We start from the raw sequence: 57,194 nt of genomic DNA, 5'->3' as shown, positions 1-57,194 counted from the left end.
TGCAGGAACTGCATATTTAGTCTTATTGATTAGCTGTTCTAGTATTTATATTAACCCCGGTTTATGTCCGGGGTTTTTTATTGCTTAATATAATGTGTGCTTATTATATTTGCGGCGAGAATACATTTTAATTTAAGTGATGCCTGACCTGTCGAATAATAAAGTGTGATCTGGTAAACAGAAAGAGGCGGGTAATTAACGATGCCAGAGTGTATTGATCACATAAACTAAAAAACATAAATAATTAATAGAAAAACATAATGGAATGCGCCAGATATCCGGGTAATAACAAGACTCTTTTAATAGCCGGTAGATAGGGTTTTTATCAAATCTTATCTGGTATACATTAAACTTTAGGGATGAAAATGAAGGCTAAATATTTGGCGCTGATGATCGGTGCTTGCTTTTCTCATAACCTTTGGGCAGCAAATAATATCACTATTGAGCAGCGTCTGGCTGAACTGGAGCAACGTGTTGTTAATGCCGAAAAACGGGCATCCGATGCTGAGGCGCAAATTCGCTCGCTGAAGGAGCAGCAGGTCACCGCTACGCCGACGGTGAATGTCCAGTCTGCCGAGCCGATTGCAGCAGGTGAAACTCCGCCTAAGCTGACATTATCCGGCTTCAGTGATATTAAGTTCTATGGCGATGTCGAATTTAATATGGATGCGGCAAGCCGTTCCGGTAGCCTGACATCGACGAGAACGTCAGCGAATAAAGATTGGGCACCAGGAACCAATGAACGCTGGGATATTAACGGACGCCTGTTGCTGGGCTTTGACGGCTACCAGCGGAGGGACAACGGTAATTTTGCAGGGTTCTCGGTACAGCCTCTGGCGGACTTGACCGGAAAAATGAACCTCGATGATGCCGTTTTCTTCTTTGGTCGTGAGAATGACTGGAAAATTAAGGTTGGTCGTTTTGAAGCCTACGATATGTTCCCGCTGAATCAGGATACGTTTGTTGAATATTCGGGGAATACAGCGAACGATCTCTACAGTGACGGTTACGGCTATATCTATATGATGAAAGAAGGACGGGGACGTAGCGACAGCGGGGGTAACTTCCTGCTGAGCAAAACCATCGACAACTGGTATTTCGAAGTTAACACATTGCTGGAAAATGGCAGTACGTTATATACCGAGAAGCAGTACCACGGAATGGATTTAACCAACGATAAAAACGTGGCTTACGTCCGTCCGGTTATCGCCTGGCAAAACGGGCGTTTTTCAACGGCGATAGCGATGGAAAGTAACGTCGTTAACAACGCCTACGGCTATTACCAAAATGGGACGTGGATCGTTCAGTCAGATCGTACGGGCTATGGTTTTACCATGACCTGGAATGGTCAAAAAACGGACCCGGAAGATGGCGCAGTGATTAACCTGAATACCGCCTATATGGATGCGACCGATGAGACAGATTTTACCGCTGGGGTGAATGCGTTGTGGCATCGATTTGAACTGGGTTATATCTATGCGCATAACAAAATCGAAGCCTTCAATGCTACCAATATCGATGCCGTTTGTGAGGATGATTGCTGGATCACCGATCCCGGCAATTATGACATTCACACTATTCATGCCTCATATTTATTCCCCAATGTGATGGATATGAAAAACTTTAACATCTATCTTGGTGCCTATGCTTCATGGGTAGAGGCCAATCCGACTAATGGTGATAACAGCGAAGATGCGCGTTACGGCGGGCGTCTGAGATTCAAATATTACTTCTGATTGTAGGTCTAATAAAAAAGGGATCCGCAGATCCCTTTTATCAGATAGTTAGTGTGCGCCACCACCACCGCCGCCCGCACCGAAGGGAGGTTTGGCGAACCACACCAGGCCAAGCAGGACCAGGAATATCCCCGCCGACATCCAGAAGATTTCGTTAGCGGAAATAATCAGCCCCTGATTGGTGATCTGCTGAGCTATCCAACCTGAAGCCTGCTGGTGCGTCATCCCTAAATCCTGCAGCTTATCGTACATAGCCTGTGCATTTGGGTTGTAGGGGTTAACAGATTCCGTTAGCTGAGCATGGTGCAGCGACTCGCGGTTCGTCCACATTGTCGTCGTAATCGATGTGCCAATGGAACCTGCCAGCGTTCGCGTAAAGTTCGACAAGCTGGATGCCGCCGCCAGACGCTCTGGAGGTAAGCCGGACAGCGTAATGGTGGTTAGCGGCATAAAGAAGCAGGCTACCGCGAACCCCTGAATAAACTGCGGCCAGGCCGACGCGCCAAAGTCCATACCCGGCTCGAACGTCCACGCACGCCAGTAGAAACAGACGGCGTACATTATAAAACTGAACGTCACCAGCCGACGCATATCCAGCTTGTGCGCGAAGCGGCCGATAATCGGCGACAGGATCACCGGAATCACCCCAACGGGCGCTGATGCCAGACCAGCCCAGGTTGCCGTATAGCCGTATACCTCCTGCAACAGCTGCGGCAGCAGGACGATTGCGCCGAAGTAGAGCATATAGGCCAGACTGATACACAGACAGCCGATGGTAAAGTTGCGCGACTTAAACAGCGAAAGATCGACAATGGGGTGCTCGTCGGTAAGCTCCCAGACGATCAGGAAGCTGATAGCAACCACGGCGACCACTGTCAGGATGATAATCTCCTGCGAGGCGAACCAGTCCAGCTCTTTGCCGCGGTCGAGCATAATCTGCAAACTGCCGATACCGATGACCAGCAGTGCCAGACCAATGGCGTCAATGCGCCGTTGCTCGGTTTTGGTTTCCCGACCGCGCAGGGTTTGCAGGGTCATCAATACCACCACAGCCCCGATAGGCACGTTGATAAAAAATATCCAGCCCCAGTGATAGTTGTCGCTGATATAGCCCCCAAGAATAGGACCACATATCGGGGCAACAATCACCGTCATCGACCATAGCGCGAGGGCGATGGAACGCTTGGCGGGTGGATAGTTATTCAGCAACAGGCTCTGTGACAGCGGAATTAATGGACCGGCGACAATACCCTGGATTACGCGGAAGAAAATCAGCATGTTCAGGCTGGTGGACATCCCGCATGCCCATGACGCAATGACGAAGGCGATAGTTGACCACATAAAGAGTCTTACTTCGCCAAAGCGTTTTGCCAGCCAGCCGGTGATCGGAATAGAGATAGCGTTCGCCACCCCGAATGAGGTGATCACCCAGGTCCCCTGGCTCAGTGAAGAGCCGAGGTTCCCGGCGATAGTGGGGATCGCCACGTTAGCAATGGTGGAGTCCAGCACCTGCATGAATGTCGCCAGGGACAGCGCGATCGTCATAATGACGAGCTGCGCGCCTTCCAGCGGTTTTTGCTGTTGCATCACACGCACCTTTGAATTAGCCCGCGTTGGCCCGCACGATCTCTTCGATCATCTTATTGACCGGAGCAAGGTTGATTTCACGTGCATTACTTTCTGATACCGGCGTGGTACGAACCTGGCTTGCCAGAATTTGTCCGTCACGATTTGAGGTATCTACCGTAACCAGCGTAGACAAACCAATACGTAATGGATGCTGTGCCAGTTGCTGTGCATCCAGTTCGATACGTACCGGCAGACGCTGGACGACTTTGATCCAGTTGCCGGTTGCGTTCTGCGCTGGCAGCAGGGAGAAGGCGCTGCCCGTACCCATATCGAGACCGACAACTTTACCGGTATATTTTACGTCATCGCCGTAAATATCGCTGATAACGGTCGCCGGTTGGCCGATACGCATGTGCGCGAGCTGTGTTTCTTTGAAGTTGGCATCTACCCACAGGTTAGTGGCCGGAACAACCGCCATCAGCGGTGTGGTTGGGCTAATTTGTGCACCAGGCTGTACGGCGCGACGGGATACATAACCGGTCATTGGGCTGACAATTCTGGTACGTTCCAGCGCCAGCCAGGCATTGCGCACTTCGGTAGCAGCCTGTTGCACAGCGGGTTGATCTTCCAGCTTGCTACCCAGAATCATCGCCTGGTTAGCATTATATTGTTGGATCGCGACATCAAGCTGGGCCTGAGCGCTGGCGACGGCATCACGAGCGTGTTGCAGCTCTTCGCGGCCAATCAGGTTGGCATTGCCCAGCGGAACTCGGCGATTAAAGTCGCTTTGTGCCTGCGCCAGTGCGGTTTTCTGCACTTCAATGCTTGCCTGTAACTGCTTGCTGTTGATCATCAACTGGTGCGTCTGACGCACGCTGGAAGCCAGCGCAGTTTTGGCTTTTTCAAATGCCTGCTTTGCGTCCGTCTGGTCGAGGGTGACCAGCACATCGCCTTGTTTTACAAAGTCAGTGTTATCAGCCCAGACTTTCGTCACGCTGCCTGATACCTGAGCCATGATTTGAACCTGGTTCCCTGCCACGTACGCATCGTCTGTCTCTTCGACATGACGAAGTACTAAAAACCAATAAATCCCATATGCCACGGCAATGATAATAAAGAGCAAGGTCAGAAGGAGCAGCATACTTTTACGTTTGCCATTCTTCTTGACCGGTTGCTGCGGGGTTTGAGTCTCCGCATTTGCGCTCATGTTGTTCTCCACGATCTTATTTTTTTCACATCGGCTGAGCCGACCTGTTTATCAGACAGGCCAGCAGTATGCGTGCTGGCCTGTCGGTTTTTTCATTTATAAATCTGGATTTCTGAGCGAGTCGGCGCGTTAGCGCAGCGCTTCTAACACCGCGCCATCCTGCTCCATCTGATCAAGACGGGTCAGAAGTTTACGGGTAATTTGCTCAAGCTGATCTTTTTCGGTGGTGCTAAGAGACGACCAGAGCTGATGCAGGCAGTTATGCTGAGGCGGTAACACCTCTTGCAAAAAAGCATGGCCTTTCTCGGTCAATTGCAGATGCAGACAGCGGCGATCGTTATCGCTTTCACGACGTTCGATCCAGCCACGTTTTTCTAACTCATCCGCAATGCGGGTAGCGTTAGTGCGTGACGAGCCAAGCGCGCAACTCAGTTCAGAAGGCTGAATACTGTGGTTTTCCTGAGACTCCAGCGTAATCAACGCCATAAACAACGTCTCGTTAATCCCTTGAGCTTTCAGCATCTTATTGCGGTTTTCCAGCAGCTTGCCCTGCATGTGCATGCATAGGCGAGTCAGAAGCACTTCCTGATAAGGGAACTCTTCGTAGCGGCTGGCGCGAAATTTTAGCATTTGTTCAATGGGCGTAAACGAACTATCCATTTGGGTATAACCTCATTAATTTCAGCCGATATAGTAACGACAGTGACAAATAAAGTAAATGTATTATTTCTTTAAAATGATTGTTTTTATCTATAAGCCAACAAGCATTTTCCAGGCTAATCCATAGCCCAGAGCACTCAGTAAAGTTGGAATGATGATGCTGCGGGTCTTATAGAAGCTTGCGCCCAGTATGACAAACCCCACCAGCGTAGGCACGAACCGACGAGCGTCGTGCATCACTTCTGGCGCGGTAGACACCACCAGCAGGGCGCAAATAGATGCAATGCCAATAGTGTCGAGTAATATGCCCGTCGCGCCGCGCTTCGTCGGGCGAACATTGCCCACCCCAAGACGGAGTGGCAAATAGCGAAAACAGTAATTAACGCAGCCGACCAACAGGCCAAGTAGCAGAACCTCATAGCTCATCAGGACCTCCCTGCCAAAATGACTGGATGAGCGCCGTCAGGCATCCGCAGACAATACCTGCAAGGATAGCGGCAGGTATGGAAAACAGCATGACGCCAGCCAGCGCCCCGGCCAGGGAGGCAGTCACGCAGAGCGCTTGTTTACGTTGGAATGACGCGAGCAGGAAGCTCATAAACAGCGCCGGGAGCATGAATCCCAGTGCCGCTTCAACCGCCGGGTAATCCTTGAGTAAACCACTGCCGGAAAACGCGCCGATCACCGTACCAAACACCCAGGAGGCCCAGGAGCACAGTGCGATGCCGATCATCCAGTTTTCACTCCAGCGCCGATTATCCCGGACCAGTTTTGCCGTTGCGGCGGCAAAGACTTCATCGGTAAGGCCAAAAGCCCACAGTGCACTTTTGGGTTTACTCAGTCGCTGGGCTATTCGGCTGCGCAGGGAAGGGCCGTACAAAACATGGCGGACATCCATGGCCATGACGGTAAGGGCGGCGACCCACAGCGAACTGCCCGCAGCGAGCATGGTGGTAATGACAAACTGGCTGGCTCCCGCATAGATAATGCAGGAGAAAAAGACGCTTTCACCCGGCGTAAAGCCAAGGCGAGTGGCATTGAGACCAAATGCAAAAGCGACCGGAATATAGCTGATGACTATTGGCAGGCTGTCTTTGAATCCTTCCGTTAACGTTGCCGAACAGGATTCAGACTGGGGTACAGGGCTTTCCATAGGGTTATAGGTTTCATTACCGAAATTAATATAACTTGGCTCAATGAGTTATAACCTTAGCAGACTGATGGGCTCCTTAACACCCTGTGGAGCCCAATCAGCGGTAAACATGCACTATACGCTTAATTTACGGCTTCCTGACGGTGAAAACCTCGCCACCAGACCACCAGGTTGAGTACGGCAACGGTCGTACCCGCCAGACAAACGCCAGCCCACCCGGCATGCTGCCAGGCGGAGGCTGAAATTAGCGAACCTGCCGCTCCGCCAATAAAATAGCTGGTCATGTATCCGGCGGTCAGGCGATTACGCGCATCCGGATGAATGTGATAGATAACCGTCTGGTTGGTGATGTGTACTCCCTGAACGGTGAGGTCCAACACCAGAATGCCGATAATCAGCATGGGGACGGAAGTGTGCCCAAGCCAAATAGCAAGCCAGGAGAGCAGCAGTAATAGCAGCCCCATAGTTGTGGTCAGGTGGGATTTACCCTTATCGGCAAAACCGCCTGCCGGACGTGCGCCTAATGCACCTGCGGCACCCGCCAGACCGAACAGACCAATCATGCCTTCTGAATAGTTAAACGGCGGTGCGGCGAGCAAAAACGCCATTGATGTCCATAGGATACTGAAATTGGCAAAGGTCAGACAGCCCAGCATCGCGCGGGTACGCAGCAGTTTATCGTGGATAAACAGGCTGAATACCGAACCCAGAAGTTGCGGGTAGTTAAGATGCGTTTCTGATTTCATCTTCGGCAGACCGCGCCACAGCGCAATCGCCATCAGCGCCATTAATACCGATGCCACCCAAAACACGGTGCGCCAGCCGCCCAAATTGGCCAGTAATCCCGCTACGGTGCGTGCCAGCAGAATGCCCAACAGCAGTCCGCTCATAATCGTGCCGACAACTTTACCGCGCTTGTCTGGCGTGGCAAGTGTCGCCGCCAGCGGAACTAAAATCTGTGCGACTACCGAGAACAGTCCGGTCAGAGCGGTGCCGAGGATCAGCATACCCAGTGACTGACTGCTGGCGGTAATCAGCATGCCACCAGCCGCGAGCAACGTCATGGAGACGATCAGCATCCGACGTTCGAACATATCGCCAAGCGGGACTAAAAACAGCAGACCAGCGGCGTAGCCGAGTTGGGCCGCGGTGACGATAAACCCTGCGGTACTGGCAGATAGCGAAAAGTTGCGCGCAATGGTATCAAGCAGCGGTTGCGCATAATAGTTACTGGCGACGGCAAGGCCGGTGGCGATAGACATTAACAGGATCAGCGAAGGGCTAAGTCCCTGAGTGGTTTTCGTCATTGTTTTCAACTGAGTAATGGGTTGCAGAAAACAATCATAACGGAAGTGATTAAATGTTGCTGATTTGTTGAGTGATGGATTGTGCGATTGGGGGAAGGAGGATAGGCCGGATTAGGTGCATCGCGCCACCATCCGGCATTTATGCGGTTACAGGCCTGATGGCGCTACACTCATCAGGCCTGTGAGTGGATTATTTCTGCGCGGCCAGCGCTTCGTTCACCCAGCCGTCAAACTGCTGCTGGTGGGCTTTGATCCAGCCGTCAACGTGACCCTGCACGTCGGCTTCAGACGCTTTCCCGTCGTGCATCATTGCGTTCTGTGCGTTGATATCCGCCAGCGGCAGCTTCATGATGGCAAACAGTTTCGCCGCAGCCGGGTTTTTCTCCGCCCAGGCTTTATTGGCGACAATATGCATAGTGTTCACCGGGAAGCCGTAGTTGGCACCGTTTGGCAGTTTGGTATCAATATCTTTCTGCTCGCCTGGCAGGGAAGAGAACGGTACCTGCAGCCAGACCACATCTTTACCCGGCTTCATTACGTCGCTGACCCAGTACGGTGTCCAAGTGTAGTAAAGAATGGGTTTACCTTCTTTGAAGCGGGTAATGGTGTCGGCCATCATCGCCGCATAGTTACCGTGGCTGACCTCGACGGTTTTTTCCAGATCGAAAGCTTTGTTCTGGTGGTTGATTACTGCTTCACAGCCCCAGCCCGGTGAACAGCCCATCATATCGGCTTTTCCGTCACCGTTGGTGTCAAAGATTTTAGCGATCTTCGGATCTTTTAACTGGGCGATATTGGTGATTTTATACTGCTCAGCGGTTTTCTTGTCGATCAGATAACCCTGTGCGGCACCTGTAACGAATACCCCCTCGCGATAAAACTTTTTGTCTCCGCCCGCAGCGGCGTACATATCATCATGTAGCGGCTGCCAGTTCACGGCGGTAAAAGTTGCATCGCCAGAGGCAATGGAGGTATAGCCGACGTTGTAGTCAACTTCGCTGGTTTTGTTAACGGTGTAACCCAGTTTCTCCAGCGCACGGGCGACTAATTGCGTCTGGAAGGATTCTTCAGAGATAGTGCTCTGGATTGGCTGTACGGTGATGCCTTTGCCCGGCAGGTCGGCAGCGAAAGTGCTGGTGGAGACAAGGGTGGCAAACGCTGTGGCAATAATTACTTTCTGTCGCATCGTTGTTCCTTATTACACTTCATCCTGAATGATTTTGTGCAAGTTAATGAATTGTAGGCCCGGTAAGCATGCGCCACCGGGCAACGGGTGAATTACTTCGTGAATGGGCGAGTGATAAGCCCAATGGGACCGGTGGTGTACCAGCGACGGTTGCCACGACTACGCGAGTCGCGACCAACGGCCTGCGTCAGGCGATCCAGGATGATGGCGAGGATCACAATCCCAACCCCGCCGACGGTGGCAAGCCCCATATCCAGACGACCGATTCCGCGCAGAACCATCTGGCCCAGTCCGCCGACGGCAATCATCGACGCGATGACGACCATTGAGAGCGCCAGCATCAGCGTCTGGTTAACCCCAGCCATAATGGTGGGCATTGCCAGCGGGAGCTGCACTTTAAACAGCATCTGACGCGGGCTGGCGCCAAACGAGCGCGAGGCTTCAATCAGATCGGCTGGCACCTGGTTAATCCCCAGAATAGTCAGACGCACGATTGGCGGCAGGGCGAAGATAATCGTCACCACTACGCCCGGGACGTTACCAATACCGAACAGCATGACAATCGGCACCAGATAGACAAACGCGGGTGTGGTTTGCATGGCGTCCAGCAGCGGGCGAACAATTTTTGCTGCCCGTGGACTGCGCGCCAACCAGATTCCCATCGGCAGACCGATAACCACGCAGAACAGCAATGCGGTCAACACCAGCGCCAGGGTTATCATGGCCTGCGACCACGCGCCGATGGCACCGATGGCAATTAAGGAAATCAGCGTAGCAACGCCCATCCCCACGCCGGAAATCTGCCAGGCAATCAGCGCGAACAGGATAATCGCTACCGGGGCTGGCATACCTAACAGCAGCTGTTGAAAGCCGTTGAGAATGTAATCCACCGGGACACGAATGCCCTGGAAGACCGGACGGAAATGGGTAACGACCCAGTCGATCCCCTCTGTGACCCAACTGTCCAGCGGGATCAGCGTTTTATGGAACGGATCCATAATATTGAAATGCTCTGGTGCCGGCGCGGGTGCACTGGTCAGCCAGTCCGCGCCACCGCCGTCAGTGGGCGCGCCTGATGGCGTACTCCATGCATCGGCATTTTGTGCGGCACTGTCGGCCGCTGGTGTGGTGTCCCACGGATTAGTTTGATCAGCCATTGTTTACCCCCTCACGATCTAAAGCCTGTAACAGCATGCGTTTTGAAATGACGCCCACATACTGCTGTTCCTCATCTACAACCGGCACCGCGCACGGGGCCTGACCGACATGAGAAAGCAACTCGCTGAGAGGGGTTTGTGCATCTACGGCTAACGGCTCATCGATCAATGCCGCTTCAATACCTTGCGCCTGACTTAACGCTGTTTTTAATGAGTCGATAGAGACAACGCCAACGAATTTATTGCCGCGTTCGATCACGTAACCATATTCGCGATCTTTGTCCTGCAATAATTGCAGCGCTGAACGTGGACCCACCCCGGGCGTTTTACGAATTAAACCCTCGGGGCTACGGCGTGAAATATCTTTCGCACTGAAGACCTGGCTAATATCAACGCCGCGGAAGAAGGTGCGTACATAATCATTGGCTGGATTATTCAGGATTTCATCCGGCGTGCCGACCTGGACCACTTCACCGTTTTGCATAATGGCAATTCTGTCGCCAATACGCATAGCTTCGTCGAGGTCATGCGATATAAAGACCACGGTGCGTTGATGCTTCGCCTGTAGTTTTACCAGCTCATCCTGCATCTCAGTACGAATTAATGGGTCGAGGGCTGAGAAGGCCTCATCCATTAATAAGATGTCAGGGTTAATGGCTAATGCGCGGGCGAGGCCTACACGCTGGCGCATCCCTCCGGAAAGTTCATCCGGGTAGCCGTGAGCATAATTCTCCAGACCAACCTGACGCAGCGCATCTAACGCTTTTTCACGACGTTCATCCGCACCTACGCCGGCTAATTCCATACCGAATGCCGTATTGTCGAGAACCGTCATGTGCGGCATCAGGGCAAAGGACTGGAACACCATCGCAATCTTTTTTCTGCGCACCTCGCGAAGCTCAGCATCGGATATTCGGGCGATGTCTACGCCGTCAATCAATACCTGTCCGCGGGTGGGTTCAATCAGGCGATTGAGAAGGCGTACCATTGTGGATTTACCCGAACCGGATAATCCCATGATGACAAATATCTCGCCTTCTTCAATGGCCAGACTGGCGTTCTTAACGCCAAGCGATAGCCCCGTTTTATCCAGAATCTGCTCTTTTGAAAGTCCTTTTTCAATATATTTGAAGGCTCTCTGGGGATGCTCTCCAAATATCTTATAGAGATTTTTAACTTCTAATTTAATTGCCATGCAATAGAATGATTCCTGTTATTTGTTTATATCGATATATTACCTGATGGAAATAGTGACCTTTTTCTACCCTAACATACTGAGAATCTGAGACAACCCTGAATTTGGTTGTGGCATGAATATTGCCGAAGGCCAGGCGGCGGGACTTCCCGTGATATAAGGGCTGAGCGCGAATGCGGGCGGGTTAATATTTTTTGTAAATGCCAATGAAAAATCGCCTGAATTGCTGGAATGCAGGCGAATAATGCGGCTGATATTGAGTGTAGATCACACAATTATATTTGCACGACAAAAGTGTGATCCTGTTAAAATATTTCCGCGAAAAATGTACGGTATTTCCCGCAGAATTGATTGCTAGAAATTCCAGTCGTCGTCTTCGGTTTCGACTGCTTTTCCCATCACATAGGATGAGCCAGAACCCGAGAAAAAATCGTGGTTTTCATCAGCGTTGGGCGACAGCGCGGCAAGGATTGCCGGGTTAACCTCCGCCATTTCAGGTGGAAATAGCGCCTCATACCCCAAATTCATTAATGCCTTATTGGCGTTGTAGCAAAGGAAGGCTTTGACGTCATCCACCCAGCCTGTTTCTGCATACAATTCTTCCGTATAGCGCGCTTCGTTATCATACAATTCCATCAGCAGATCGAAGGCAAAGTTCTTTAACTCCTCGCGTGCGGACTCGGAAATATGCTCCAGACCTTTTTGATATTTATAACCAATGTAATACCCATGAACGGCCTCATCACGAATAATCAGGCGAATAAGATCGGCTGTATTGGTCAATTTTCCGCGGCTGGAAAAATACATCGGTAACCAGAAGCCGGAATAGAACAGGAAGGATTCCAGAAACACGCTGGCAATTTTCTTCTTCAACGGTTCGTCGCTGGCGTAATGTGCCAAAACGATCTGCGCCTTGCGCTGGAGTGGGATATTTTCTTCACTCCAGGCGTAAGCTGCATCCACATCTTTGGTCTGGCAAAGGGTGGAGAAAATAGAGCTGTATGAACGGGCGTGCACCGCCTCCATAAAGCTGATATTCGACAGCACCGCCTCTTCATGCGGTGTTAACGAATCAGCCATTAACGCTGGTGCTCCGGCAACATTCTGAATGGTGTCGAGCAGCGTCAGCCCGGTAAAAACGCGGATTGTTAGCTGCTGTTCGGCGGCGTTCAACGTTTGCCAGGCCGGAATGTCATTGGAGAGCGGGACCTTTTCCGGGAGCCAGAAGTTACTGGTCAGACGGTTCCATACCTCAAGATCTTTATCATCCTCAATCTTGTTCCAGTTGATGGCGCTCACGCGGGATAATGTCATTTTCTCCTCCTTACAGCGCGCATGACACGCAGCCTTCTATTTCGGTGCCTTCCAGCGCCAACTGGCGTAGTCGGATGTAGTACAGGGATTTGATGCCCTTACGCCAGGCGTAAATCTGCGCTTTATTGATATCACGCGTGGTGGCGGTATCGGGGAAAAAGAGCGTCAGTGAAAGCCCCTGATCGACATGGCGTGTTGCTTCTGCGTAGGTATCAATGATTTTTTGTGGACCGATCTCATAGGCATCCTGATACAAGGCCAGATTCTCATTGGTCATAAACGGGGCAGGGTAGTAAACGCGCCCGGTTTTACCCTCTTTGCGAATCTCCACTTTCGACACGATCGGGTGAATGCTTGACGTGGCATGATTGATGTAGGAGATAGAACCGGTGGGGGGAACCGCCTGTAAATTCTGGTTATAAATGCCGTAGCGCATCACATCTTCACGCAGCTGTGACCACATCTCGCGCGTCGGCAGCGTAATGCCGCTGGCGGCAAACAGCGTGCGAACCTTGTCGGTTTTTGGCTGCCAGTCGCCCTGCAGATACTGGTTAAAATATTCGCCGCTGGCGTAGCGCGACTGTTTGAATCCGGCAAAGGTTTGACCGCGCTCGCGGGCGATCTTCATTGACGTATTCAGCGCATGCCAGGTGATGGTGTAGAAATAGAGATTGGTGAAATCCAGCCCTTCCGGCGAACCGTAGGCGATCCCCTCCCGCGCCAGATACCCGTGCAGATTCATCTGCCCAAGACCAATTGCGTGCGACGCGCTGTTTCCGGTCTCAATCGAGGGCACGCTGCGGATATGGCTCATGTCCGAAACGGCGGTTAAGCCACGAACCGCCGTTTCCACGGTACGACCAAAGTCGGGTGAATCCATGGTATGGGCAATGTTTAACGAGCCGAGATTGCAGGAAATATCGTGCCCGGTCTGTGCGTAATTGAGATTTTCATCGTAGGTAGAGGCACTGTTAACCTGCAAAATCTCCGAGCACAGGTTGCTCATATTGATCCGACCGGCAATCGGATTGGCGCGATTCACCGTATCTTCAAACATGATGTAAGGATAGCCAGACTCAAACTGGATCTCGGCCAGCCGCTGGAAGAAATCGCGGGCGTTAATGAATTTTTTGCGCACACGTTCGTCGGCAACCAGTTCGTCATACCGCTCACTCACGGCGATATCACCGAACGGTTTGCCGTAAATCCGTTCCACGTCATACGGTGAGAACAGCGCCATTCGGGCATTTTCTTTCGCCAGTTGAAAGGTAACATCCGGGATCACCACGCCAAGCGAGAGCGTTTTGATGCGGATTTTCTCGTCGGCGTTTTCGCGCTTGGTATCGAGAAAACGTAAAATATCCGGATGGTGTGCGTGCAGATACACCGCCCCCGCACCCTGACGTGCCCCGAGTTGATTCGCATAAGAAAACGCATCTTCCAGCATTTTCATTACTGGGATCACCCCAGATGACTGGTTCTCAATGCGCTTTATGGGCGCTCCTGCCTCGCGCAGGTTGGAGAGTAAAAATGCCACGCCGCCGCCGCGTTTGGAGAGCTGAAGTGCGGAGTTGACCGCCCGACCAATAGACTCCATGTTGTCTTCAATACGCAACAGGAAGCAGGAGACCAGCTCACCGCGTTGCTGTTTGCCGCAGTTTAAAAAGGTTGGTGTGGCGGGCTGAAAGCGCCCGGAAAGCATTTCATCGGTCAGCTGCATCGCGAGCGTTTCATCGCCCTGCGCCAGCGTGAGCGCCACCATTGTGACCCGATCCTCAAAGTCTTCGAGATAGCGCTTACCGTCGAACGTTTTCAGCGTATAGCTGGTGTAGAACTTCCATGCGCCGAGGAACGTCTGGAAACGGAATCCGCTGGCGTGGGCGTGGTTGAATAGCTTCAGCACGAACGCGCGATCGTAGCGGGCTAACACGCTGGCATCGTAATAGCCTTCATCCACCAACGTTTCCAGGCGCTCCTGCTGGCTGGCAAACGCCATCGAGTTTGGGCGGACGTGGGAGGCAAAGAAAGCCTCCACCGCCTGATGGTCTTTGTCGAACTGAATGCGCCCGGCTTTATCGTACAGATTCAGCATGGCGTTCAGGGCGTGATAATCTAGCGTTGGCTGCATTACACGTTCTGCGGTTGTTGTTGCCAAAATTCGCTCACTCCTTTTCGAACGTTGTCGATATCGCTTTGGGTGCCCATCAGCTCAAAGCGATAGAGCCACGGCACGCCGCATTTTTGTGAGATGACATCACCCGCGCGACCGTAGGCGTCACCGAAATTACGATTGCCGGAGGCGATCACTCCACGGATTAACGCCCGGTTGTGCGTATCGTTTAAAAAGCGGATCACCTGTCTTGGGACCGCGCCAGCAGTGCCGCCGCCACCGTAGGACGGCACGATTAATATGTAAGGTTCGTCTACCCGGATCCGCTCGCGTTCGTTAAGCGGAATGCGGATGGCTGGCAGCCCCAGACGCTGCATAAAGCGGTGCGTATTTTCGGAGCTGCTGGAGAAGTAGACGAGCTGACTCATGCGCTGGCCACACGGTGTTCCGGATGCAGACGGTTGATCATGTCCGGGCGAAACCCTGACCAACTGGTTTCACCCGCGACCACGACCGGTAGCTGGCGAAACCCTTGATCGCGCAGGCTATCAGCCAAATCGGGTTGTAAATCGACGTTTACCATCTCAAAGTCAAAACCACGGCTTTCCATTGCCCGTTTGGTGGCGTGGCACTGAACACAGTTATTGCGAGTGTAAATAATAATGCGCATGATTCGTATTTCCATTTAAAAATAAAAGATCGGCGCGATAGAGGGCGTCGGGTTGTGTGTGTCCTGATAGGAGAGATACTAGATGTAGTTTTAAAAAGATTCAACCATACAAGATATGGGAATTTTAGATTGATGATGAGCTGGGTGATGAGCGTGGCGGGGGAAGTGATATGTACCATCGCAGGTTGCCGGATGACGACGCGTCGCGTCTAATCCGGCCTACAGGAAAGTACTTCCCGGGCCGGATAAGGCATTTATGTCGCCATCCGGCAGCGCAGAATCACATGCGCATCCCCACCGCCAGACGGTTAAAGCAGTTCATCAGGCTAATGGCAAATGTCAGGTCGCTAATTTCTTTCGCGCTGAAATGGTCGAGCAGCGGCAGATAAACGTCATCTTCGGCGTGAGTAGTGGCAATCTGGGTGACCGATTCGGCCCACGCCAGCGCCGCACGTTCCTGCTCGCTGAAGTGGTGACTCACCCGCCAGCCTGCCAGTGCGTCCAGTTTGGCCTGCGCAACACCGGATTTGCGCAGTGCTTTACTGTGCATTTCCAGACAAAAGGCGCAGCCGTTGATTTGCGAAACCCGCAGGTAAATCAGTTCCGTCAACGTAGGTTCCAGCGCGCAGTTTTCCAGCGCTTGGCTTGCCTGAACCAGAGCGTTATAGATTTCAGGACTGAGTTCGTAATAGGGCTGGCGTAACATTGTCATGGTATTTCTCCTCGTTTGGATGACCCGCAATGTAGCACTATAATGGACTGCAACAGAGAGCCATATTGTTGCCAAAAAAGCAGACCATAAATGCCACGTTATCAGCAAATCGCCCGTCAGTTAAAAAACGCAATTGAGAAAGGCGAACTCAAGCCTGGCACCAGATTGCCCTCCAGCCGGACCTGGGCCCAGGAGCTGGGAGTATCACGCTCGACGGTGGAAAATGCCTATGCAGAGCTGGTGGCGCAGGGCTGGCTCGCGCGGCGTGGGCAGGCAGGAACGTTTGTCAGTGAGCAACTGCGACCAGAAAGGGCGCCTGCATCGCCTGCCATCTTCGCCGGAGAAAATCCCAGACCGCAACCTTTTCAGATGGGATTACCCGCACTCGATCTTTTTCCGCGTGAAGTCTGGGCACGGGTGATGGGACGGCGTTTACGCACCCAAACGCGTTTTGATCTGGCGGTGGGCGATGTATGTGGCGAACGGGTGTTACGCCAGGCAATTGTTGATTACCTGCGTGTTTCACGCAGCATTGAATGTCAGCCAGAACAGATTTTTATCACTTCAGGCTATGCGGCATCAATGACGTTAATCCTGCGCGCTCTGGCGCATCCCGGTGAGGGAATGTGGGTCGAAGATCCCGGTTTTCCGCTGATCCGGCCCGTGGTGGCTCAGGAACGCATTGAGTTGATGCCGGTAGCGGTGGATGCCGATGGTCTGGATGTCAGCGCCGGGATCCGTGACTACCCGCAGGCGCGTTTTGTACTGCTCACTCCCGCACATCAAAGTCCTCTGGGGGTAGCACTGTCTTTGGACCGTCGCCACCAGTTGCTGGAGTGGGCGACTCGCGCGCAGGCGTGGGTAATCGAAGATGACTATGACAGTGAATTTCGTTACCACGGTAAGCCGTTGCCGCCGCTAAAAAGTCTGGATGCGCCTCAGCGGGTGATTTATGCCGGAACGTTCAGCAAATCGATGTTTCCGGCTTTGCGTACGGCATGGCTGGTGGTGCCCCCGACTCAGGTCGATTATTTTCGTCAGCAGGCGGCGCTAACGGCCTGTAGCGTTCCGGTTTTATGGCAGCAAACGCTGGCAGATTTTATGCAAGACGGCCACTTCTGGCGGCACTTAAAACGTATGCGCCAGCATTATGCCGAACGACGACAATGGATGGAAAACGCCCTGACTGAACAAGGATTTAGCGTCATTCCTCAGGAAGGTGGGATTCAACTGGTGATGAGTGTAGACGGAGATGATATTGCGCTGGTGCGCAAAGCGAATCAGGCCGGGTTAGCGGTTCAGGCGCTAAGCCGCTGGCGAATAACGTCAGAAGGAAAGGGTGGAATATTGCTGTCATTTACCAATATCAGCTCGGCGGAAATGGCGCAACAGGCGGCCTACCAACTGAGGTTGGCGCTGACATAAATCTGTACGGTTCTTAAGATATTCATCTCATCGTGTTCACTCGTTTATGGACTTTTCTGAAAGCGTTGTTAATGCTGAATCAGGTAAGGTAAGCCCGCAGTAAAAGATAACGAGGAAAATAATATGTATTTACGACCTGATGAGGTGGCGCGCGTACTTGAAAAAGTGGGCTTTACCGTTGATGTAGTGACGCAGAAAACGTACGGCTATCGGCGTGGCGAAAATTATGTGTATGTTAATCGTGAAGCTCGCATGGGGCGTACCGCATTAATTATCCATCCCACGTTGAAAGAGCGTAGCTCTTCGCTGGCGGAACCGGCAACGGATATTAAAACTTGCGATCATTACCAGCAATTCCCGCTGTATTTAGCCGGAGAGACTCATGAGCATTATGGTATTCCGCACGGCTTTAGCTCGCGTATTGCGCTTGAACGTTATCTGAGCGGGCTGTTTGGCGACGTTAATTCTAACTAATAACGCGACTGGCAGTGCCAGTCGCGAAGAAGCGTGTCAGGCTTTAGCCTGATGATAGCTGCTGACCTTAAACAAGCGGCGGCAATAATCAAGAAAGTAGCCATAGACAGCGCCCATCAGCATTGACACCACGATGTTCGAACTTACTGCAGCTGTAATCTGATGCCAGTCTGCGCCAACCGTCAGCAGAATAATCACATACACCGGCGACTGGAAGGTGACATAAGCCAGCACATCCGCCAGATTTTTTGCCCATCCTGCCTGCGTGGCTTTACGGGCCGCGCGCATGAACAAATCACGATACATGCCGTATGGCCACGCGATCAGTATGTTGACAGGGATAGCGACTAATCTGGAATACAGCGACTGTTCGAAGCTCATTCCAGAAAGGAATATTTCGATCAACATGTTCACGACAGAACAATAAACAACCATCGCGAACGTGTCTGCTACTGCATGACGCAAGCGTGACTGCGGAGAGAACATGTTAATGCTCCTTGTAAAAAGGGGAAAAAAGGTTTTGAATACCTTAACTGCTAGTGATTTGTCTTGCTGCTTTCGCATTTTAATAGGATATCTGACTGGATAATAACTAGCAACTAGCTGAAAATTTTTATTTATTGTCTTTTTGTCGATAAAATGCTCTGCAATGGTTTGTTTTTTGTTCGTTTTGGTGTTTTCGTTGCTGTATTAATTAAAGTCTTTTTAGATCAAAGAGTTATTGTTGCTTGTTTTTCTGAATTTTTTGCGCTCCTTTTCTGAATGTTGACTGATGTGCAATATGTATACTCGTTGGTTCCACGAGATGCTGTGGCTTGTTTCTTAAGTGACGCGCTGAGATACCTTGCAGGTATATTCAAAGCTGCAATCAGGGTAATAGAATATATTGTCTGGGCGATAGCAGAATGGATGCTATAAATATCAGAGTTGGCTATTTGTTTAATGATAAACGAATAAATTAGACTGGAAATATAATAATCAGTTGCATACAATATTTAGAGTAATACCGTTTTTATGTTTTACGTTAAAGAGGTTTTGTTAATATGAGTTCAATGTTAAAAAACTTAAATAATATCCGCTCGCTGCGTGCAATGGCTCGTGAATTTTCCGTTGATGTACTGGAAGATATGCTTGAAAAATTCAGGGTAGTGACCAAAGAACGGCGCGATGAAGAAGAACAGCTACAGCGCCAACGTGCAGAACAGCAGGCAAAAATTAATGCCTTGCTGGCGCAGATGCAGGCAGACGGGATCAGCCCGGAGGAGCTGCTGAGCATAACACCTGCGACGGCACGTTCAGTTAAAAAACGCCAACCGCGCCCGGCGAAATATCGTTTTATCGATCTCAATGGTGAAACGAAAACATGGACCGGACAAGGTCGCACACCGAAGCCAATTGCCCAGGCGCTGGCTGCCGGTAAATCTCTTGATGACTTTTTGATCTAATTGCGAAGGCGGTGAGGAGATCCTCACCGCTTATTTTCAGCAAACGCCGAAATCACCCTCTTCGGTATATCGCGTGACATCAGCTGCTTTCAGCGTAAATTTATCACCGCTTTCATTACTGGCTTGTACCGCCACAATTTGATCGTCATTGACTTCAACAACCTTCAGTTTTGGACCGCCCATACGCGGTTGAACCAGATCGCCAGGTTTAAACATATTGTTGCGCTCCTTTATTTATCATTTATCGCAGAACTCACCATAGATCACGTCAACCGGCGGGTACAGTGCTGTTTCAATGATTACCGCTTAATGAGTACGTCGGTTCCAGGGCATGATGTCCAGTAATCGCGCCATACCGCAAAAGCCGGTCATGCCAGCGAGAATCAGCCCGGCGCCTACAAAACCGCTCAGCAGGAAGAAGGCGCTGCTAACGCTATAGCCCAGAATAACGCCGAGTAGGGCAAGGCTGCCTGCGGCTATCTGCACCTGACGCATCAGCGGTAACGGTTGTGAACTGTCTTTCGCCACCGGCAACCCTGCGGCTTTCCAGCCGTCAATTCCACCTTCCAGCAACCAGACCTGCGCGGGTGCGGCGATGGCGCTCAGTTTTGTTGCCGCATTTTGTGTACGTTTGCCTGACTGGCAGTGAAAAATCACCTGCTCGGCGCGTAAATTCGCTGGCAGCGATCCCTGCTCAAGCGCGGGTAATGGCGCCAGATGTGCCTCAGGAATATGCTCGTGCAGATACTCGTCAGCATCGCGGATATCAATCAGTTTTGCACCCTGCGCGACCAGTGCCTGCGCCTCGCGTGGGGAAATCATCCCAATAGTCATGATGGCTCCTTATGGGCAATACAGTGTTTTTAATGTGGCGATCAACGAATTCACAGCCGCATTTTTAATGGAGTAGAGGATGCGCTGAGCATCGCGCTGGCTTTCTATCAGACCTTCTTCACGCATACGCGCCAGATGCTGGGATGTGGCGGAAGGGCTAAGGCCGGTAACACGGGATAACTCACCCGCGCTGGTACCGGGTGAACCACAGAGCATGCACAAAATCAGCAACCGTTTCGGGTTACTCATCGCTTTTAGCAGGGCGGCAGCCTGTTCAGCGCTGGCCTGGAGTTGTTCAAGTTCAGTCATATGTATTTAAGCATGATCTAAATTAAGCGTATTCTAAAATAAGTAACCAACGTACGCCAGCGTAAAGAGCGTAAAGGAGGGTAAAACAGCCGCGGAATGCTGGCAGAGTTGGGTAGAATGGCTACTCTTAGAGATAAAATCTCTTTTTAAACAATGATTAATTTTTGCTTGTAGGGAGTGTGTATGGGTTTCTGGAGAATCGTTTTTACTATTATTCTGCCCCCGCTTGGCGTGCTGCTGGGGAAGGGATTCGGCTGGGCATTTATCCTCAATATCGTTCTGACGCTGCTGGGCTACATTCCTGGTTTGATCCATGCCTTCTGGATACAGACGCGTAACTAATTCCTTTCTACTACGGCGCTTTGGCGCCGTTTTCTTTGTGCCCCTTTCTCCTCTGCTACACTTTTGGGTGTTGATTGTTAATTACCGAGGTGGATATGGGACTCTTCAATTTTGTAAAAGATGCAGGTGAAAAACTGTGGGATGCAGTCACTGGAAACCATGACACAGCCGATCTGGCAAAAAAAGTGCAGGAACACCTGAACAAAACCGGCATCCCTGATGCGGATAAAGTGGACGTGCAAATTAACGAAGGCAAAGCCACTGTTTCTGGTGAGGGATTAAGTCAGGAAGCGAAAGAAAAAATTCTGATCGCGATTGGTAATATCTCCGGTATCGCCAGCGTAGACGATCAGGTTAAAACCTCTGCACCCGCGAGCGAAAGCCAGTTTTATACCGTGAAATCTGGGGATACCCTGAGCGCTATTGCCAAACAGGTTTACGGTAATGCCAACCTGTATAACCAGATATTTGAAGCGAATAAACCAATGCTGAAAAGCCCGGATAAAATCTATCCTGGGCAGGTTTTACGTATTCCGGAACAGTAATATTATTCAGGCTTATTGCGTCAGCAATTTACCGGACATAGCCTGTTGAATTATCGGAATCGGCGTCAGCAAGTGCTGGCGCATTAATTCGCTGGCGTGCGCGGCATCACGTGCCAGAATCGCTTCGGTCAGCGTCTTGTGCTGATCGTGTTTGTCTTCCAGCATTTCAACCGACAGCACCGTTTTACGTAGCCAGATAAACCGGTAGCGCGCCGCCAGAGAAAACAGCCGTTCACGCATTTGCAACAGATATTGTGAACCACAGCCGGCGACAATCGCCGAGTGAAACGCCTGGTGGCGCTGATCCCACTCGTCGAGCATCTGTTCGCTGGCGTCAATGGCCTCAAGCTTACTGAGCATATGTGCGCGCGCCAGAATTTCAGCTTCCCAGGCGTCGTCGCCGCGTTCAATGGCCAGCGCGACCAGCATGGCTTCCATATTGGCGCGGGCATCGAAAATATCGAGCAACTCCTGCTCTGACATCGGGGCGACACGATACCCTTTCTGATTAACCACCGTCACTAACCGCTCGGCAACTAACTGCGAAAGCGCTTCGCGCAGCGGTCCCACACCTAGCTCATAGCGTGAGGTTAGCAGGCTCATACGCAGTTTTTCATCAGGCTGATACACACCGCGGATGATGTCGTTCTTCAGCCAGCGGTATCCATCAATGGCCGTCGGTTGGGGAATGGCGGTCATGGTCATACTCCTGAAAGGATTTCCCGGCCTGAGCCGGGAACAGGTTTAATGCGTATTTTGCAATGGTGCTTTTTGCCACGATAGCAGTTTTTTCCAGCGTGACATAATGGGCACGGTGCAAATAATTCCTATGGCTAACAACCCGGTAGAGATAACTTCCAGCTGTTGTGCCGGGCGAAACAGCATGACCACCAGCACAAAGATAATAAACGCGATGACCAGCCAGGTAAGCCACGGATAGAGCCACATTTTCAGTTTAATTTCACCGCCTCGCGCCAGCAGGATTTTGCGCATCCGCAGTTGAGAAACGGCAATGACCAGATACACCAGCAGCGCGATGGCACCGGAGCTGTCGATCAGGAATTTAAATACCTTGGCCGGGGCGTAATAATTGACGATGACGGTGAGGAACGCGGCACCTGTCGACAGTAACACCGCCACATAAGGCGTTTTGCTGCGGTTCGTTTTACCCATAAAGGCGGGGGCATCGCCACGGCGGCTCAGGGAGTAGAGCATACGCGATGACGTATACAGCGCGGAGTTAAGACAGCTGGTCACCGACAGTAAAATGACGCAGTCCATGATCAATTTCGCGTGCGGGATATGCAGTAGCTCCAGCACCGAGCGATAAGAACCGACTTCTTTCAGGCCCGGCATATTCCACGGGATCAGCGCCACCACCACAAAAATAGAGCACAGATAGAAGATAGAGATACGCCAGATAACCGAGTTGGTGGCGCGAACAATATGTTTATCCGGGGTATCGGATTCGGCGGCGGCGATGGTAACTATCTCCGCGCCCATAAAGGAGAACATGGTGATTAACATCGCGCTGATCACGGCGCCAAAACCGTTGGGCATAAAGCCGCCCTGATCCCACAGGCGTGAAACTCCGCTAACTTCGGCATAAGGGTAGAAACCGCTAATCGCCGCCGCACCGAGGGTAATAAACGCCAGAATGGCAACCACTTTGCACAGCGCCAGCCAGAACTCGAATTCACCGTAATTTTTAACGCTCAGCAAGTTACTGCCGGTTAACGCCAGCGTGATAACCAGAGAAAACAGCCAGATAGGAATGCCCGGTACCCAGGAGTGCAGAATGATGGCGGCAATATTCGCTTCCAGAGGGATAACTAACACCCAGAACCACCAGTACAACCAGCCGATGGTGTAACCCGCCCACGGGCCAATGGCCTTATCGGCGTAAGTGGAAAAAGAACCGGTATCCGGGGTGGCAACGGCCATTTCGGCCAGCATGCGCATAATCATCACCACCAGCAATCCGGCGAACAGATAGGCTAATAATACTGCGGGACCGGCTTCTGCAATCGCCACACTTGAACCGACGAACAAACTTGCGCCGATTACCCCGGCAATAGACAGCATGGTGACGTGGCGTGATTTCAGCCCGCCCCCTAAATCATGTGATTGTGACACTTGCCCCATCTTTAAACCTCGTTATTGTTATTGACGTCGCTTCCTGCACCTTACCCGTAGGCCCGGTAAGCGTAGCGCCACCGGGCATCACAACATTGCCGGATGGCAGCGCTTGCGCTTTATCCGGCCTACAATTTCACGTTTTTATTCGGGGGGTTAACCCTGCTTTGCCTCGGCAAAACACTGGGCGATAATGTCCAGCCCCTGGCGGATTTGCGCATCTTCAATGGTCAGCGGGACAAGAATGCGCAGCACGTTGTAGTAAGGTCCGCAGGAGAGCAGGATCAGTCCTTTCTCACGTGCACGCGCCACTACTTCCGCAGTCAGTTTGGCGTCTGGTTTCGTGCGATCGCCATCTTCGAACAGTTCGATAGCAATCATCGCGCCCAGCCCGCGTACGTCGCCAATCTCGCGATGGGTTTCCGCGATAGCCAGCAGGCCTTCGCGCAGGGTTTGTCCCAGCTCGTTGGCTTTTTGCAACAGATTTTCCTGCTCGAAAATGTTCAGTACCGCCAGCGCGGCGGCGCAGGCAATTGGGTTACCGGCATAGGTACCGCCAAGACCGCCCGGTGGGATTGCGTCCATGACTTCGGCGCGTCCGGTCACGCCCGCCAGCGGGAAGCCGCCGGCGATGGATTTGGCGAAGGTGGTGAGATCGGGTGCAACGCCCATCTGCTCCATGGCAAACAGCGTACCGGTGCGACCCGCACCGCTCTGTACTTCATCGGCAATCAGCATGATCCCGTGTTCGTCACAAATGGCGCGCAGCCGTTGCATAAAGGAAGGAGAGGCCGCGTAAAAACCGCCTTCGCCTTGAACGGGTTCAATCACGATGGCGGCGACGTCTTCTGGCGCGGCATCGTTTTTGAAAATGCGGTGAATGCTGGCGATAGCATCATCTTCACTGATGCCGTGCAGCGGGCAAGGATAAAGCGCACGATACACGTGGCCCGGCATCAGCCCCATTCCGGCGGAGTACGGATTGACTTTCCCGGTCAGTGACAGGGTGTAGTGGGTACGACCGTGGTAAGCGCCGCTAAAGGCGATAGTCCCCGTACGCTTGGTGGCGGCGCGGGCGATTTTCACCGCGTTTTCCACCGCTTCAGAGCCGGTGGTCACCAGCAGGGTTTTCTTGGCGAAATCACCCGGCACTTTCTTATTCATGATTTCACACAGCTCCAGGTACGGCTCATAGGCCAGCACCTGGAAACAGGTATGAGACAGCTTTTTCAACTGCGCTTCTACCGCAGAGACGATCTGCGGATGCAGGTGACCGGTGTTCAGCACCGCAATACCGCCAGCAAAGTCGAGGAATTCACGGCCTTCAACGTCCCAGACCCGACAGTTTTCTGCCCGCTCGGCAAAAATAGGGTGGATCTGTCCTACGCCACGGGGAACGGCGTTGCTGCGACGTTGCATGAGTTCTTTGTTGGTGCTCATCAGGTGTTCTCCAGTATTTGTTTTATTAAAGGCCGATGCACATATATTTGATTTCTAAGTAGTCTTCGATGCCGTATTTCGATCCTTCACGGCCAAGACCGGAGGCTTTTATCCCCCCAAACGGGGCGACTTCGTTGGAGATAATACCGGTGTTAATCCCGACGATGCCGTACTCCAGCGCTTCGCCAACGCGGAAGACGCGGCTTAAATCACGGGCGTAGAAATAGGCGGCCAGACCAAACTCGGTGTCGTTGGCCTGAGCGATGACGTCAGCTTCGTCTTTAAAACGAAACAGCGGAGCCAGCGGTCCGAACGTTTCTTCTTTGGCGACCTTCGCGTTATCTGGCACATCCACCAGGATGGTGGGCTGGAAGAAGTTACCGCCCAGCGCGTGAGGCTTGCCGCCCGTGATAATGCGCGCGCCTTTATCCAGAGCGTCGGCGATGTGTTCCTGCACTTTGGCAACCGCTTTATCGTCGATCAGCGGTCCGGTGGTGACGTCAGGTTGCAGACCATCGCCGAGATGCAGCTTGCTCACCGCCTGCTGGAGTTTTTCAGCAAAGCGCTCATACACGCCGTCCTGCACGTACAGGCGGTTGGCGCAGACGCAGGTTTGACCAGCGTTACGGAACTTCGATGCCAGCGCGCCCTCCACGGCTTTATCAAGATCGGCATCGTCAAAGACGATAAACGGCGCATTGCCGCCCAGTTCCAGCGATACTTTTTTGATGTCTTTGGCGCACTGCTGCATTAACTGACGGCCGATTTCGGTCGAGCCGGTAAATGACAGCTTGCGCACCAGCGGGTTGCCGGTCAGCTCGTTACCAACCTCGCTTGCAGAACCGGTCACTACGCTGAAAACGCCTGCCGGGATCCCGGCGCGATTAGCCAGTTCTGCCAGCGCCAGTGCGGAGTAAGGGGTCTGGCTGGCGGGTTTAAGCACCATCGTACAGCCAGCTGCCAGCGCCGGACCGGCTTTACGGGTGATCATCGCTGAGGGGAAGTTCCACGGCGTAATCGCGGCGGTAACGCCGATCGGCTGCTTGATGACGATCAGACGCTTATCGGCCTGATGACCAGGGATCGTATCGCCATAGATGCGTTTGCCCTCTTCGGCAAACCACTCAATAAATGAGGCGGCATAGGTGATTTCGCCTTTGGCCTCCGCCAGCGGTTTACCCTGTTCCAGGGTCATCAGGTGGGCGAGATCGTCCTGATGCTCAATCATCAGGTTGAACCAGCGGCGCAGGATATTGGCTCGCTCTTTGGCGGTCAGCGCACGCCAGGCCGGCAGAGCGCGGTTAGCGGCGTTAATCGCTTCGCGGGTTTCATCTGCCCCCATTTTAGGTACGCTACCCAATTGCTGACCGTTGGCGGGATTGGTTACCGCGATGGTCTCGCCGCTGTTGGCGTCACGCCAGTTGCCGTCGATCAGTGCCTGCTGGCGAAATAAGGTTGGATCGTTAAGTTGCATGATTGCTTCCTGTCTTAATCGGTTTAACGGGTAAATGCGGCGTGTAATGTCTCCACGCTACGTGCCGTACGCAGCGTGCGTCCGGGATTACTCTGGTTCTCCAGCAGCGCATGAACTTTGCTGACAATATGTGCGCCGATAGGGATCGCCGACGTTGCCGCCGGAGAAGGGGCGTTACAGGTGTGAATTGAGCGCGGCGTGGTGACAAACAGAAAATCGTCGATAAGTTTGCCATCAGGTGATACCGCCTGTGCCCGTACGCCCGCAGGCCACGGTTGCAGATCCTTGAGCGTCAGGCTCGGGCAGTACTTTTGTACCAGCCGCAGATAACCGCTTTTGCACAGCGAATTCTTCATTTCACCAAGCCCTGAGCGCAGGTTGTTTTGCAGCACACGGCGAATACCAGAAGAGCCGAGGATCTCCAGCGTATCGCTGAGCGAGAAGTCACGTTTACGGTAGCCTTCACGTTTAAATGCCAGTACCGCGTTGGGGCCGACGGTGACGCTGCCGTCAATCATCCGGGTCAGATGAACGCCGAGAAACGGCATCGCCGGGTCGGGGATGGGGTAGATCAAATGGTTAACTATCTGATTATGTTCTGGCGCCAGGCGGAAATATTCGCCCCGGAACGGACAGATGATAAAGCCAGGTTCAACGCCGAGCATTTTTACCAGTCGGTCCGCCATCAGGCCAGAACAGCTAATCAACGTCGCGCCTTCATATTCCTGGCCCTGACGGGTACGGACAATCACGCCCGCAGCATGCTCTTTCAGCGCGCTGACCTCGGCGTTGTAAATAATCTCACCGCCTTTGGCCTGGAAAATTTTCGCCATCGCGGCGGTGACTTCGCGGTAGCTGACAATCCCGCTCGACGGGACAAAAATGCCGCCCAGTCCGGTGATATTGGGTTCACGCTCGCGAAGTTCCTGCGCATTCAGCCATTCGCGCTCCAGACCGTTAGCGGCGGTGCGATCCCAAAGCGCGCGCATGCGCTCCATTTCCAGAGCGGAGGTGGCAACCAGCATTTTTCCGCAGACGTCGTAGCGGATACCGTTTTGGTCGCAAAAGGCTTTTGTGGCGCGATTTCCGGCCAGGCAAAACTGAGCCTTCAGGCTGCCGGGGGTGTAATAGACCCCGGCGTGAATGACGCCGCTGTTATGGCCCGTCTGGTGGCAGGCCGGGCCGGGCTCTTTTTCCAGTAGCGCGATTTTGGCGTCCGGATAGACATCAATCAATTGCATGGCGGTCGACATGCCGATAATGCCGCCGCCAATAATCACAAAATCATACATCCGCTTTTCCTTCGCGCTTACTGATGGGTCTGGTAGTGGTTTGTCGCGTACGCAAAATAACCACGCTGGCGCATCAGTTCGCGGCGCAAGTCCGGATGCGAAGTGAAACGATCGCGCCCGTGCAGCCAGAACAGGTTGTTGATCAGCAGGAATTTACCTACTGAAACCGGAACGGAAATAATGCTCTTGCTGGTTTCCAGCGCATCGGACAGGTCACTCAGCCAGACGCCTTCTTCATAGTCTTTTGGCTGGACGAACTGGTCGATGTAGCGCATTACCGGGCGGCCCTGCTGGTCAACGTCAAATACCGGATGGAACACTTCCTGACTGACGTTTTTGCTTGGCGGTGCGGCAAAGCGCATGGCGCGACGCGCCAGAGGATGGGTAAAGTACTGCTCCAGATGCTCCCAGTCGTCGAGGTGCAGTAGCAGCGAGTTACCGCCGGTCATGTTCTGCTCGTCGATCTTCATCATCAGCACGTAATCGGTGATTTCTTCGAGGTAGGTTCCGTCGTTGTGCAATTCCATCACTCGGTGAGGCTGGCGCAGATAGCTGTCTGAGTTATCGACGTTTTTCACCACAAAACGAGCGTAATATTGACCGCTCATCGCATCAAAATTAGAGCGTCCGATGAGGTGCGCTACCGCCGTTGCCAGCTTGACCATCTCTTCCGCCTGCGCCACGTCGTCTACGCCAACGGCATTGATTAGCAGTGCGCCTTCGGCACGATCGAGCAGGGTTTTCAGTAGCAGGGGCTGTAACTGATTGCCGCACAGGTCGTCGAGGATTTTGCCCACTTTGAAGCGCAAGAAGGATTTGTATTCCAGCGCCTGAACCGGCCACTGCGCGACGGCCTGCAGAAATTGCTCAGTGGTCTCAGCAGAAAAAGTCAGCTCCAGCAGGCGTGGGGATTGGGCTGACGGTTTCAGCGTGAAACCGCTGTAGTGCTGGGCTGGATCTTCAGCGTTCGGTTTTACGGCAGTCAGTGCGTTCATCAAATCGTTCCTCTCAGTAGATTGTCAGGGAGATATGGCGCAGCTCGTTTCATAGCCATAAATTAAAAATATCTACATTTTTGAAAAACGCGCACAGAATGAGTTTGTTTGTTTATTATTTGTGATCAAAAGCAACAATTATTTAACATTATGAAGGGTGTGGGTTAATGCGAGGGAAAAGATAAAGTATTTTAAAACAGTGGGTTAATCACGCTGCCGTTGGTGATGAGTCAACGGCAGCGGCAAAGTCAGTAACCGACTTTATAAATACGCCCGGTTTGGATGCCTTCCACACTGCGGCGGTAGGCGTTGGCGACGGTGGTGGCGGGCACGCTTTCAAAGCCCGGGAAGAAACTGTCGTAAGCTTCGGCGGATTCACTCAGCACGGTCGGACTTATCAGGTTAATGCGTTGACCATGGCCTAGTTCACAGGCCGCGGCGCGAACAAATCCTTCCAGCCCGGCATTAATCGTTGCGGCGTTTGTCCCCTGTGCGATGGGCTCGTGGGCGATAATGCCGCTAATTAACGTTATCGATCCGCCAGCATTCAGAAAATGCTGCCCGGTTAATGCCAGGCGTATCTGGCCTAATAGCTTATCCTGAAGCCCCTGATTAAAGTCCTGGTCGGTCATTGTCGACAGCGGCCCAAAGAACAGATTACCGGTGGCGGAAACGATCGCATCTACCCGACCGACTTTTTCAAACAAGGCCTCGACACTCTCCTGCGAGGTGATATCGACCTGGTAATCCCCCTGAGTGCGACCCACGCGGACCACCTCATGTTTACGGCTCAATGCTTCTGTAACTGCGCGACCCACTGTACCACTGGCACCAATAATGACGATTTTCATAACCACCTCCGCAATAGTGTGAGCCGCTATTCTTTAATGAAAATGAAATCAGATAAACTGGCTAAAAGTTAGATGATTACTAACCAGGGGTTTGTAATATGGATAAACTGCGCGGCATGGAAACGTTTGTCGCCGTGGTGGAGAGTGGGAGCTTTACTTCTGCGGCGACGAGGCTCGAGATGTCTGCGGTGATGGTGGGAAAATATATCACCCAACTGGAAGCGCAGCTCGGCACGCGTTTGCTGGAGCGCAATACGCGCCGCCAGAGTCTGACCGATGCCGGACGTGTCTATTTTGAAGAAGCCCGTCGTGTGCTGGAGCAGGTATCGATAGCCGAACGTTCAGTAGAACGTCTGCGGCTGGCACCTGCGGGGACGCTGCGCATTAGCGCGCCCACTTCTTTTGGCGCTTGCGTGATCTCGCCGCTGGCCGCTGCGTTTTTACAGACCTGGCCAGAGGTGCGTATTGAACTGGATCTCACCAACCGGATGGTTGATCTGGTGAATGAAGGTGTCGATCTGGCGATCCGCATTGGCGATATCCATCAGACAGACGTGGTGGCGAAATACCTGTGTCCCTACCGTATGGCAATTTGTGCTTCGCCAGATTATCTTGCCCGCCATGGCACCCCCCGGACGCCCGCGGATCTGGTGGATCATCTGTGCCTGTCCCATACCGTGTGGACGGCTCGCAACGAGTGGATACTGCCTGGCGTGACGGGGGAGGTCAGATGGAAGCGCGATGCGATCCTGCGCTGTAACGATGGTCATGGCCTGCGTATGGCGGCAGTAGCGGGGGCTGGGCTGTTATTGCAACCTGAGGTGCTGCTGGCGCAAGAACTGGCTACGGGGAAATTGATTCGGATCCTGGAAGGGTTTACGCCGCAGCCGCGGCCAATTCATTTGCTGTGGCGACAGGATTTGCGTCCGTTGCCTAAGCTGACACGGTTTGTTGAGCACCTGCTGGAAGGAACGCGAAGTTTGCGCTGAAGATGAAAATGCCGGATAGGGCGCAATAGCGCCGCCATCCGGCAATTTGTTAGCCGATATCCACCTGCGGTTTGCTGTTGCGTTTACGGATCATGCGCAGCACCGGCGGGACCACGATAACCAGTACCGCCATCACCAGCAGCACTTTCGCCACGCCGCTGGCCCACAGAATATCCATACTGCCGTTACTGATAGACAACGCCCGGCGCAGGTTCTGCTCCAGCATTTCCCCGAGAACGAAGCCCAGAATCAATGGCGACATTGGGAAGTGCATTTTACGCAGGATGTAGCCCAGCACGCCGAGGGCGACCATCAATACCAAATCGAAGGTGGTGCTGTGAACGGCGTACACGCCAACCGCGGAAACTGCCGCGATAGCCGGTACCAAAAACCACAGCGGGATGGTCAGCATGCGGGTAAACAGACCGATCAGTGGAATGTTCATCACCAGCAGCATTACGTTAGCAATCAGCAGCGCTGCAATCAGCCCCCAAACGATATCCGGCTGCTCGGTAAACATGGCTGGACCCGGGGTGATGTTGTACAGCGTTAGCGCGCCCATCATCACCGCCGTGGTACCGGAGCCCGGCACGCCGAGCGTCAGCATCGGAATAAAAGAGCCGCAGGCCGAGGCGTTGTTGGCGGCTTCTGGCGCCGCAACGCCGCGAATATCCCCCTTGCCAAAGCTGTCGCTGTTGCCGCTGAGCTTTTTCTCGGTCATGTAGGTGATGGCACTGGCAATGGTGGCGCCAGCGCCAGGCAGAACGCCGACGAAAAAGCCAATCACTGATGAACGCAGGGTGGCCCCTACGCACTGTGCGCCTTCTTTGGCGTTGAACAACATGCGGCCCGTTTTACGCACCAGCGTCTGGCCACTGCTGGTATGTTCCAGCATTAACAATATTTCAGAGACAGAGAACAGCCCAATCACCACCACGATAAACTGCACACCGTCAGAGAGATGGACACTGTCAAAAGTAAAGCGATAAACCCCGGTGTTGGCGTCTACGCCGACGGTCGCAAGTCCGAGACCGATAAGCGCTGCCAGAAATGATTTCAGCGGATTTTGCGCCATCATGCTGCCGAGACAGGCAATGGCGAAAACCATTAAGGCAAAGTACTCCGCTGGACCGAAGGCCAGCGACCATTGGGCTAACGCCGGGGCAAACAGAATGATGCCGCCGATGGCGATAAGCGAACCAAAGAAAGAGCTGACCGCCGAGATAGAGAGCGCCACGCCACCGCGTCCTTGCTGCGCCATCGGGTAACCATCCAGCGCGGTCATAATCGCCGCCGCATCGCCGGGAACATTCAACAGGATGGAGGAGATGCGCCCGCCATATTCACAGCCTATGTAGACTGTAGCCAGCAGGATCAGCGCGGATTCTGCGGGCAGATGCAAAGCAAAGGCCAGCGGCAGCAGGATCGCCACGCCGTTGATCGGTCCAAGGCCGGGCAGCAAACCCACAATGGTGCCGACAAAACAGCCTATCAAGGCGATGACCAGGTTTTCCGGTGTCATTGCCACCGCGAAACCCTGAGAAAGATAAATCCAGGTATCCATCGTTTCTCCGTTAACCCAGCCAGGCGCCGAGTGGTAAGGTGACGTCAAGCAGTCGGTCAAAGGCATACCACAGCAGAATGCCGAGCACCGCGCCGGAAATACCCGCAGCCGGGATGGTTGCACCGAACAGCATGCCAATCACCACGGTGAGAATGGCGGTGGCGATGGGAAAACCGAGCCACTCAAAACCCCAGGCGTACATCAACAGAACAATGACCATCGTCAGCAGCTTTTGCAGCACGTGGCGACGGGGCCAACTGATGGTGTCCGGATGGCGCAACAGCAGCGCCACGGCACAGACCAACATCAGACCGATAATGCCAAGCGGGAAGGGACGCGGCCCTACGGGTTCATAGCTGTATTCGCTGCTGATTTGCCAGGCCACGAACAGCCCGGCTATGCAGAGCAACAGCCAGATACCTGCGAAAATACGATCGCTCATCATCTTTGCCTCTGCGTTTACTTCGCCAGACCGAAGGCTTTCGCCTGCTCACGATAATCCGTGACCTGCTTTTTCACGTAGTCGTCGAGCTGTTTGCCACTCATGTTGAATTCAAACAGGCCGCGCAGATCGCGCTGCTTTTTAAACTCATCGGTCTGCTGGAGTTTGTTAAAGGCATCAACCCACCACTGATACTCGGCGACGCTGACTTTTGGCCCAACGTAGAAGCCACGAATGATAGGCCACACGAGGTCATAACCCTGCTCTTTGGCGGTTGGCACGTTGGCTAACTGTCCCGGCAGGCGTTCATCAGAGAACACCGCGAGCACGCGGATTTTGTCGCCGCTGAGGTAAGGCACCATCTCACTGAGATCGCCGGAAACCACCTGCACGTGATTGCCCATCAGTGCGGTAACCGGCTCGCCACCGCCTTCAAAGGCCACATAGCGCATCTTGTGTGGATCGACATTGGCTTTTTGCGCCAGCAGCGCCGACTTCATCCAGTCCTGGCTACCGATAGAGGCACCTGCACCAATGACCACGCTGTTAGGGTCTTTTTCCATTGCCGTCAGCAGATCTTTCAGCGTTTTCCACGGTGAGTCCTGGCGCACGGCAATCATGCCGTAGTCGGTACCCACACTTGCCAGCCAGCGGACATCATCCACGCCGTAGCGACCAAACTTGCCCTGTGACAGGTTCAGCAGTGAGCCGCCGGAGAAGGCCACTACGGTTCCCGCTTCAGCCGGGCGTTGAGCGACGATCGCGTTATAGGCCACGGCACCAACGCCACCGGGCATGTAGGTGACGCGCATCGGTTTTTCGATAGCGCCGGTTTCCATCATGCTCACCTGAATCAACTTACAGGTGAGATCGAAACCGCCGCCGGGTTTAGCAGGGGCGATACATTCAGTGCGCGATGGCGCTTGTTCCGCCAGTACAGAGGTACTCATCAATAAAATGCTTGCAGTAAGGGTACGAAGTAACTGTTTTTTCATTGTTTATCCTCACGCCGGAAAACCGGATTTTCGGGTACGGAAGAAGATTTTTGTGATTATGTGAGCCGATGTGTAGCAGTTCGGTTGCGTGATTGTTAAAACATTAACCTTTCAATTCCCTTTCAATGCGGCAGAAACTTTACAGGATGTGATATGCGTCTCTTATTAGCGGAAGATAACCGTGAGTTAGCTCACTGGCTGGAGAAAGCGCTGGTGCAAAACGGTTTTGCCGTTGACTGCGTGTTTGATGGCCTGGCAGCCGACCATCTTTTACATAGCGAAACGTATGCGCTGGCGGTGCTGGACATCAATATGCCGGGGCTGGATGGTCTGGAAGTCGTTCAGCGGCTGCGCAAACGCGGGCAGACGCTTCCTGTCCTGCTGCTGACGGCGCGTAGCGCGGTGGCCGATAGGGTGAAAGGGTTGAACGTCGGAGCCGATGATTATCTGGCAAAGCCGTTTGAAATCGAGGAACTGGATGCCCGGCTGCGGGCCTTGCTGCGTCGCAGTGCGGGACAGGTGCAAGGCATACAGCAACTGGGGGAGCTGGCGTTTCACGATGAAGGCTATTTTCTGTTGCAGGGGCAGCCGTTGGCGCTCACGCCACGTGAACAGGCGCTGTTGACGGTGCTGATGTACCGTCGGTTGCGGCCGGTTTCACGTCAGCAGTTGTTTGAGCAGGTCTTCAGCCTGAGTGATGAGGTTAGTCCCGAAAGCATTGAGCTGTATATCCATCGTTTGCGCAAAAAGCTACAGGGAAGCGATGTGCGTATTGCTACGCTGCGCGGTCTGGGCTATGTGCTGGAGCGTAGCGATGAAGTGGGTTAAACCCCAATCGTTGTACCTGCAACTGCTGATGTTTCTGGGCTTGCCGCTCATGTTGCTGTGGGGGCTGTCGGCATTTAACAGCTATGTCAGTGCGCTACAGGCGGCGACCCAGGCGTATGACCGCACGCTCCTTTCATCCGCCAGGACCGTTTCCGAGCGGCTGGTGGTGCGCAATAAACAGCTGGAAGTGAACGAGCCATGGGTGGTGCTGGACAGCTTTGAATTGAATATGAATGACCGACTGTACTACAAAGTGGTTGATCCGGCGGGGAAGGTTATCTCTGGTTATGACGATTTACCGGCGATGCCGCCAGCTACCTCGCGCACGCGGCTTTATCCGGCGCTGGCATGGTTTTATCACACTGAATATCGCGGTGAGGCAATCCGCGTGGCACGTCTTCTGCAGCCCGTCAACGAAGGCGGCATTGTCGGCATGGCGGAGATTTATGTTGCCGAAACGCTGCAATCGCGGCGCTATCTGGCGCGACAGCTGCTGTTTTCCTCGTGGGTTTCGCAAGGGCTGCTGGTGCTACTGACTCTGGTGCTGGTTGGCTGGCTGCTGCGCCGGGTGCTACGCCCGATGCGCCAGCTTTCATCGCTGATGGTGCGTCGTGAGCCAGGCTTGCTGACACCGCTGCCGGAACTGCTGCCATGGTCGGAAACCCGTCTGCTGATTGTGGCTTTCAACCGTTATCTGGACCGACTTCGCGGTCTGATCTCTCGTCAGGAGCGCTTCAGCGCGGATGCTTCCCATCAGCTCAAAACGCCGTTGGCGGTACTGAAAACTCAGGCATCGGTGGCTCTCGCCAGCACCGAACCGCGGCAATGGTATGAGAGTTTACAAGCCATGAGTAGCACGCTCGATAATACCATTCAACTGACGGAGAGGCTGTTGCAGTTGTCTGCGGTGAAGCGCAAGGAGCAGGGGGAAAGGCATTTCTCGCCGGTTAATCTGTATGAGGTGGTGCAAACCAGCTGTTTTACCCGACTGGCGCAGTCGCGTAGTAAAGGGATCGATCTGGGCTATGAAGGGGAACAGGATGCGGTGTGGGTCGAGGGAGATGAAGTGCTGCTCGGTGAACTGTGTGGGAATCTGCTGGATAACGCACTGAAATACACGCCGTCACAGGGGATGGTGACCGCCCGACTGCAACGAGAAGGAGAGGCCGTGGCGCTGGTGGTCGAAGATAGCGGACCGGGCATAGATGAGCAGATGGTTCATCAGGCTCTGCTACCGTTTCATCGTCTTGATAACGTAGGCAATGTCCCAGGCGCCGGGATCGGCCTGGCGCTGGTCAATGATATTGCTCGCCTGCATCGCACGCATCCTCAGCTAACGCGTAGTGAGACATTAGGTGGGCTGAGGGTTCAGGTACGCTTTTTAAGCGTTACCGTATGAGGTATTCATGGTGATGATATTTGTTGTTTAATTATAATAAAAAGTAATTAATTGTATTATTAATATCATTTGAAATGTTGTCTTAAGGCAGCTGTTTTTATTTTAATTACTGTATTAAACAGTAACGCTAAAGTGATTCAACGTCACTGAAACAATACTTTTGTGCAATTTATCATACATAAAACACTTTTTCATAGACCATGAGATGTTATCTGTCAATAGCGATAATGTTGTTAAAGGTTATCTTTTTTGCTGAGGTGGATAAAAATCCTATTGATATCAACTGCATTAAAATCATATAGATACGATTTCACTGGAGAGGGTTGTCACAGTAATGAGTATTATTTTTTACATTTACTGACAATGTGCCATTGCGTTTTTTAGACTTGTGATATAATTAGCAACATGAAATGAGAAAAAAACAATTAAAGATCAATAAATAATGGGCTGAGATATGCTTAAAAAATCGCTAAAGATTAGCAGCCAGGGATATCCAGTCTTTTTAAAACTGGTCGATTTCATTGTTATCAATGTGACGTTAGTTTTTAGCGCCCATTTGCTGGGTTTGGTGCCCTTTAACACCATTGCCATTTTGAGTCTTCTCTTCTCCATCTTTTTCTTGCTGTTTGCTGAATACATTAAAATGTACCAGCAAAAGATTAAGACGATCGGTTTACGTAATCAAAAGCGCTTGGTTTTTTGTACGCTGCTGGCGATTTTTTTTAACGAACTGGTCAGTATGACGGTGGCTGAACCTGAGTCACTGGGCTACTTAGACAGACTGCCTTCCCCTTTTTATTCAGCCATTATTTACTGGTACTTCATTCCATTACCTTTTCTTTACTACATTCGTTTTTTTATTTTTAAGTATTCAACGAAAAAGAGTATACGGGTGGCGATTATTGGTCTGACCGACAATGGTCTGGCCGCAGAAACCGCACTAATGAATGAATACGCCAATATCACATTAGATCTGGCCTTTTATGATGAGCGCGCCTTATCTCGTTGTGGCGATGTCGTTGATAAGGTTAAAAGTCCCTTTCGTGGTCCGGTTATCAATCTGGTCGAGGAAGCCAAGAAGGGAAACATAGACGAAATCTATATTGCTTTACCGATGGTTGCTTTACATCGCATTCGTCACTTTTTGGCCATGATGTCAGACACCACCGTAGATACCTATATTGTCCCTGACTTTTATACCTACAGTAACAACATGTCCAAGTTACGATCCATCCACAATCTGCAAACTATCGGTATCTTTAGTTCACCTTTTGAGGGGGCTGGCTCGTTTATTAAGCGGGCGGAAGATTTGGTTCTTGGCAGCGTCATTATGGTGATGATTTCCTCCCTGATGCTGGCGATTGCCATTGGTATCAAACTCACGTCCCGTGGGCCTGTTTTTTTCAAACAGGACCGCTATGGCTTGAGCGGGCAAAAAATTAAGGTCTGGAAGTTTCGTTCTATGCGCGTCATGGAGAATTCCGATACGGTTATTCAGGCCACTAAAAACGATCCACGGGTAACCAAATTCGGGAGCTTTTTGCGCCGCACTTCGCTGGATGAACTTCCGCAATTTATTAATGTTTTGCAGGGAAGTATGTCGATTGTCGGTCCCAGACCTCATGCGGTTACGCATAATGAGCAGTACCGCAAACAGGTCGAAAATTACATGATTCGCCATAAAGTTAAGCCAGGGATCACTGGGCTTGCGCAGATCAACGGGTTCCGTGGGGAAATCGATGCGCTTTATAAGATGGAAAAAAGGGTTCAGTACGATATTGAGTACATTCAAAACTGGTCGTTATGGCTGGATATAAAAATTATTATTAAAACTATTTTCAAAGGATTTGTCGGTAAGAATGCATACTAAATTACTCGTTATTACCGGAATCGTGATATCGCAGTCCGCATGGGCTGATTTAACACCGAAATCACACATTGGCTTTGCGGGGATAGACTTCCAGGGCAAGGTCGTTGTGGACTATGGTTATAATGATAACGTGTCTTATCAGCCACATAGCAGCGATGCTATCGGTTCCTCGTTTCAGAGTGCTGCGCCCGTTCTGAGTATGATTGGAGAGCGTGGTCAGGATAAGTATTTGCTGATGTACTCTGGGGATTATCGTAACTACTCAAGCGATTCTGCTGATAACTACAACGATCATTTTTTCCGTTTTAACGGTGCCTGGCGTTATGGGCTCATGCATGGCTTAACCCTCAATCTGGAGGATTCGCTTGGGCATGAATCCCGCGGCCGTGATATCACCGAGGGTTTTCTACCGAGTCAGTTTGAGCAGTATGGGATTAAATCTCCGCTGACGACGAATTTTATCAATAGTGAATTGCGTTACAGCTACGGTGCGCCTGATGGTCGCGGCAAAGCGGAACTGGCATTGTTATACAAAAAACTGACTTTCGGTAACACCTCTGATGTTCGGGACAGCAGTGAGGACTTCTACAATTATATTCAGGAACAGGAATGGCATGAAAATAGCCTGATAGCGGAAGTTTTTGACCAATACTCATCCAGAACGCGCTTTCGCTATAGCTTTATTACTAACCAGCGTCGCTATGATAACAACTCAGATAAAGACACTAATGAGTATTATTTGCTGTATGGCCTGAAGTCGCAGTTGACGGGGAAAACCAATGTCGACATGAATATTTCATGGCTGTATAAAACATTTGAAAACAACGCAAACTCGCATGATTTTAATGGTCTAAACTGGGACATAAAAGCGGAGTGGAAGCCGTTACAGCAGTCTGTTTTCACGGCCCATTCTGCGCAAAGCATTAAAGACCCATCGGAAGTTGGGGGATATATTTTAGTGACCCAGTATGGCCTTTCTTACCAGCATTTCTGGTTAGGTACTCGTTTTTCTACTTTATTGGACTACTCATTCACTTCGGAAGACTATAAAAAACAGAACAAGGATCGGCATGATAAAGATGGCGTGTTTAGCGTCACCATGAGCTATGACTACACGCCGTCGGTTAATTTTGAGATTAAATATCAGATAGATACATTAAATTCGAATAAGGATACTGACTCGTTTTATATCGGTCCCAACGACAATCAGGAAGTCATTAGAACGTTGGGTTATGATAATTCTATGATTATGCTTAAAGCTAAGGTTCAGATCTAAAATGAAAATAATAGAACTGTGCGCGGTTTTGCTATTCAGTATCCTGTTGGTCGGATGCACAGCGTCCAGCCCGCGATTAATGGACGATCCTGCTACTGTTCAGCAGGATTACCGGCTTGGGGCGGGGGATACGGTCAATATCGCTGTTCATGGTCAACCCGATATGACGATGCGGTTTATTTTGGATAAGAGCGGGGAAATTAATTTCCCGTTTGTTGGTGCTCTTAAATTACAAGATAAAACCGTTGATCAAGTGACTAAAGAATTAACTCAACGCCTGACCGGAGATTATTTTACATCTCCGATGGTGACGGTGAGTATTGCCGAGTTCCGCAAATACTATGTTTCAGGTGAGGTAAAAAGTCCAAATGGCTTCGCCTATGAGCCAGGGCTTACCGTCGAGAAATCTATTGCGCAGGCGGGTGGATTTACAGATCGTGCTGACCGAAAAGATATCAACATTCGCCTGTCAGGGAGCAATCAGCTGCTTGAGAATGTCGATTTAACGCACTCTGTTCATCCTGGGGATGTCGTGATTATTGGCATGGGGTTCTTCTGACGATGAAACTATCAATAGTGGAAAACGGCAAAAAACGAGAAAGCAGTGTCGAATTCTCCCTCTTTGCCAAAGAGCTGAAAAAGAACGCCTGGAAAATCGCGCTGGCCGGTATCGTTGCCGGGGTCGTCGCGTATCCGTTAATCAGCATGATGTCTTCAAAGTATGTTTCAACGGCGACGGTGCTGATTAAGGCGCAGGCTGATAACGTTTCTCCGTTTCCACAGGTTGATGGTTTCGATTCAACGCGCAGTGGTTACTACGAAACACAATATGCGTTGATGCATTCACGTATTGTGCTGGAGCAAGCCGTACGTGATATGAAGCTGGATGAAAACCCGGAGTTTACCGGGGAAAAAGCCGGTGCTCAGGGGGCTGATAGCAATGAAAGTCGACAACTGAGAATGGAGCAAGCGCTGAAAACGCTGGCGAAAAATCTGAATGTCATTGGTATTCGTACGACGAACCTGGCGTCTATTACCTATGAATCAACGTCCCCTCAGGTTGCGGCTGACATTGCGAATGGCGTCGCGCAGGCTTTCATCAACTACACGGTGGAGCAGAAACGCCTGAAGGTGGAGAAAGCTCGCGAACTGAATTTTGAAAAAATGGAAGAGATTCAGAAGTCGATAGCTAAGCAAAAAGACGAGATGGACAGCTATCTGAAAAATGCCGGGCTGCTGACCTTCCGCGGTATCGATGGTTTTGAAACCGAGCAGTTAAGTATCGTAACCAATCGCCTGGCCGATGCGACCCAGCGTCGGGTTGCCGCTGAATCCGTCTATAACGAGGTGAACGGGGGAGGTAAGTCCATTGAGAGCGTTATCTCGCTGCCTTCGGTCTCTAACCACGCTCAGATCCAGGATTTGCGCATTGCGTTGATTCAGGCGCAACGAACGTTGTCCGAACAGCGTAAAGTCTATGGGCCAAAAAATCCTGCCATTTTAAAAGCAGAAGCCGATGTTCAGTCGATCCAAAGCCAGACCGGACGAGTGTTGGGTGAGCTGAAGGTCGGTTTACGTCAGCAATATCTGGCAGCGCTGGCGGACGAAAAAAACTATCAACAGCAGGTGGCTGAGCAGAAAGAGATCTTCCAGAAAATGGCGTCAAAACGGGATGTCTGGAACAGTCAAAAGCTGTCGTTAGATAAAATGGAAGACCTGTATAAATCGCTTTATCAACGTACTCAGGAGCTGTCGCTGTCCGGCGTGAATGCCGATGCGGTGTTATACGACCCTGCGGTACCCGCGTTAAAACCGGCGAAACCGAATAAATCTTTGCTGTTGCTGATGGTGGTCATGCTGGTGGTGGTGTTCTGCATCATGTATTTCATTGTCAAAGCGGCAATGGATAACTCAATCGGTACCCTCAGTCGCATGAAAAAACGGCTCAATGTTGTTCCGTTGGGTGAAATTCGTCGTTTTAGCGGAATCTCAGGGCGCGCGCAGGTGCGGGACATGATCATGAAGAACCCGCTTAATGCCGATATCGTGCACGGTATCCGTACCCGGATTATGCTGGATAGGCGACCTTTACAGACGCTCGCCGTGGCGTCGACGGAGCACGGCGATGGGCGTTCTTTGTTGGCGAATCTGTTAGCTAACTCTTTTAGTTTCGACCAGAAAACACTGCTTATTGATGCGGATTTCTTTAACACTGGTGGGCTCACATCCGAGCTGGCGTCAGCTACATCCGCAGGCTTAGCGGAACTGCTGCGCGGGGAGGCAGAGCTTGAACAGGCGCGGATCAAACTCAGTGATAATCTCGACTTTATTCCTCACGGTAAGAGCACCATCTCATCTTTACTGATGCTGTCTTCGGAGCATGTTGAACCCATAATGCGCGAGCTGAAATCGCATTATCAGCGCATCATTATTGATGTTGCTGCTGTGAATCAGAGTCAGGATGTTCAACTGATCAAACGTGCCGTCGATGGCGTTGTTTTCATTGTGAAAGCCGGGGCAGGTTCGGCAGGACAAATCGCCAACGCGCTGGATAAGATCGAGGAAAATAACGGCGTGGTGATTGGTGCGGTGCTCAATGCAGTTGAAGAAAAGGATCTTGAGACGCAAGAAGGTCTGCGTTCACTGAACTTCAGTACCGATCAACTGATGGCAACGCCAGGCCGCGTATGAGTCTACTGAAGAGCGCTTCCACAATAGCCGGTTCATCAGTCATCTCGCAGTTGATTGGTGCACTGTCTATTTGGTTGATTTCACACAAGTACGATATGGCTGAAGTGGGGCTTTATGCGCTCAACTACAGCATCGCCGTGGTGGGCGCTCAGGTGTGTACCTTTGCATCACAACTGTTAATTCCTAAGCAGCAGGATGACGAACTGGTACAGAATGTTGTGTTTTGCCTGATCCAAAGCACGATCATTGCCTTACCTTACGCCGTGCTTACCGCGTGGCTGTTTCACCAGAACATCCTGTTTCTCTATTTGCTAACGCTGGCAACGGCGTGGGTTTTAATCTCAGAAAACCTGTCGCTACGCACGGCCAACTTTCGTTTTCTGATTTTCCAGCGTATTTCTGTTTCTGTGGTCGTTGTACTTTCCGTTCTTCTTACGCACCATGTACAACTATTTTATTGGTCGTGGGCCTGCGCGACGATGGTGCTGACCATAAGCTGTATTTTGCATTCGTTTGATATTCGTTCGGTGGCGGCCAGACATCTGCGACCCGCCAGTAATTGGCATTTTTTCAAACAGAATATTCATCACATTACCAAAGTGGGCAGCGCGGAAGTGCTGGCGATGGCCAGCAGCAATTTGCCTATTATGCTGATTAACTTTTGGTTCTCGGCGCTGACGGCGGGTTATTTTTCCGTGGTTAGCCGCTTTTGCCTGGCTCCGGTGGTGATCATCGGGAATGCGGTGCGCAATACTATTTTTTCCAAATGGTCTATCGACTTCAGAAATAATACCTTTAACTATCAGGAGTATACCAAGGTACGTATGCTATTGCTGGTATTAGGGGTTATCTGTACCCTTGGGGTTTTTATTTTCTATCCGATTGTGATGCGCCTCGGTTTTAGCGAAGACTGGATTAACTCCATTGAGACGTCACGCTACATGTTGCCCTATTTGTTCCCGGCGCTGGCGATAAGCCCTCTGACGGTGATAGAGCTTATTTTTGGTTCCCATCGCTATTTTTTGCGTATCCAACTGGAACAGCTGGCGATTGTACTCTTCGCTTTTGTTGTGACGCCCTATTTTTATAAAGATTATGCAACGTCGGTCATCTTGTTTTCTTCACTGACATTTATTCGCTACGCCTTCATTTATCTAAAAATGAATAAGCGAGCCAATCTCCTGAAAGACAAGCCGGTGATACTATGACGCTTAATACCGGATACTATTTACAGGTTTATACCTTTGTCACGCTGATCCTGTGTGGCCTGGTGCAATACTTTACCGGCATGCAGTCAGTGCTGTGGATACCTTTTTTCCTCACCTTATTGATGGTGGGATTATTGGTGATGCAGACGCGTGATGGCTCCTTACATCTGGATGCCCAGGAGACGATTGTCCTGGCATTGTACTTTTCGTTTCTGGTGCTGGCTGGAGCATCGACGCTGATTCAGGGCGGGATCACCGTAGCGATTGTGGCATTTAAAAACGAAATTGCGCTGTCGCTGGTGATGATCTGTTTGCTGCTGGGCTTTTGCCGGGAATCACAGATTTACCGCGCAACGCGCTATCTGTATTGGGTGTTTTACGCGCAGATTCCGGTAATGATTTATCAGGTGTTACTGGTTGTTCCCCAGCGCGTCGCGGTGCGTGGTGAAGATGAGAAATGGGACTCCGTGGTTGGCACGTTTGGCGGTGACCCCATGGGGGGCGGGAATACTGCCGCAATGGGCCTGTTTTGCCTGTTAATTATGTTGTTAAAAGTCTCAGAATATAAGCATGGACTCACCACGTTCAAATCCATGGCGCTGCATATTGTTCTCGGTATCGGGTTATGCATCATTGGTGAAGTAAAGTTTGTCATTCTGCTATCGCCTATATTCCTGGCGTGGGTGTGGCTTTCACCGAGCTACGTCAAAGACGTTAGTAAGGTCAATCTGAAGACGTTATTGGTTATTGTGGCGGGAATGCTGTTGCTTATTAGCCTGTCGATTGTGATCCTCGCGTACTATTATTCTACGGCGTTCGGTGGCGATCCATCGAAAAGCTCGTTAAGTATTTTTATCGACTCCTTAAGCTATATCTTTGATCCGAACTACATTATGTCTACCGGTGAGTTAGGGCGCTTTACGACGTTCCTGTTCTGGTTGAAAAATAACGATCTGTGGGGGCTTTCAGGAACGTTATTTGGCTACGGACTCAATGCAACTAACAGTGGTAGTACGGTGTCGCCGGGCTTTTTGAATATTATCTACAACTTAATTCTTGACTCGACTTCCCTGAGTATGCTGCTGTGGGAAGTGGGGGTGATCGGCACGTTGCTCTTTATTAGCTTATTCATTTATATCCTGAAGGTTTGTCAGCCAAAGCCATTACTGATGCTTGAGCAACTGGACCAGCAGGATCTTCAGTTGTTGAGCTTTGCACCGGCGTTTAACGCTTTTGCGATTAGTTGCTTAATTAGCTTACCTTATAGCCAGATACTGATGATTACACCGATGTTACAATTCCTGTTCTATTTATCACTAGGATCAAGTTTAGTGATTCGTCGAACCGTCCTTCGCTGCGTAGGGTAATTGTATGGACCAAAAACCGTTTATTTCAGTGAGTATTAAAACACTCAATGAATCTAAATGTATTGAGAAGACGATTGACAGTATCCGTAAGCAGCTTATTGATTATCCACACAAAATTATTGTGGCAGATAGTCTGTCAACGGATAACACCCAACAGCTTGCGATCGATAAAGGGGTGACCGTAGTGTCCTTAACTGACCCTGGCGATCGCTGCTGTGGCGTCGGGCACCAGTTAGGTTATCTGTATAGTGAAGGGGATTATCTGCTGCTGATGGACGGCGACATGGAACTGGAAGAGGGCTTTGTGGATCAGGCGGTCGCGTTTTTGCAGGCCGAACCAGAATATGCAGGCGTTGCGGGAACCGTTGAAATGGACGATGCCGTTAACTATGAATTTAAATCGCGTAAGCAACGCATTAATAAAATCTATCCACTCGGGGATAGCGATCATCTGGGTGGCGGTGGGCTGTATCGTCGGTCGGCAATTGAAAAAATTGGTTATCTGACTAACCGTAATTTGCACGCGTATGAAGAGGCTGAACTGGGCCTGCGTTTAATCGAAGCAGGCTATAAACTGCGGCGTCTGGATATTCCTTACTTCAGCCATACGTCACATACGCTGCCGACGTTTAAGATGCTGGCGCGGCGCTGGACCAGCGGTTATTACCAGGCACCGGGTGAGCTTTTGCGTTGTAGTTGGGGGAAGCCTTGGTTTTCCCAGTCATTCAACATCGTGAAGAATGAGGCGGTATTTGCGCTTTACCTTATTCTCTTATTTGTGGCGCTGCTCAGTTTAAATATCAATGTGTTTGCCGTTGCGCTTCTACCATTACTGGCGTTTGCTTTGTTGAAGATTGTGCAAAACCGCTCGTTAACAGATGGGCTGCAAAGCGTTATTAATTTAATCGTACGCTCAGCGGGGCTGATCAAAGGTATTTTTTATCCGGTACGCGATCCGCTGACTCCGCCTAACAGTAAAATCATTCATGAATAACCGGGGCAGGCGCCATGAAAGTATTATTGGTTAACAAGTTTTTTTTCATCAAAGGCGGCGCGGAAACGGTTTATTTTCAAGAGCGCGATATGCTGAAACAGGCCGGAGTGCAGGTTATTGATTTCTCTATGCATCATGAAAATAATTTCCCCTCGGACTATGCGGATTATTTTGTCAGTAATGTGGACTACCACAAAGCGAGCAATCTGCTGGGCGGTATCAAAACGGCGGTTAACTTTATTCATAATTCGCAGGCCTGCAAAAAAATGCTGGCGCTATTAGAAAAAGAGCGCCCGGATATTGTCCACTTTCACAACATCTACCATCAGTTAACACCGGCATTGATTAAAGTTGCGCGCAATTTTGGCTGCAAAACGGTGCTGACTGCGCATGACTATAAGATTGTGTGCCCCGCGTATTCCATGCTGCGCGACGGCAAAGTGTGCGATTCCTGTATTACCGGAACGGTTTTCAACGCCTTCAGGTATCGTTGTCAGGAAGGTTCAGCCTCAAAAAGTTTACTGCTCTCCCTGGAGGCAACCTGGCAGTACATTGCACAAAACTATCAGGCACTGGATGTGATTGTTTCACCAAGCGTTTTTTTACGCGGTGTTTTGCTGCGCACGCTGCCAAATTCGCGCATTGATGTCATCGTCAATGGCGTTGATGATAGCCGTCCCCTGGCCGAAGTAAGCGATGAAGGCTATATGCTGTACTTTGGCCGTCTGAGCCGTGAAAAGGGCGTGGCAACGTTGTTGGCAGCGCATAAAAAAATGCGGAACAGAGCGCCGCTGAAAGTTGTGGGGCACGGTCCGTTGCATGATGAATTAGCCGCCAAATACCCTGATGTTGATTTTTTAGGTTATGTGCAACAAGGGGAGGCGCTCGATAAGCTTATTAAGCATGCGCGAGCGGTGATCCTGCCTTCAGAATGCTATGAAAACTGTTCTATGGCGATATTAGAAGCGATGTCCTTAGGCAAACCGGTTATCGGGTCGCGCATCGGCGGTATACCGGAACAAATTCGTGACGGTGTCGAAGGGATTTTATTCGAACCGGGTAATGTGCATGAGTTAGCCAATGCGATGGACGCTCTGGCTGACTCGCCTGAGAAGGCGAGGAATATGGGCTTACAAGGTCGTGCACGGTTGAGTGAAAAATATGCGCTGAGTAAACATATGGATACCCTACAGGCGCTGTATAAAGAACTGCTGAGCAGGCCATAGTATGAGTAAAAAAATAACGGTTTTTGGAACGCGTGGTATTCCCGATGTATTGGGTGGTGTGGAGACACACTGTCAGAATCTTTATCCTGCCATTAAACGGCAGTTCGACGTGGATATTTGCGTGATCGCTCGCTCGCCATATGTAAATTACAAACTATCGGTATATAAAAAAGTCGAAACCTACGCGCTGTGGGCACCCAAAAAGCGCTCGCTGGAAGCTATTGTCCATTCCGTTATAGCGGCGTTTAGGACACGTATCGACCATTCGGATATTGTGCATGTCCATGCTATCGGCCCTGGCCTTGTGATCCCACTCTTACGCGTGATGGGTAAAAAGGTGGTTTTTACCCACCACGGGCCCGATTACGATCGGCAGAAATGGGGATATGTAGCCAAAAAAATATTGTTGCTGGGTGAGCGTTGGGCGGTGAGATATGCCAACGAGGTGATTGTGATTTCTGAAGTTATTAATCAACTGATCCAGAAAAAACACGGTCGCTATGATGCGCATTTAATTCACAATGGCGTGAACGAGCCGCGGTTATTATCACAGCTCACCATCGACAATACGCTCTCCCGCTTTGGGCTGCAGCCGAAAAACTACCTCGTGGTGGTTGGGCGGTTTGTGGAAGAAAAAGGGATGCATGATGCCATCGCCGCTTATCAACACAGTGGTTTGACCATACCGTTAGTACTAATTGGCGATGCGGATCATCCGACCGAATACAGCGTGCGCCTCAAAAAGCTTGCCGCCGACACGCCAGGTGTTGTGATGACTGGTTTTTTACGTGGTGACGAACTTCAGGCGGTGTTTTCGCAGGCTAAATTGTTTGTGATGCCCTCATACCATGAAGGATTGCCCATTGCGCTGCTGGAGGCAATGTCATTTTCTCTTCCGGCCGTCGTCAGTGATATTCCGGCTAACCTTGAAGTTCAACTGCCCGCCGAGGCCTATTTTAAGGTGGGTGATGTAACCGGTCTGGCTGAAAAATTAGGCCAAGGGGCAACAGCAAATAGCGTGGACTATGGTGTATATTTGCAAAACTACAATTGGCATGAAATCGCCAAAAAGACGGTTAACGTCTACCACTCCATTGATAAAGATATAGGTTAATTTTGACCAGTCCTCAAAATCGTCCTCCTGCCATCGAACGGTTTTACGCTCACCTTGATGAGCGGATAGCGGAGGAATTGACCCCTGAACAAAAAGAAGGGGTGGAAAAAGCGCTCCTTGCTACAACCCTGACTTCGCGGCATCAGATCGATATTCGCAGAAGCTTTCCTTTTTTCAGCAAGCGTTATTATCTGGTTTTTTTGTTTGGCAGAGATTTACGCCGCCAGCATCGCCAGGAATCAACCCTGTCGAGAATGTTGCTCACTTTTTTGCTGCTGATTGCCGTGCTATTCGTCACCTGCTGCATATTGCTGACGCTGTATATGATCAAATCCGCGTTAGGTATTGATGTGTTCCAAAATTTTCACGTAGGTATCTGGGACTGGTGGTTAAGTCTGAAAGACCGCTAGCGTTAACAAATTGGTGGAGGACGTCTTTGCGATGAAGCGTAAATGGGTTTGTGCGTTGTTGTGCATGTTTTTCCCGCTGACGGTTATGGCCGCATTGACGACCGTTACCCCCAAAGCATTGACGGGCCCGTTAACCAATCCGGGGATTGGCGTGGCAAGTTTTCATCAGGGATACGGTGAAACGCTGGGGCTGGCGGACTATCCCAATACCGGATTTGAATACGAGCGTTTTTACTGGCGGGATCTGGAGCCAGTCGAAGGCCAGTACAATTTTGCGTTGGTGGATGATGCCTTTAAATACGCGGCGGCACATCGCCCTGCGATGAATGTCGGGCTACGCTTTATGGCTCTGGCAGAGCCGGAAAGCGGTTCGCAAATTCCTGACTGGCTGATTAAAAAAGGCGTGAAAGGAACCTGGACGCCGGATAAAAAGACATTTGCCCCGGATTTAGACGATCCTCTGTTTATTCAATACAGTCAGCGTCTGTTGAACGCATTTGGTAAGCGCTACGATGGTAATGAGAATCTCGCGTTTGTTGATATTGGCATGGTGGGATCGTGGGGAGAATGGCATAACAGCAACTTCCCGAACCTGAAGCCATTACTGGAGCGATACACCACGGCGCAACTGGATCGCTACGTCGCGATGCACTTTTCTGCTTTTCCAGTGACGCCAAAAACCATGCTGATAAGCGGCGGTCAAAGTCTGGCGAATGCGGTGGCGCGTGGGGCAGGATGGCGTGCGGACTGTTGGGGAGACCTACGCGTATTTTCAGACTCCTGGAACCATATGGCTGATGATTACCCGCAGCGATTGCTGGCTGCACAGCAGAGTTATTCAGGGTTCAACGACGCCTGGAAACGTGCGCCGGTGAGTCTGGAGATCTGCTCGTATATGCAGGACTGGAAGAACACCTTTCACTATACACGTGCTGAAGTGCAGGGGATTTTTGACTGGGCGGTCAAGCAGCACGCCAGTACCATTAACCTGAAATCGAGAACGATTCCCAGCGACTATCGACCGATGGTCGACGATGCGCTGACCAAATTGGGCTATCGATTTCGCCTTGCGTCCCTGAGTCATGAGCCCGTGTGGGATAGCGGACAAACGCTGACATTAAACAGTACCTGGTACAATGAGGGTATCGCACCGATTTATCTGCCTTACATGCTGGCATTCCGGGTCGTAGACAGCGCCAATAAGGCGGTGGCACAGGGGAATTCCGCGGAGGATATTCGCCGCTGGCTCCCCGGTAAGTATCAGGTCAGTTATGCGTTATCTATGCCAGGCCGACTGGCGAAAGGGCAATACGCGATTGAGGTTGCGATGCTGGATAAGTCAGGGGCGGCGAGAATTAACTTTGCCAATGAAGGGAAGCAGAGCAGCGGCTGGTACCGGGTGTCAACAATAACGGTACGCTAGTCAGACACAGCAGCGAGCCTGACGGTCAGGCTCGCTGCTGAGAACATTAAATTTGATACCCATTCGGGTTATTTTTTTGCCAGTTCCAGGTGTCACGCATCATTTCATCAAGGTTGTAGATGGCCTTCCAACCTAGCTCTTTGTATGCCAGCGATGGGTCAGACCAACATTCGGCAATATCTCCGGGTCTTCTGGCGACAAACTGATAGTTTATTTTTGTCTGCGCCGCTTTTTCAAACGCCTCAATCAGATTAATTACGGAATAACCGACACCGGTACCGAGATTAATCACTTTGTAAGCCGCGCCTTTGTTCTGGCAATCCAGCGCGGCTAAATGACCGGTCGCCAGATCCATGACGTGAATATAATCACGCACACCGGTACCATCAGGGGTTGGATAATCATTACCGTACACCGACACGGTTTCCAGCTTACCAATCGCGACCTGGGAGATATACGGAACCAGGTTATTAGGGATACCGTTAGGATCTTCACCAATCCGACCTGATGGATGGGCGCCAACCGGGTTGAAATAGCGCAGACAGGTAATGCGAAAATCGGGTTGTGCACGTGAGAAATCGGCCAGAATTTGTTCGACCATCAACTTAGACGTGCCGTACGGATTAGTGGTACCACCCGTGCGTGATTGCTCGCTCAGCGGTACGCTTTCTGGATTACCATATACCGTGGCAGATGAGCTAAAAATGAAACGATTAACGCCAGCGGCCAGCATCTCATCCAGTAAAACCAGCGTTCCGGTAACGTTGTTTTCATAGTAGGCGAGGGGCTCTTTTATCGACTCTGAAACTGATTTGAGTCCCGCAAAATGAATGACATCGGTGATGTTATGGTCGGCGAAAATGTTTTTTAATGCCTGCCTGTCGAGAACATCGGCGATATAGACAATGGGCTCTCTTCCGGTGAGTTCCGCGACCCTGTCCAGCGAGATTCTGCTGGCGTTCGCCAGATTATCGATGACTACGACATCATCGCCTCTTTCCAGTAGCGTTAACACAGTATGTGAACCAATATAACCTGCACCACCAGTGACAAGAATTGCCATACAGACTCCAGATAAACGGGGATTGATTCACGCCAGTACCATAGAGAACGCGTTATTGGTAACGTTTGGTAAGGTAATAATTGCGATACCTCACCATGCATTTATAAGAAATTTTTTTAAGTATAGATAAAAAGCTGAATTTGTTTATTTTTGTATCATAAACAATATAGTTATTTGAGAAGTTCAGCGTGTGGACGCCGTCACTGTGGTTGATCGACGAATTGATTTGTTCGATCAGAGTTTCAGCAAAATTAGTGTCGTTTAGTGTCACTAATTCTTTGATATATATTGACTTTCCATAAGTTTCAGGCGTGCACTCCTGTGTAAGGAAGTACATTTTATTTTCGACCTGATAGGAGGCACCTGCACCTCGATGATGGGGATTGCTCACCTTCAATGAGGGGGTAATCCGCTGCCATTGTCCATAAATATGATCTGCTGAATGAATAATTATTTCGTTATCCATCGTGGTGGACAACAGATAACAGGTTTCATTAATTGAGATAAATACGTTGTCGGTTAATTGGGTATCAGAGATTAAAACTTTAACTTGCTTCCAGCGTGCAGGGAACTCAGTTGACTGAAACAGTATTACCTCTTTTCTTTCTGAAGACTCGGGGATCATGAACAGTTGATCGTTGATATGTATCAGATAAGGGAATGACAAATGACACTGTAAGTCGTCAAAGCCTTCAAGCCTAATATCTTCAAGTTCAACCAGTTCACGGTCAAGAACGCGACATCGTAGCGTGCCTTTTGAGTTGCGAAAGCTAAGAGCTTCATAGAAAACATACAGTTTATCGTCTTTTTCAATCAGAAAAGGATCGGCCTGAAATGTATATTTCTTTTTTAACTGCTGCGCAGTGGATTTGCTTAATATCTCCAGAGTGTTGTCGGGGAATGAGTGTGTACCATTATCCTTAATAAGCATGATGTCCCACGACTCATGATAAAATAACTTATCCATTATTCTTTTTATTTTTGTTTGCATTTGCACCTGATCCTTTTTATCGCCAGCACCATGTATGAACAGCTGTTTGCGACTCAGTGAATGAGCCTGTCGCAATGTTGTATAAATGTGCGAAAACCGATGTGGAACACCAGTGGCTACTTTAAAACTAGTCGCAAGCCCGTTTTTTGTCCACTAACAGAAATAGGGAGAGGAGATGTCCAGAGCATCCTTGCTCCAGTGGGGGAATTACTCGAAATGCACCTGCGGGTTATCTGCAAGGGAAACGTAGGTTTTGCTGTTTTTATCCAGGGTACGGATTTCACCGCTTTCGATGTCATACACCCAACCGTGCAGACGAAGCGCATTATTGCGCAGCCCAACCGCGACACAAGGATGCGTTTTAATGTTGTTAAGCTGTGCGATAACGTTCTCTTCCACCATGGCATTAACTTTATCGATTGGGTTATCCCAGGTTTTTTTATCGACCACGGCTTTCGCGGCATCGGCATAGTGCAGCCAGTGAGCGACAGCGGGCATCGGATCCAGGGGCTGGCTATCGGCAATGGCTTTCATCGCGCCACAATTGGAGTGACCGCAGATGACGATATCCGTTACGCCAAGTGCGACAACCGCGTATTCGATGGTTGCGGATACACCACCCGGTTCCGGACCAAATGACGGTACGATATTACCGGCGTTGCGGATAACGAAAAGCTGTCCTGGATCTTGCTGAGTAACGAGTTCTGGTACCAGGCGGCTATCGGAACAGGAGATGAAAAGTGCCTTAGGATTCTGGCTGGATGCCAGGCTGCGGAAGAGTTCCTTGCGTTGAGGGAAAATCTCTTTTTGGAAGTTGAGGAAGCCCTCGATGATATGTTGCATAGCAGTGTCTCTTGTCTCTGTTTAAGCAGGTTATGATGAAGATCACACTTTCCAGTTTAACACCAGCCGACAGAAGGGAAAGACTTTATAGCAGTTCAGCAACATCTTTGGATAATTTTGCCCCACCGTGGCAGGGCAAATCGTGTGATGTACGCTATGCGTTTTGCCATTTCTGGTATGCCGCTTTTAGCCGGTTCATCGCTTCTACCAGTACCGGGCGTGGGCAGCCAACGTTGAGTCTCATGTGCCCCTCTCCACCGGGACCATATTGCGCCCCAGGTGACAGGCCAAGCCTGGCGTCATGCACAAAAAAAGCGCTTAGCTGCTCATCGCTGAGATCCATTTTTTCCGCATTCAGAAACAGAAGATACGACGCGCCGCCATACACAATGGAAATCAAGGGACAGTACTTTTCGATTTCACTTTTTACAAACGCTACATTGTCGGCCAGATAGGCCAATAATTTCTGGTGCCAGTCGGCGCAATGGGTAAAGGCGCTGTAAATGGCCGCCTGCTGCAATGAATGGGTCTCTGCAAGGTAGCAGTTATCCAGAAAGTGGTAGAACTGATGGCGTAATTCATCATTCTTAATAATGGCGATTCCGCCCTGGATCGCCGCCGTATTGAAGGTCTTGCTGATGGAAGTAAGCACGATTGACCGACTATCTGGCGCTTCATCAACAGTAAAAAACGGCAAATGGCGCTTTCCTGGCAGGGTTAAATCACTGTGCACTTCATCAGACAGAATGATGACGCCAGCCTGCTGGCAATAGTGGCTTATTTTTTCCAACGTTTCCCGCGACCACACCATTCCACCTGGATTATGCGGTGAAGGGAACAAAAACATTTTGCACTGCTTGAGTTTCTCGCTGAAATCATGCCAGTCAAATTCATAGTGCCCGTTTTTCTCAATGAGGCGCGTCTGAATCAAATTCCTGCCGCTGGTGTTTACCAGATTAGGATAGGGATCATAGATTGGCGTACAGGTTAAAATATTATCGTCTGGACGGGTAAGCGCCATTAAAGAGAGTACGATAGTTTTTATAACACCGGGAATAAAATGTAACCAGTGTGCCTTGATATCGGCATCATACTGTTGTGCATACCAATGAATAACAGATTCTTTCCATTGTGGATAATCCAGGTTATAGCCTTGCACAGGCTGCGATACCACCGAACGCAGCGTGCTCATGATTGGCTCTGGTGTCGCAAAATCCATATCTGCAATCCACAGCGGTAATACATCGGTGGTACCGTACATCTGTTGTAATTGCCCGTATTTGCGACAATTAACATCCCTTGTGACAATATCATCAAACAAAGACATTGTTGACTCCTGGAAAGTCTCTGAAAATAGTGTAAGCAACGCAAAAGCGAAGAATGTTTATGTATATCTAATGGATATATTTAATTTACCCTGGTGATAGCTAATATTTGGCTATTTGGTAGTTTATGATTTTTGCTCAACCATATTCTCAGTGGCTTCATTGGGCTCATATTTAGCAATGCCAATACCGGTTGCCGCCCACAGTAGGGCAAAGATGACGCCGCTGTAACAGAGGATTGCCCAGGGCAAGTAATCAAGCGTGGCAACGCCCAGCATAGTGGCGCAATAAACGCCTGAGGCAGACCAGGGGATAATCGGTTCGACAACGGTTCCGGCATCTTCAGTGGTTCGTGAGAGGTTTTTTGCCGCAAGACCTCGTTTTTTGTACTCCTCTTTAAAGGCATCACCGCACAGCAGCAACGGTAAGGTCCCATTTGCCGTGCAGGCACAGATGGTAAATGTCGTCACAATCGTGGTAGCCACCAGGCGGAATGTGGATTTAACGCCTTTTGTCAGCGCGTTTATCACGGTGTGCAGAGAGCCTGTCGCACTCATTGCCCCGGCAAAGCTAAAGGCGCTGAAAACGGTAACGAAGCTGCTAAACATTGAAATAGCGCCGCCTCGCTCCAGTAAGCGGGAAACATCGGAAGACAGTGTCGGCAGATTATCTCCGGTAAGCATTGCGAGCTTAAAGCCACTGACAACGGATTCGCCGACAGAGGATGCCGTGAATTGCTGAAAGACTAACGCCAAAATCATTGAGACTATCGTAGATAAAAAGAGCATCGGAATGGGCGGTCTTTTTGACAGTGAGCCATATAAAACGATGATCGGCGGGAGTAGCAGCAGAATATTAAAGTGATAAATCTGACCAATAGAATTCATCAAGTTGGTAATGTTTTCAGGCGCGCTGGACGAGGCATCAATGCCCATGCCCATATAGCTGTAAACGACGCAGCAAATAATAAAACCCGGGCCGGTAGTCCACAGCAGGTGGCCGATATGCGAGTACAGGTTTACCCCGGCAGCCAGTGCAGCCATGTTGGTTGAATCAGAAACCGGTGAGAGCTTATCACCAAACCAGCAGCCTGAAACAATAGCACCAGCGGCAATGGGCAGCGAGACATTCAGACCAATCGCTACGCCAATCATGGCAATACCAACGGTCCCGATAGAACCCCAGGAGGTACCGGTGCATACTGAGATCAGTGCTCCCAGCATAAATGCCGAAATATAGAAATACTGCGGATTAATCCACTTCAGACCATAATAAATCATCATTGGAATAGTGCCTGACACCATCCATGCGCCAATTAAGAAACCGATACTGGCGACGATTAATATGACCGGCAGCGCTTCAGATATTTTATTGCAAATAGATTGTAGAATGTCCTCCCATGTATAGCCGTGAGCGATGGCTATAAATGAGGCGGTTGCCGTTCCCATCAGGATCATGGGCTAAGCTCGAATATTGAAGATAAAATATCCGATACTAATCCCGCCCAGCATGACTACCATGGGTAAAACTGACCAAAAGAAAGACAATGGCTTTCTGTTGTTGGCGGTGCAGTTATTTAATTCCATAATTCCATCCCAATCGTTAATGGTTGAACACGTCAAATAAATACCTGCTACAGGTCACTCATGTCTGAGCAACATAGTTGCCAGAGTTCATGGCTGAACCCTATTTTATTAACTGCCGCAGATTATCTTTTTTGACCTGCTATTCTGGTGCTTATATTTAGTAGTAAGGTAAGAGAACGTTTGGTGAATAAATTACCCCTCGGTATAAGGTGAATGATGTCGGCGTTGTTGACTCAATTTTCGATACTGCTGTGGCGGCATGCCGACGTATTTATGGAACGAGCTGTAAAATCGACTGCTGGAGCGAAAACCTGCAATTGTAGCGATATCCAGAATTGTTTTATCCGTATCGCTGAGTAAAGCCCGCACATGGTTAATGCGCATCGCGGTAATATACTGTTTCATCGTCAGTTGCATCACCCGATGAAAAATACCCATTGCATAATTGGGATTGAGCTTAACGTGTTCGGCAATAGCATCAACCGTAAGCTGTTTGTCGCAGTTGGCGGCAATAAACTCCAGCATCTGGCTGACGTAAAACTGTGAATGCCGTGAAATACTGTTTTTCTGGGTGCGCGACGTTTTGTTACCCAGTACCGGCCGCCAGCCAGCGAGGCTAAAGCGCTTGAGCATTAGCGCGATTTCATCAATGGCTAACTGGCGAATTTGTTCGTTATCGCTATTGAGTTCATTTTGCCAACGCTGTACTTCAAACGCGCTCAGCTGCTGTGAAGCCAACGAAGTAATCACCATCCCGTGGGTTACGTGATTAATCAGCTCCCTGTCCAGCGGCCAGGATAAAAACAGATGCATCGGTAAGTTGAAGATGGCCATCTGTTTACAGTGCCCGGCATCCGTGAGTTGATGGGGAGTACAGGCCCAGAACAAGGTGATAAAACCCTGTTTGCTCTTCACCACTTCGTCATTAAAGAGATACTCCACATCACCATCAAATGGCACGTTCACCTCAACCTGGCCATGCCAGTGGCTGTAGGTCATAGCCAGCGGCGCCCGCAGTTCGACATCCATACGCTGATACTCTGAATAGAGCGCCAGCGGACTTCGCGACTTTTTCTCATAGCTGCGACACATATGTGGGTCGAGCGGCAGCTGCGGGGTACTTTTTGCCATTATGGTTGGGTTCCTGGATAGTGATACCGGCCATGGGGTAACGCCAAAGCATGAACATAGCTTAACCGAAAAAAAACGTCGTTTTCTCTCCATTTTCGCGAAGTTATTCCCAAAAACTCAGATCCTGTGCCTGTCGCTTGCCGATCTGAGATATCGGGAATGGTGAGCTTTAATCTTAAAAGCGCTCAATCATAAGGGACTTTGCAGTACCTGACGGATGCGGCGCGGGAGGCTCACAAACCGTACAGTTTTATTTTTCTATAGAGCGTGGCAATGCTGATCCCCAGTTCTGTCGCAGCTTGTTTTTTCCCCTCAACGCTTGAACCGAATCGCTGCATGACGTTTTCGATAGCTTCTCTTTCCGCCTGTTTTCCTTTGCTGTCAAGCTGACGGGGTTGCGCGGCCATTGTCGTTTTTCTACCGTCAGCGGCGGTGAGCAGGTAAGGGGGAAGATGGCTGTCTCTTGTGGCTCTGCTGTTCCAGAGCCACATTAAGGATGACGGAAATAAGTGATTTAGAGCCTATCCCATTAGGGAAGGTGCGAATAAGCAGGTCATTTCTTCCCAAGCTGACTCGCTGATTAAAATTTCGCGGATCTGGGCCGATTTTTTTCCCGCAAACACATCGAATCAGCCTATTTAGGCTATTTTTTCCACCATTTCTGGCGNTATTTCCGGTTTTTACTGAGATCTCTCCCACTGACGTATCATTTGGTCCACCCGAAACAGGTTGGCCAGGGTGAATAACATCGCCAGTTGGTTATCGTTTTTCAGCAGCCCCTTGTATCTGGCTTTCACGAAGCCGAACTGCCGCTTGATGATGCGAAACGGGTGCTCCACCCTGGCACGGATGCTGGCTTTCATGTATTCGATGTTGATGGCCGTTTTGTTCTTGCGCGGATGCTGCTTCAAGGTTTTTACC

General features: G+C 50.7%; 56 protein-coding genes and 1 pseudogene (1 of these 57 running past the window's edge). 21 read left to right on the top strand and 36 right to left on the bottom strand.

Features of this window, described 5'->3' with window-relative positions; all coding sequences use genetic code 11:
- Positions 1-20 carry the 3' portion of an S-ribosylhomocysteine lyase gene (luxS, locus tag OGX94_RS18970; RefSeq protein ID WP_003037312.1) on the top strand. Its footprint begins 496 nt before the window's first position, so the window shows 20 of its 516 coding nt (coding positions 497-516); its start codon lies beyond the left edge, outside the window; its stop codon occupies positions 18-20.
- A gap of 345 nt (positions 21-365) precedes the next feature.
- Entirely contained in the window at positions 366-1,736 is a 1,371-nt protein-coding gene (locus tag OGX94_RS18965; RefSeq protein ID WP_257662028.1) for a carbohydrate porin, read from the top strand.
- A 48-nt stretch (positions 1,737-1,784) separates the two neighbouring features.
- On the opposite strand, the gene emrB is transcribed toward OGX94_RS18965, so the two are convergent.
- The 14 genes from emrB to OGX94_RS18895 all read right to left on the bottom strand — a co-directional run bounded on the left by emrB (position 1,785) and on the right by OGX94_RS18895 (position 15,976).
- A complete protein-coding gene (gene emrB / locus OGX94_RS18960; RefSeq protein WP_003825966.1) occupies positions 1,785-3,323 on the bottom strand; it encodes a multidrug efflux MFS transporter permease subunit EmrB in 1,539 nt (512 codons plus the stop codon).
- Positions 3,324-3,339: 16 nt separating this feature from the next.
- A complete protein-coding gene (gene emrA / locus OGX94_RS18955; RefSeq protein WP_003825968.1) occupies positions 3,340-4,512 on the bottom strand; it encodes a multidrug efflux MFS transporter periplasmic adaptor subunit EmrA in 1,173 nt (390 codons plus the stop codon).
- 129 nt (positions 4,513-4,641) lie between these two features.
- Positions 4,642-5,172, bottom strand: a complete 531-nt coding sequence (emrR, locus tag OGX94_RS18950; RefSeq protein ID WP_003037300.1) for a multidrug efflux transporter EmrAB transcriptional repressor EmrR — start codon at positions 5,170-5,172, stop codon at positions 4,642-4,644.
- Between the two features lie 90 nt (positions 5,173-5,262).
- Positions 5,263-5,598 (bottom strand): L-valine transporter subunit YgaH, encoded by a 336-nt coding sequence (ygaH, locus tag OGX94_RS18945; protein WP_003825969.1) that lies wholly within the window; start codon positions 5,596-5,598, stop codon positions 5,263-5,265.
- A complete protein-coding gene (locus tag OGX94_RS18940) occupies positions 5,588-6,325 on the bottom strand; it encodes an AzlC family ABC transporter permease (RefSeq protein ID WP_257662027.1) in 738 nt (245 codons plus the stop codon). The genes ygaH and OGX94_RS18940 overlap by 11 nt, the downstream gene beginning before the upstream one ends.
- Before the next feature lie 122 nt (positions 6,326-6,447).
- The gene (locus OGX94_RS18935; protein WP_257662026.1) at positions 6,448-7,632 is read right to left on the bottom strand and encodes an MFS transporter; all 1,185 of its coding nucleotides are present in this window, start codon (positions 7,630-7,632) and stop codon (positions 6,448-6,450) included.
- Positions 7,633-7,822: 190 nt separating this feature from the next.
- A complete protein-coding gene (gene proX / locus OGX94_RS18930) occupies positions 7,823-8,818 on the bottom strand; it encodes a glycine betaine/L-proline ABC transporter substrate-binding protein ProX (protein ID WP_003825976.1) in 996 nt (331 codons plus the stop codon).
- Between the two features lie 92 nt (positions 8,819-8,910).
- Positions 8,911-9,975, bottom strand: coding sequence for a glycine betaine/L-proline ABC transporter permease ProW (gene proW / locus OGX94_RS18925; protein ID WP_008785611.1), 1,065 nt, complete (start codon positions 9,973-9,975; stop codon positions 8,911-8,913).
- Positions 9,968-11,170 carry a glycine betaine/L-proline ABC transporter ATP-binding protein ProV gene (proV, locus tag OGX94_RS18920; protein ID WP_003037282.1) on the bottom strand — a complete coding sequence of 401 codons (1,203 nt, stop codon included), beginning with the start codon at positions 11,168-11,170 and terminating at the stop codon, positions 9,968-9,970. Before proV ends, proW begins: the two co-directional genes overlap by 8 nt.
- Positions 11,171-11,524: 354 nt before the next feature.
- On the bottom strand, positions 11,525-12,484 hold the full coding sequence (gene nrdF, locus OGX94_RS18915; RefSeq protein WP_193134570.1) for a class 1b ribonucleoside-diphosphate reductase subunit beta: 960 nt from the start codon (positions 12,482-12,484) through the stop codon (positions 11,525-11,527).
- A 10-nt stretch (positions 12,485-12,494) separates the two neighbouring features.
- The gene (nrdE, locus tag OGX94_RS18910; protein WP_193134568.1) at positions 12,495-14,639 is read right to left on the bottom strand and encodes a class 1b ribonucleoside-diphosphate reductase subunit alpha; all 2,145 of its coding nucleotides are present in this window, start codon (positions 14,637-14,639) and stop codon (positions 12,495-12,497) included.
- On the bottom strand, positions 14,612-15,022 hold the full coding sequence (gene nrdI, locus OGX94_RS18905) for a class Ib ribonucleoside-diphosphate reductase assembly flavoprotein NrdI (protein ID WP_063940985.1): 411 nt from the start codon (positions 15,020-15,022) through the stop codon (positions 14,612-14,614). The genes nrdE and nrdI overlap by 28 nt, the downstream gene beginning before the upstream one ends.
- Entirely contained in the window at positions 15,019-15,264 is a 246-nt protein-coding gene (gene nrdH / locus OGX94_RS18900; RefSeq protein WP_048236625.1) for a glutaredoxin-like protein NrdH, read from the bottom strand. Before nrdH ends, nrdI begins: the two co-directional genes overlap by 4 nt.
- A 280-nt stretch (positions 15,265-15,544) precedes the next feature.
- Positions 15,545-15,976, bottom strand: coding sequence for a carboxymuconolactone decarboxylase family protein (locus OGX94_RS18895; RefSeq protein ID WP_003825991.1), 432 nt, complete (start codon positions 15,974-15,976; stop codon positions 15,545-15,547).
- 90 nt (positions 15,977-16,066) lie between these two features.
- Here OGX94_RS18895 and pdxR point away from each other — a divergent pair, with 90 nt between their 5' ends.
- Together pdxR and OGX94_RS18885 are read left to right on the top strand one after the other, a co-directional pair.
- Positions 16,067-17,401, top strand: a complete 1,335-nt coding sequence (gene pdxR / locus OGX94_RS18890) for a MocR-like pyridoxine biosynthesis transcription factor PdxR (protein ID WP_257662024.1) — start codon at positions 16,067-16,069, stop codon at positions 17,399-17,401.
- Between the two features lie 123 nt (positions 17,402-17,524).
- Complete coding sequence (locus OGX94_RS18885) at positions 17,525-17,875, top strand: DUF2002 family protein (RefSeq protein ID WP_003037262.1); 351 nt, start codon at positions 17,525-17,527, stop codon at positions 17,873-17,875.
- A 36-nt stretch (positions 17,876-17,911) separates the two neighbouring features.
- On the opposite strand, the gene alaE is transcribed toward OGX94_RS18885, so the two are convergent.
- Complete coding sequence (alaE, locus tag OGX94_RS18880; RefSeq protein WP_003037259.1) at positions 17,912-18,361, bottom strand: L-alanine exporter AlaE; 450 nt, start codon at positions 18,359-18,361, stop codon at positions 17,912-17,914.
- A 557-nt stretch (positions 18,362-18,918) separates the two neighbouring features.
- On the opposite strand from alaE, the gene stpA reads away from it, so the two are divergent.
- Positions 18,919-19,320, top strand: a complete 402-nt coding sequence (gene stpA / locus OGX94_RS18875) for a DNA-binding protein StpA (protein ID WP_008785604.1) — start codon at positions 18,919-18,921, stop codon at positions 19,318-19,320.
- 36 nt (positions 19,321-19,356) lie between these two features.
- Here stpA and OGX94_RS18870 read toward each other — a convergent pair whose 3' ends face one another.
- The 3 genes from OGX94_RS18870 to OGX94_RS18860 all read right to left on the bottom strand — a co-directional run bounded on the left by OGX94_RS18870 (position 19,357) and on the right by OGX94_RS18860 (position 20,463).
- Positions 19,357-19,536 (bottom strand): GDFGVC terminal motif YodC-like protein, encoded by a 180-nt coding sequence (locus tag OGX94_RS18870; RefSeq protein ID WP_003825999.1) that lies wholly within the window; start codon positions 19,534-19,536, stop codon positions 19,357-19,359.
- Positions 19,537-19,626: 90 nt separating this feature from the next.
- A complete protein-coding gene (locus OGX94_RS18865) occupies positions 19,627-20,154 on the bottom strand; it encodes a rhodanese family protein (RefSeq protein ID WP_257662023.1) in 528 nt (175 codons plus the stop codon).
- Between the two features lie 9 nt (positions 20,155-20,163).
- A complete protein-coding gene (locus OGX94_RS18860; protein ID WP_257662022.1) occupies positions 20,164-20,463 on the bottom strand; it encodes an ArsR/SmtB family transcription factor in 300 nt (99 codons plus the stop codon).
- A 183-nt stretch (positions 20,464-20,646) separates the two neighbouring features.
- Here OGX94_RS18860 and OGX94_RS18855 point away from each other — a divergent pair, with 183 nt between their 5' ends.
- Both OGX94_RS18855 and lysM read left to right on the top strand, forming a co-directional pair.
- Positions 20,647-20,805, top strand: coding sequence for a YqaE/Pmp3 family membrane protein (locus tag OGX94_RS18855; protein ID WP_003037242.1), 159 nt, complete (start codon positions 20,647-20,649; stop codon positions 20,803-20,805).
- A gap of 95 nt (positions 20,806-20,900) precedes the next feature.
- Positions 20,901-21,350 carry a peptidoglycan-binding protein LysM gene (gene lysM, locus OGX94_RS18850; RefSeq protein ID WP_063940987.1) on the top strand — a complete coding sequence of 150 codons (450 nt, stop codon included), beginning with the start codon at positions 20,901-20,903 and terminating at the stop codon, positions 21,348-21,350.
- Positions 21,351-21,362: 12 nt separating this feature from the next.
- On the opposite strand, the gene csiR is transcribed toward lysM, so the two are convergent.
- The 7 genes from csiR to OGX94_RS18815 form a co-directional block, all read right to left on the bottom strand.
- On the bottom strand, positions 21,363-22,049 hold the full coding sequence (gene csiR, locus OGX94_RS18845) for a DNA-binding transcriptional regulator CsiR (protein WP_148361574.1): 687 nt from the start codon (positions 22,047-22,049) through the stop codon (positions 21,363-21,365).
- A gap of 45 nt (positions 22,050-22,094) precedes the next feature.
- On the bottom strand, positions 22,095-23,495 hold the full coding sequence (gabP, locus tag OGX94_RS18840; RefSeq protein WP_032944690.1) for a GABA permease: 1,401 nt from the start codon (positions 23,493-23,495) through the stop codon (positions 22,095-22,097).
- Positions 23,496-23,642: 147 nt separating this feature from the next.
- A complete protein-coding gene (gene gabT, locus OGX94_RS18835; RefSeq protein WP_003826013.1) occupies positions 23,643-24,926 on the bottom strand; it encodes a 4-aminobutyrate--2-oxoglutarate transaminase in 1,284 nt (427 codons plus the stop codon).
- A gap of 25 nt (positions 24,927-24,951) precedes the next feature.
- On the bottom strand, positions 24,952-26,400 hold the full coding sequence (gabD, locus tag OGX94_RS18830; protein ID WP_149334867.1) for an NADP-dependent succinate-semialdehyde dehydrogenase: 1,449 nt from the start codon (positions 26,398-26,400) through the stop codon (positions 24,952-24,954).
- Between the two features lie 23 nt (positions 26,401-26,423).
- A complete protein-coding gene (gene lhgD / locus OGX94_RS18825) occupies positions 26,424-27,692 on the bottom strand; it encodes an L-2-hydroxyglutarate dehydrogenase (RefSeq protein ID WP_257662021.1) in 1,269 nt (422 codons plus the stop codon).
- A 17-nt stretch (positions 27,693-27,709) separates the two neighbouring features.
- Complete coding sequence (glaH, locus tag OGX94_RS18820) at positions 27,710-28,687, bottom strand: glutarate dioxygenase GlaH (RefSeq protein WP_003826020.1); 978 nt, start codon at positions 28,685-28,687, stop codon at positions 27,710-27,712.
- Between the two features lie 248 nt (positions 28,688-28,935).
- Positions 28,936-29,538, bottom strand: a complete 603-nt coding sequence (locus OGX94_RS18815; protein WP_003826021.1) for a short chain dehydrogenase — start codon at positions 29,536-29,538, stop codon at positions 28,936-28,938.
- A gap of 98 nt (positions 29,539-29,636) precedes the next feature.
- Here OGX94_RS18815 and OGX94_RS18810 point away from each other — a divergent pair, with 98 nt between their 5' ends.
- Positions 29,637-30,527 carry a LysR substrate-binding domain-containing protein gene (locus OGX94_RS18810; protein ID WP_003826023.1) on the top strand — a complete coding sequence of 297 codons (891 nt, stop codon included), beginning with the start codon at positions 29,637-29,639 and terminating at the stop codon, positions 30,525-30,527.
- 49 nt (positions 30,528-30,576) lie between these two features.
- Here OGX94_RS18810 and OGX94_RS18805 read toward each other — a convergent pair whose 3' ends face one another.
- From OGX94_RS18805 to OGX94_RS18795, 3 genes are read right to left on the bottom strand one after another with little or no spacing between them, the layout of a single operon-like run.
- Positions 30,577-32,091, bottom strand: coding sequence for a tripartite tricarboxylate transporter permease (locus OGX94_RS18805; RefSeq protein ID WP_003826025.1), 1,515 nt, complete (start codon positions 32,089-32,091; stop codon positions 30,577-30,579).
- A gap of 10 nt (positions 32,092-32,101) precedes the next feature.
- Positions 32,102-32,536: a tripartite tricarboxylate transporter TctB family protein gene (locus OGX94_RS18800; RefSeq protein ID WP_100247225.1), complete on the bottom strand. Its 435-nt coding sequence runs from the start codon at positions 32,534-32,536 to the stop codon at positions 32,102-32,104.
- Positions 32,537-32,550: 14 nt separating this feature from the next.
- On the bottom strand, positions 32,551-33,528 hold the full coding sequence (locus OGX94_RS18795; RefSeq protein ID WP_257662018.1) for a Bug family tripartite tricarboxylate transporter substrate binding protein: 978 nt from the start codon (positions 33,526-33,528) through the stop codon (positions 32,551-32,553).
- A gap of 153 nt (positions 33,529-33,681) precedes the next feature.
- On the opposite strand from OGX94_RS18795, the gene tctD reads away from it, so the two are divergent.
- The 13 genes from tctD to OGX94_RS18730 all read left to right on the top strand — a co-directional run bounded on the left by tctD (position 33,682) and on the right by OGX94_RS18730 (position 49,334).
- Positions 33,682-34,356: a transcriptional regulator TctD gene (tctD, locus tag OGX94_RS18790; protein WP_003826032.1), complete on the top strand. Its 675-nt coding sequence runs from the start codon at positions 33,682-33,684 to the stop codon at positions 34,354-34,356.
- Positions 34,343-35,755: a sensor histidine kinase gene (locus tag OGX94_RS18785; protein WP_286569759.1), complete on the top strand. Its 1,413-nt coding sequence runs from the start codon at positions 34,343-34,345 to the stop codon at positions 35,753-35,755. Before tctD ends, OGX94_RS18785 begins: the two co-directional genes overlap by 14 nt.
- A 454-nt stretch (positions 35,756-36,209) precedes the next feature.
- Positions 36,210-37,625, top strand: coding sequence for an undecaprenyl-phosphate glucose phosphotransferase (locus tag OGX94_RS18780; protein ID WP_257662017.1), 1,416 nt, complete (start codon positions 36,210-36,212; stop codon positions 37,623-37,625).
- Positions 37,615-38,901, top strand: a complete 1,287-nt coding sequence (locus OGX94_RS18775) for an outer membrane beta-barrel protein (RefSeq protein WP_257662016.1) — start codon at positions 37,615-37,617, stop codon at positions 38,899-38,901. Before OGX94_RS18780 ends, OGX94_RS18775 begins: the two co-directional genes overlap by 11 nt.
- 1 nt (position 38,902) lies before the next feature.
- Positions 38,903-39,460 carry a polysaccharide biosynthesis/export family protein gene (locus OGX94_RS18770; RefSeq protein ID WP_003826038.1) on the top strand — a complete coding sequence of 186 codons (558 nt, stop codon included), beginning with the start codon at positions 38,903-38,905 and terminating at the stop codon, positions 39,458-39,460.
- A gap of 2 nt (positions 39,461-39,462) precedes the next feature.
- A complete protein-coding gene (locus OGX94_RS18765; protein ID WP_286569755.1) occupies positions 39,463-41,592 on the top strand; it encodes a GumC family protein in 2,130 nt (709 codons plus the stop codon).
- A complete protein-coding gene (locus tag OGX94_RS18760) occupies positions 41,589-42,800 on the top strand; it encodes a lipopolysaccharide biosynthesis protein (protein WP_003826042.1) in 1,212 nt (403 codons plus the stop codon). The genes OGX94_RS18765 and OGX94_RS18760 overlap by 4 nt, the downstream gene beginning before the upstream one ends.
- Positions 42,797-44,167 carry a hypothetical protein gene (locus tag OGX94_RS18755; protein WP_003826045.1) on the top strand — a complete coding sequence of 457 codons (1,371 nt, stop codon included), beginning with the start codon at positions 42,797-42,799 and terminating at the stop codon, positions 44,165-44,167. The genes OGX94_RS18760 and OGX94_RS18755 overlap by 4 nt, the downstream gene beginning before the upstream one ends.
- 4 nt (positions 44,168-44,171) lie before the next feature.
- Positions 44,172-45,161: a glycosyltransferase family 2 protein gene (locus tag OGX94_RS18750; RefSeq protein ID WP_125112806.1), complete on the top strand. Its 990-nt coding sequence runs from the start codon at positions 44,172-44,174 to the stop codon at positions 45,159-45,161.
- A 14-nt stretch (positions 45,162-45,175) separates the two neighbouring features.
- Entirely contained in the window at positions 45,176-46,387 is a 1,212-nt protein-coding gene (locus OGX94_RS18745; protein ID WP_257662014.1) for a glycosyltransferase family 4 protein, read from the top strand.
- 1 nt (position 46,388) lies between these two features.
- A complete protein-coding gene (locus OGX94_RS18740) occupies positions 46,389-47,501 on the top strand; it encodes a glycosyltransferase family 4 protein (protein WP_125112804.1) in 1,113 nt (370 codons plus the stop codon).
- A gap of 2 nt (positions 47,502-47,503) precedes the next feature.
- A complete protein-coding gene (locus tag OGX94_RS18735) occupies positions 47,504-47,911 on the top strand; it encodes a hypothetical protein (protein ID WP_003826052.1) in 408 nt (135 codons plus the stop codon).
- Positions 47,912-47,942: 31 nt separating this feature from the next.
- Positions 47,943-49,334 (top strand): DUF4832 domain-containing protein, encoded by a 1,392-nt coding sequence (locus tag OGX94_RS18730; protein WP_125112803.1) that lies wholly within the window; start codon positions 47,943-47,945, stop codon positions 49,332-49,334.
- A 46-nt stretch (positions 49,335-49,380) separates the two neighbouring features.
- Here OGX94_RS18730 and galE read toward each other — a convergent pair whose 3' ends face one another.
- From galE to OGX94_RS18690, 8 genes and pseudogenes are all read right to left on the bottom strand, one after another.
- A complete protein-coding gene (gene galE / locus OGX94_RS18725) occupies positions 49,381-50,397 on the bottom strand; it encodes a UDP-glucose 4-epimerase GalE (protein WP_003826055.1) in 1,017 nt (338 codons plus the stop codon).
- A gap of 52 nt (positions 50,398-50,449) precedes the next feature.
- Positions 50,450-51,388 (bottom strand): glucosamine inositolphosphorylceramide transferase family protein, encoded by a 939-nt coding sequence (locus tag OGX94_RS18720; RefSeq protein WP_206160031.1) that lies wholly within the window; start codon positions 51,386-51,388, stop codon positions 50,450-50,452.
- 207 nt (positions 51,389-51,595) lie between these two features.
- On the bottom strand, positions 51,596-52,231 hold the full coding sequence (locus tag OGX94_RS18715) for a carbonic anhydrase (RefSeq protein WP_003826059.1): 636 nt from the start codon (positions 52,229-52,231) through the stop codon (positions 51,596-51,598).
- Positions 52,232-52,385: 154 nt separating this feature from the next.
- Entirely contained in the window at positions 52,386-53,558 is a 1,173-nt protein-coding gene (locus OGX94_RS18710) for a MalY/PatB family protein (protein WP_149334859.1), read from the bottom strand.
- Positions 53,559-53,681: 123 nt separating this feature from the next.
- A complete protein-coding gene (gene nhaC, locus OGX94_RS18705; RefSeq protein WP_286569750.1) occupies positions 53,682-55,004 on the bottom strand; it encodes a Na+/H+ antiporter NhaC in 1,323 nt (440 codons plus the stop codon).
- 330 nt (positions 55,005-55,334) lie between these two features.
- Complete coding sequence (melR, locus tag OGX94_RS18700; protein ID WP_257662013.1) at positions 55,335-56,273, bottom strand: transcriptional regulator MelR; 939 nt, start codon at positions 56,271-56,273, stop codon at positions 55,335-55,337.
- Between the two features lie 233 nt (positions 56,274-56,506).
- Positions 56,507-56,731: pseudogene (locus OGX94_RS18695) on the bottom strand (helix-turn-helix domain-containing protein); the annotation flags it as partial.
- Positions 56,732-56,953: 222 nt separating this feature from the next.
- On the bottom strand, positions 56,954-57,194 hold a 241-nt coding region (locus OGX94_RS18690; RefSeq protein WP_031493805.1), incomplete at its 5' end, for an IS5/IS1182 family transposase.

Source organism: Citrobacter sp. Cpo037 (assembly GCF_030332945.1).
GTDB classification, from domain to species: domain Bacteria; phylum Pseudomonadota; class Gammaproteobacteria; order Enterobacterales; family Enterobacteriaceae; genus Citrobacter; species Citrobacter portucalensis.
The sequence above is the reverse complement of the archived record's forward strand: the minus strand, read 5'-3'. Positions and strand labels throughout refer to the sequence as shown.

What these genes read in the sequence shown, in the direction of transcription:
- ygaH (WP_003825969.1), bottom strand. Translation starts at nt 5,598, where the DNA reads ATGAGCTATGAGGTTCTGCTACTTGGCCTGTTGGTCGGCTGCGTTAAT.
- gabD (WP_149334867.1), bottom strand. Translation starts at nt 26,400, where the DNA reads ATGCAACTTAACGATCCAACCTTATTTCGCCAGCAGGCACTGATCGAC.
- nrdI (WP_063940985.1), bottom strand. Translation starts at nt 15,022, where the DNA reads ATGAGTCAGCTCGTCTACTTCTCCAGCAGCTCCGAAAATACGCACCGC.
- OGX94_RS18965 (WP_257662028.1), top strand. Translation starts at nt 366, where the DNA reads ATGAAGGCTAAATATTTGGCGCTGATGATCGGTGCTTGCTTTTCTCAT.
- OGX94_RS18785 (WP_286569759.1), top strand. Translation starts at nt 34,343, where the DNA reads ATGAAGTGGGTTAAACCCCAATCGTTGTACCTGCAACTGCTGATGTTT.
- OGX94_RS18750 (WP_125112806.1), top strand. Translation starts at nt 44,172, where the DNA reads ATGGACCAAAAACCGTTTATTTCAGTGAGTATTAAAACACTCAATGAA.
- emrR (WP_003037300.1), bottom strand. Translation starts at nt 5,172, where the DNA reads ATGGATAGTTCGTTTACGCCCATTGAACAAATGCTAAAATTTCGCGCC.
- lysM (WP_063940987.1), top strand. Translation starts at nt 20,901, where the DNA reads ATGGGACTCTTCAATTTTGTAAAAGATGCAGGTGAAAAACTGTGGGAT.
- nhaC (WP_286569750.1), bottom strand. Translation starts at nt 55,004, where the DNA reads ATGGGAACGGCAACCGCCTCATTTATAGCCATCGCTCACGGCTATACA.
- csiR (WP_148361574.1), bottom strand. Translation starts at nt 22,049, where the DNA reads ATGACCGCCATTCCCCAACCGACGGCCATTGATGGATACCGCTGGCTG.
- OGX94_RS18885 (WP_003037262.1), top strand. Translation starts at nt 17,525, where the DNA reads ATGTATTTACGACCTGATGAGGTGGCGCGCGTACTTGAAAAAGTGGGC.
- nrdH (WP_048236625.1), bottom strand. Translation starts at nt 15,264, where the DNA reads ATGCGCATTATTATTTACACTCGCAATAACTGTGTTCAGTGCCACGCC.
- OGX94_RS18765 (WP_286569755.1), top strand. Translation starts at nt 39,463, where the DNA reads ATGAAACTATCAATAGTGGAAAACGGCAAAAAACGAGAAAGCAGTGTC.
- OGX94_RS18745 (WP_257662014.1), top strand. Translation starts at nt 45,176, where the DNA reads ATGAAAGTATTATTGGTTAACAAGTTTTTTTTCATCAAAGGCGGCGCG.
- proW (WP_008785611.1), bottom strand. Translation starts at nt 9,975, where the DNA reads ATGGCTGATCAAACTAATCCGTGGGACACCACACCAGCGGCCGACAGT.
- emrB (WP_003825966.1), bottom strand. Translation starts at nt 3,323, where the DNA reads ATGCAACAGCAAAAACCGCTGGAAGGCGCGCAGCTCGTCATTATGACG.
- emrA (WP_003825968.1), bottom strand. Translation starts at nt 4,512, where the DNA reads ATGAGCGCAAATGCGGAGACTCAAACCCCGCAGCAACCGGTCAAGAAG.
- OGX94_RS18810 (WP_003826023.1), top strand. Translation starts at nt 29,637, where the DNA reads ATGGATAAACTGCGCGGCATGGAAACGTTTGTCGCCGTGGTGGAGAGT.
- proX (WP_003825976.1), bottom strand. Translation starts at nt 8,818, where the DNA reads ATGCGACAGAAAGTAATTATTGCCACAGCGTTTGCCACCCTTGTCTCC.
- OGX94_RS18740 (WP_125112804.1), top strand. Translation starts at nt 46,389, where the DNA reads ATGAGTAAAAAAATAACGGTTTTTGGAACGCGTGGTATTCCCGATGTA.
- OGX94_RS18800 (WP_100247225.1), bottom strand. Translation starts at nt 32,536, where the DNA reads ATGATGAGCGATCGTATTTTCGCAGGTATCTGGCTGTTGCTCTGCATA.
- OGX94_RS18935 (WP_257662026.1), bottom strand. Translation starts at nt 7,632, where the DNA reads ATGACGAAAACCACTCAGGGACTTAGCCCTTCGCTGATCCTGTTAATG.
- pdxR (WP_257662024.1), top strand. Translation starts at nt 16,067, where the DNA reads ATGCCACGTTATCAGCAAATCGCCCGTCAGTTAAAAAACGCAATTGAG.
- OGX94_RS18720 (WP_206160031.1), bottom strand. Translation starts at nt 51,388, where the DNA reads ATGCAAACAAAAATAAAAAGAATAATGGATAAGTTATTTTATCATGAG.
- alaE (WP_003037259.1), bottom strand. Translation starts at nt 18,361, where the DNA reads ATGTTCTCTCCGCAGTCACGCTTGCGTCATGCAGTAGCAGACACGTTC.
- gabT (WP_003826013.1), bottom strand. Translation starts at nt 24,926, where the DNA reads ATGAGCACCAACAAAGAACTCATGCAACGTCGCAGCAACGCCGTTCCC.
- OGX94_RS18865 (WP_257662023.1), bottom strand. Translation starts at nt 20,154, where the DNA reads ATGACTATTGGGATGATTTCCCCACGCGAGGCGCAGGCACTGGTCGCG.
- proV (WP_003037282.1), bottom strand. Translation starts at nt 11,170, where the DNA reads ATGGCAATTAAATTAGAAGTTAAAAATCTCTATAAGATATTTGGAGAG.
- OGX94_RS18770 (WP_003826038.1), top strand. Translation starts at nt 38,903, where the DNA reads ATGAAAATAATAGAACTGTGCGCGGTTTTGCTATTCAGTATCCTGTTG.
- OGX94_RS18755 (WP_003826045.1), top strand. Translation starts at nt 42,797, where the DNA reads ATGACGCTTAATACCGGATACTATTTACAGGTTTATACCTTTGTCACG.
- OGX94_RS18805 (WP_003826025.1), bottom strand. Translation starts at nt 32,091, where the DNA reads ATGGATACCTGGATTTATCTTTCTCAGGGTTTCGCGGTGGCAATGACA.
- galE (WP_003826055.1), bottom strand. Translation starts at nt 50,397, where the DNA reads ATGGCAATTCTTGTCACTGGTGGTGCAGGTTATATTGGTTCACATACT.
- OGX94_RS18860 (WP_257662022.1), bottom strand. Translation starts at nt 20,463, where the DNA reads ATGACTGAACTTGAACAACTCCAGGCCAGCGCTGAACAGGCTGCCGCC.
- OGX94_RS18795 (WP_257662018.1), bottom strand. Translation starts at nt 33,528, where the DNA reads ATGAAAAAACAGTTACTTCGTACCCTTACTGCAAGCATTTTATTGATG.
- OGX94_RS18815 (WP_003826021.1), bottom strand. Translation starts at nt 29,538, where the DNA reads ATGAAAATCGTCATTATTGGTGCCAGTGGTACAGTGGGTCGCGCAGTT.
- OGX94_RS18710 (WP_149334859.1), bottom strand. Translation starts at nt 53,558, where the DNA reads ATGTCTTTGTTTGATGATATTGTCACAAGGGATGTTAATTGTCGCAAA.
- OGX94_RS18715 (WP_003826059.1), bottom strand. Translation starts at nt 52,231, where the DNA reads ATGCAACATATCATCGAGGGCTTCCTCAACTTCCAAAAAGAGATTTTC.
- OGX94_RS18780 (WP_257662017.1), top strand. Translation starts at nt 36,210, where the DNA reads ATGCTTAAAAAATCGCTAAAGATTAGCAGCCAGGGATATCCAGTCTTT.
- glaH (WP_003826020.1), bottom strand. Translation starts at nt 28,687, where the DNA reads ATGAACGCACTGACTGCCGTAAAACCGAACGCTGAAGATCCAGCCCAG.
- stpA (WP_008785604.1), top strand. Translation starts at nt 18,919, where the DNA reads ATGAGTTCAATGTTAAAAAACTTAAATAATATCCGCTCGCTGCGTGCA.
- OGX94_RS18760 (WP_003826042.1), top strand. Translation starts at nt 41,589, where the DNA reads ATGAGTCTACTGAAGAGCGCTTCCACAATAGCCGGTTCATCAGTCATC.
- OGX94_RS18730 (WP_125112803.1), top strand. Translation starts at nt 47,943, where the DNA reads ATGAAGCGTAAATGGGTTTGTGCGTTGTTGTGCATGTTTTTCCCGCTG.
- nrdF (WP_193134570.1), bottom strand. Translation starts at nt 12,484, where the DNA reads ATGACATTATCCCGCGTGAGCGCCATCAACTGGAACAAGATTGAGGAT.
- OGX94_RS18775 (WP_257662016.1), top strand. Translation starts at nt 37,615, where the DNA reads ATGCATACTAAATTACTCGTTATTACCGGAATCGTGATATCGCAGTCC.
- OGX94_RS18855 (WP_003037242.1), top strand. Translation starts at nt 20,647, where the DNA reads ATGGGTTTCTGGAGAATCGTTTTTACTATTATTCTGCCCCCGCTTGGC.
- OGX94_RS18895 (WP_003825991.1), bottom strand. Translation starts at nt 15,976, where the DNA reads ATGACAATGTTACGCCAGCCCTATTACGAACTCAGTCCTGAAATCTAT.
- gabP (WP_032944690.1), bottom strand. Translation starts at nt 23,495, where the DNA reads ATGGGGCAAGTGTCACAATCACATGATTTAGGGGGCGGGCTGAAATCA.
- lhgD (WP_257662021.1), bottom strand. Translation starts at nt 27,692, where the DNA reads ATGTATGATTTTGTGATTATTGGCGGCGGCATTATCGGCATGTCGACC.
- OGX94_RS18940 (WP_257662027.1), bottom strand. Translation starts at nt 6,325, where the DNA reads ATGGAAAGCCCTGTACCCCAGTCTGAATCCTGTTCGGCAACGTTAACG.
- OGX94_RS18870 (WP_003825999.1), bottom strand. Translation starts at nt 19,536, where the DNA reads ATGTTTAAACCTGGCGATCTGGTTCAACCGCGTATGGGCGGTCCAAAA.
- melR (WP_257662013.1), bottom strand. Translation starts at nt 56,273, where the DNA reads ATGGCAAAAAGTACCCCGCAGCTGCCGCTCGACCCACATATGTGTCGC.
- tctD (WP_003826032.1), top strand. Translation starts at nt 33,682, where the DNA reads ATGCGTCTCTTATTAGCGGAAGATAACCGTGAGTTAGCTCACTGGCTG.